Genomic DNA, 43733 nt, shown 5'->3' with positions numbered 1-43733 from the left:
CATCATTACTCCGAAATACCCAAATAGTCTGCCCAGAAGTATGATTGTAAAGATCTTGCTGTTTGTGGAATACTGGAGCTGCATATATAACTAAGGCATCCGTACCAAGTTCCTTCTCTAACAATTCTAGAGCAGTCTGTTGGTGAGGTGTAATTTCAAAATACCAGTGTGCTCCTTTAATGTGCGGTTTAAGACCTTTTTTTGATCTCGATGAATAATCGGAACGCTTTGCTTGTATGAAGAGATTTAGATTGAAATCAGGTAATATTTTTTTAGGTTTTGATGTATTCCAAATATATCTAAACTTTCTTCTGTGAAGTGATAAACCACCTAGGGGAGAGCTAAATCCATGTAAGTTCCATAAATAATCGTTAATACATAGCGAGGCTCTATCAATGCCTACTATTTTTTCAAAGACCTGTCCTGGTTCCCATAATAGATTACTACCTTTTTCAAGCTGGTTGAATAATGGGCCTCTAAATTCGCCCTCTTCAAATTCTGTCATATATTGTATGTAGATTATAACTGATTTAACTCTTCTTCTTTTATTATCCTGATTTCGTTGCCGAACTTCTGTTTGAGTTCATTATCTGTTACTGAATGTGGGAAAGCCATTGCTAATAGATGTCTTGGTCGAGATAATGCCACATATATTAATCTTTTGGTTTCATCAGGAAAGCCATTGTCAATATTTGATATGTTATCAAATGTGATATTATCTTTATGTTTCCTTTCGTTGAAAAAAACAAGAATAGAATCCAAAGTTTGTCCCTTTACTTGGTGTATCGTAGTGATGGGGATATTGAACGTAGAAAAAGATTTTTTAAAATGTTGGCTTACAGTTTCAGCAAGCGTAGATTTTTCTAAATATTTCGATTTTCGACTCCGTAGATTAAAATCTACTTCATGGCTAAGGCCTAATTTACTTTTTAAAAACTGCTGAGTAGCAGCTGTCCAATCTTGAATTGTTTTACTAAAAGCTGGTAATTCATCTAAAATAGTAATCATCAATGAATTAAAGTAAGGATCTATACTTTTTTCTTTCTCAATCTCTTTCAATAAATGATAATCAGCCTCATCAGAATGCATTAGGGGTATACAAATGGTTCTGATTTCTTTTATTGCATTTTTAATATCACCACTTGTGTAAAGATTTTTAGCATATATAATTTGTTTTGGCAAGTCTATACCCCAAGGTCTCTGTTCTGTTTTTGCTCCTAACAATGCGTCTTTCAACGAATTTCCTCGAACAACAATACAGCTACTGATGTATTTTTTCATTGAACAAGAGTCATCATAATGTTTAATAATTAATTGATGATTCACGTTTGAATATTTATAAATTACAATCGAATCCGTTATATTTTCACAATCTACGCTATTGATTTTTAAATCATCTGATCGACGAACTTTTGAAAATATATCAATTATACTTTGAGGTGATCGTCGGTTATCAGTTAAGTCGTAAGAGTTCCATGTTGCGTCATTTTCGTACTTTCTTAAAAATTCAGAAGGCTTTGCATCTCGCCACTCATATAAGCTTTGGTAAGGATCTCCTATCAGTTCAATATTGTTAAGGCCTTGCTTCACTAATTCTTCAAATATGGCATGCTGCATTAGTGAATTGTCCTGAGCCTCGTCTATAATAATAAAAGGAAATCTTAAACTAAGCCATCTGCAAATTTTAGGATTATTTTTCAGTAGGTGAAGGGCTATAAATGCTGAATCTCCAGTTGAAATTAATCCTTTTCGAAATTGAGCATTCTTGATGAGTTTACAGTAGTTGTCAAAATTAACTTTTTCAACTTTATCAGATGATGGTTGATTTCCATTAATAGAAAAAGATCCATTTGGCTCAATTCTAATTTCACTGGGAGGATATAGATGATAAATACTTCGATTATTCTTTGCCTTGTATTCTGGATTATTAAGTGGTCTTAGTAAGCCTTCAAGTGTTTTGCCATTTTTAACATAAGTGGTCTTCCACATATCATCTAAGATCGTTGTGTGGTCGAGTATTTTTGGTCTATTAAAGTCTCGATTAAGTAGGTTATAAAATGGAAGAGTAATATACTTATTTATAAAACTATCAATAGTTGATACATGATTAGGGAATTGAAGTGATTTACCCGCCAGTTTCCTATAGGCTTCATTGATTTCATCTTTAGCAGAGTTAGTAAATGATAAACAAGCTACTCCCGAATGCCCTCCAACTTCTTTTAAATTCTCTAAATTTAATATCTTCTTTGCGATAGTAGTTGTTTTTCCGCTTCCAGGACAGGCATTTAAAATAACTTTTCCTCTAGCTTGTAAGTAAGCCAGTCTTTCTTCATTTTCATAATACATTACAATCCATTTTTTAAATGAGTTAACGCGTTCAATATATATACCGGAACTATAAATGAGGCTTTTGCCTCTTCCAAATTATCAATTAAATGAATTGAGAAATCCTGTGCAAATTCAGCTTTGTCAGGGAACGTTTTCCATAAGAGAATCGCAACTTTTCTTTTTTCCTGTTCAGACATCAAATCTGCTGGAAACGTTGACATGTATGTGACTATATTGCTGATTTTATCACTTACTATCATGTCAAGATACTTCACTAAAAAGTTGTCCTTAAAAGCACTTCTGTCATTGTTTACGTTATGCGATGCTATTTCATATTCCAAAGTTTTAAATGACTCAAAAATCTTTATATTTTCAGCCTTGTTTTTAACAGAGTTTAAATTCCTAATTCTTGATACAGCGTTACCTTTTTGGATACAATCATCTAAAAGATCTAGCACGGTGGTATCATTTATCAAATTCTTAAAGCTATAATCAGATTTTTTTGAGTCAGTAAACCTGTCATCGTCTGTAATGATGGAAATAGGCTTGTTTATTCGTTTCAGTACATCTGAGTGATTAAAAAGGTAAAGGAAGGGATAAAATGAAGTTCCTTTTACGTTTACAATTTCCGTCCGGTAATCTTCAAGTTTATAGTCCTCTAAAAGAGTAAATGCTGATATCAAAAGTTCCTCTGATATTCCCTCAATGAATAAAATGGATTTTGCGAATAGAAGCTGAGATTTGGTTACGTCAATGTACCTCTGAAGTTTCTTCATTCTATTCTCAAAATCTGTATCCAACAATTCTTTGCTTTTAGTAGTATCTTCAATTATTTTTTCAGATTCTCTATTTTGAAATTGTTTATCCAGTTTTGTTGCTTTACCACAATCTAATAAAATAAGATTTTTAAGGGGTACTTTTGAAGTCAACGTTGGTGAATGGGTAGTTATAAATAGCTGGCTGTTTTCAGTCGCATTTGCATTATTTAAAAAGTTATAAAGGCTTAGCTGTAATTGTGGGTGAAGGTGAGATTCGGGTTCTTCGATTAGAAGTGCAAAATGAGGTAGGCCATTATCCTTAATCTGTTCTTTTATATCACCTAGAACAACTGCTATATAGATTAGATTGTTCAATCCTAAACTATTTTGCCATAAATGAAACCCCTCATCCATCAAAGTAGCTCTATTATGTGGAAGATAAGGTTTGATTGCATTAACTATATATTCTGTTTTTGCTTCCTCAATTCTGACGCCGATTTTATTGTCAATAACTCTCTTAAAAATACTTTCGAGATTCGTGTTAACACCATCTCGCGTATTTTTAACTTCATCACGTTCTAACAGCTGAGAATTTGCATCTTTTATTATCTGTTCTATTTGCAATTCCGACTTTTCTCTCTTTACAAATCGTCTTATAACTTTGCCCAAAATATTATTTCTAGTACTCAACAGATCCTTGGTACTATCCCTTAAAGCTCCTAAATAATAATGCTGAAAAAGTTCGAAGGTTTTATAGTCTGCTTTTTGACCATCAATATTTCCGGTATTATAAGTGAAATATGGATATTTTCCGTCTTTTTCTTCATAAGAGATGGATATTTTAGCATAATCTTCCTCAATATTATTGGGATCAATTACCATATATTCATAAAACCCTCCTTTTTGAGCGGTAGATAATCCTTTAAAAATATAAGTAATGGTTATTAGGGTAGATTTATTAAGTGTTTTATGACCATCATTGTCGATTGCTTTTTGATGGAAATCATCGGATGAAACTGATAACTCCCTTATAGGTTCTCCAATATTGTATAGTAAACGTATGGCATCAATAACAGCTGATTTACCGCATCCATTTTCACCAATAATAATATTTAGTTTTGGATCAAATTCGGTTTCAATTACCTCAATTCCTTTGTAGTTTTCAATCTTTATATAAGCTAAATGCATTTTTTACGTTAATTTGGTTTAATCTAATAAAAGATCGACAAGCTATTAACGCATCAATTTAACTGAAACATAGATAGCATTTTAATGCCTTAGGCTAATTTAAAAAAAAACAATAAGGAATAATGCATTAAGTAGAAAAATTGAACAAGATTTTAAATTCCCACAGTAGATTACTGAATTTACTTCTTTCCACATCTGGACTAGCACCGATGTATTCTTGGGATATGCTCTTATTATCTCTGTAATATATTCTTAATAATTAGTTGGATGAGAAAAATGTTGAAGTGTTAATGTTTCTGTACTATTACATATCTCACAATTATTTTTAATGAATTCAATTCTTCTTTCTCTCCAATCTTTAGAATGCCACAATCGCTGTCCACCTTTGAAATCAATCCAGTATTGTGATTTTGCAATTTCTAATGTGATTTCATTATTTTCCAACTTGTCTTTTAATTGGATAATTTCGTTATATGTCAGCATGATATTTTGGATTTATTACTCGACGAATATAACTAATACTAAAGCCCGTACTGTGAGAATTGGTGGTTAAAAAAGCACTGTTATCTGTATTACTTACGCAAAATTAAATAACACTAACTCAACCAATATTTTCTTATTTGGATCATCCGGATTTTTAAACGAGAAAGTGAAATTTGTTTGTGCTCTTTGATTAACCAAACCTTCACACAGTTCATGTGCTAATATTGCGTTTCTCGATTTTTCTATTACATCGGTAAAATTCTTAGTATCACGATTGAAAATTACCAAAGCAACTTTTTCATCTCTCCAATTCACATAATTTGATAGTAACTGATTTAACCCATCAATTAGGTACTTTTCACCTTTCCATAATTTACACTCTGCAATAAAAAGATTATTCCCATTATTGTCGAACATTAAAATATCTGTTTTTCCGTTTCTATTAAAAACTTCACCTTTAGCAGAATGATTCTTTGAAATAGAGTTTAAGAAAGGAATAAAGTAATCTCTGTATCTTTCTTCATCAAAACGAACATTAAGAGATTTGAAACCTTCTAAATTTTTACCGAGAATATTCATATAATCAATAACTTGGTAAAATGCTTTTTCACTGACGCCAGTAACGGTTTGGTCAACGAATTGCGGATCAACAGGAGAACCATTAAAATAGTTTTCAAGTGTTAGAGCGACTTCATCTTGTGTTTCTTCTATTTCGTATAATTTTGATGGATATATTGTTAAGTCAATATTACCACTTTTTTGCTTCGTAACATTTGACTTATGTACTGAGGCTAATTGTTGTAAATGATTAGCAATATTTTCAGGATCAATTCCATCTTTTAGAAATACTTTTAAATATTTCTTTCCAAAAGTTTCTCTAATTTCAAATGTATAATTTTTGGGCATATCGTTAAAAATAGTATTGAAGGGAACTAGCCATAGCCTTGCAAAAGAGTGAACTTTATAAGATCGAACGTTCAATTTTGCACTTGCGTTAGCAGAACCATTTTTCGTTTTTGCTAAAATACAAAAAAGAGGAACCGAAAATGGTTTTTACGGATAAAAATCATGAATCATGATTCATGAATCTTGAATTAAAAAAAGAAAAACAAAAAGCAAGTGGTTTTTTCGAAATAGGGAGCCGAATCGTTTAAATTGCTCTTAACTTTGCTCTTTTGCCAAATTGCATGTTAGTAGCTGGAATGCTTATAATCTTCGTCTACGCTTTCTATATCCAATAATTGGAATTCCTCTCCATGAATATATTCCTCTATTTGATGAGTACAATGTTTGTCGATTTTCTCTTTCTTTTATTTGGTCTTGCTTTCTAAATTCATTTATGAATTCCTGAACTCTCAAAGTCCATTCACCATTTGTGGTTGTATTCAAAAAAGCTTTACGTGAGATTTCTGCAACTTTTGCATGTCTACCAACCTGTGGAAATAAACAGTAAAGATTATTTCGTAAATCTTCTGTATCATCTATTGAACTGTTTCCTCGAAAATCAAAGATTACAGGTACAGAACTTTTAAGCCAAGCTTCTGGAAAACAAAACTCTGGAAAACAAACCTCAAAAATCCCCGACTTTTCAGTTTGATGCACTTCACTAATTCCGTCTCTTTTCCATTCCTTTAAAAAACGAGGATAATCTCTTTTTAGTCGCGTGCCATCCACTATCCAAACCATGTTTTTATAAAACTGTTCTCGTGCAGTTCGCTCTTGAGGATTAATGTTCGAATGTTGAAACTCTATTACGAGGCTATGAGCGGTACGAACATCAGCAATATGTTTTTCTTTTGTTCCATTATCAAACAAAGATATTTCTTGCCAATCGGATGGATAATTGTTTTTCCAAGTTCGGTGCCACTCTGTTTCTGGTTCCCACCAATTGTCACAATCCGTTTTGCTTTTATGTGCCCAATGCCATATTTTTCGTGTACCACATTTTGCAATAACTGGCTTCGAACAACAACAACACAATCCGTTAAGTTTCGGTTGAGCTTCTGTCCGATTATTATCTATTAAAGCAAAGCGCATTTTTTATAGTCAGCTATCAATACATTGTTTTCACTTGCAAATTTACTCAAATAAAAATATCCTTAGGAATCGTTAAGGTAAAAACCAATAATAGCCAAGCGACTTTCTTTTGCTTCTTTTCTTTGGTCGCAGATGTGGAAAGAAAAAAAGTATTTACAAGGCAAAAGAAAATTTGATTTGCATCTTTATCAAACAAAATATAGTAATTATAATTTATTTAATACTTGCAGTCGGTGTATTAAATGCTCAAATAATTCTTTTGTAATGTCAAACTTTGACACATGTGGCAAATATTTATTTCTTATTAAGACTTCTGTAAATCCATCATTATTAGATTTAGTATCATCATTAATATTTCTAATACAGGCGTCTAAACAGTCAACAGCTTTAGCAAATTCAGCTTCTCGTGTGGCTCTTTTTTCATATTCACTGACAATTTTTTCAAATCTTAATTTATTAGGAATAAGTGTTTTGATTTTTTCTAATGCTTGTTCTTCTTTTTGATGTTTGAGTTTCATTTCCTCTGGATTATTGAATTTGGCATCTCCTGCATAAACTTCAACAATATCATGGTAAATTAAATACTCAATAACTTTTAATCTGTTTAATGGTTCTTCAACATAATCGATTAGAATATCCGCAATCAGCAAACAACTCCAAGAGTGTTCTGCTGTACTTTCTTTTCTTCCCTTTACATTGGTACCACGTTCAACATATTTTAACTTTTCTAATTCGGTTAATGCTATAATCAATTTTTCCATTCAATGTAAATTATCTATTAAATATCCTTTTATTACAAAAATATAAATTAAAGTTGCCTAACAGACACTGCTTAAACTAAACTGTAAAAATAACAAAAGGGATATTGTCGTCCATTTTTCTAACGGTTCAGATTGGTACGGTCACTGTTAAGATTATGCTTAACTCTAAAGCGAACGCAATGAGCATTCTTTATAGCCAGTTATTCATACATTGTATTTACTAGCAAATTTACTCAAATAAAAATATCACTAGGAATCGTTAAGGTAAAAACCAATAATAACCAAGCGGCGTTCTTTTGCTTCTTTTCTTTGGTCGCAGATGTGGAAAGAAAAGAAGTTCGCTAAAACAACGAAAGGGATACTGGAATATCCCTTCAAAAACAGATCGCAACCTGTTTGATAAAATGTGAAGTGAGGACGGTGCGTAGCCTTACATTTTGGCAAAGGGGTTGTACCGCTTAAATGCAAAAAGACTGCCCCGACCATCGGAGGGAGTGTCTTTTTGCGGCCCGATTTTGGCTATCGGGCGACTGGAATAGGCTGTGACCTAAAATCTTTCAGATTGAGAAAAAAACCTCTGTATTCGGTCAATCCATTACGAAATAAACCCCATAACAAAGAACTACCCATTTGAGCCAATGACGAATTGATATATAAATCCTGTTTTTCCAATGCTTCAGCTAAACTGCAACTTGGTGTATCGTCTTGCTGTTCGGACTGCTTTAACAAAGCACCAAATTCATCTGTAACCATTGGCAGATTAGCTACCGTTTCATATATATCGGAATTGGGTTGTTTTATATCTCCAATAGTTGATAACAATACTTGTCCTGTATATTGGCTGTTACCATAATCCAACCAGTATTTTGGTTTATGATGATAATATTTTCCGTTATCCAGTGCTTTTAATATTTCAGCAATACCAAATCTTGCCTTTACACTATCTACACAGGTAATAAAGATAGTAGCCTGTGCGTTTTCGGGAAGTTTGCCCAAACTGTCCTTTTCAAACTTCTGCGTTTCGGCTTTCCAATTTGTACCTGAAAAGCGGTTGGCTCGGTTGATTAGAGCAGCAGATTTATACAATCCTACTTCGCATTCTGCAAAACGCTGTCTGCCCAAATTAGCTTCCGTAATAACATCATCATCCCAAAGGCGAACGGACAATCCTGCGTGACCTAACGCAATCAAACTATGGTTCATTTCCATTAAGGCGGTCAAAACCTTTGAGCCTGTACCACCTGCACCGATAAGGTTTACCGATATAGGATTGGTTGCATTTATTAAACTATTGTCCGTAAAATGGACTTTTATTTTTTCGGTATTCATCGCAATATGTCTTTTAAGGTTAGATTACTTTTTGTCAATACTTCCATTGGAAAAGCTTCGCCTGTGGCAATTAAATTTTCCCAAAGGCTTACGCAATTTCCTTTTATCGGGTTATGACCGTGCATTAAATGACTGAAATAACTGTTAAAGAAAAAGCCTTCCCATTTGTTTGTAAATTCTTCCAATGAAGCGGTTTTCTTTATGCGTACATCTACTGTACCCATACATACATTGCCGTCCTCGTACACATTAAAAAAAGGAGCGTTGTAAAGCTTTGTTTTTATCGTAGGTCTTCTGCCATTTATTAAAGCGAAAACGGCTAAACCGCTTCGGTTCGCTACCCACAGCATAGGCGGTACATTGGCTTTGCCTTTGGGTATTCCCAGACTTTCAATAAAATACATTTCCCTTTGTGTGGCTTTGGTAAACCAAACCACTTTGTTTCCTGTCGGCTCAAAGTATAAAACCTGATTGCTCAATACTCCCTGCGGTTTCAATAGCGGTTCTTTTTCCTCTTTGGCGGTCTTCAAAGCCTTTGCCAATTGGTTCGCTTCTTTTACGGTCAAAGGGTGTGCATTAATGGGCATACCGTTTTTATCCATATCAAAATGCTCTACATAAGTATCGTTACCCTTTCCAGTAGTCTGATAAAATACCAATGCTGATTTTGGATAGTACAGCATTCCGAAATCCTGTGTTATATCGTTCATAGTTTTGTTTTTAAAAATTATTTAAAATGTAGGTCAGTTCGTTTATCATCGGTAACAAACGGTTTTCAAACTCCAATGTATTGGCGGTTATATCGCTTCCGTCAAACCGTTTGATAATAATCGGTTCTTCCATCTGTCCGTATTCCTGTAATTCGTTATTTACAGATTCTACTACATTATCCATTAGCCACCCTGTACCATCTGCACAGAAGGAAACATATTTCTCCATAGATATAATGTTTTCCATATCTTCTTCGTTGGCTTCGCCATTTGGTCGGGCATTGCGGAAGACGGTTGCATTGGGGTACTGCTCATAAATTGCATAGGCTTCCTGTGCTACTTTATAGCAATCAGCATCAATCTTATCTTTTGGTTTAAAGCGGTTTAAACGGTCTTTAAAGAGCCTTAAATTGGCTTCGTTATATATCTTCTGTTCCATACGGTCGCCAATCCATTCCGCTTGTGCAAATTCACTAAGATAGGTTTCTGTGTCTTCTCCATAATCGTCCTCTGTTACCCAATCTTTATGCATCTCATACATCCAGTACAGATAACTGCTTTCCTGTCTGTAATAGGGAATGTCGGCAATGTGGTACAGATAACTACAAACCGATATAAGCAGTTGAGCGGTATGTTTTCGCTTTGGGTCTTTCAACCAACGAAATAAGGGTACTACAGGAATATAATACAGCGTTGCACCTGTATTATATCTTTCCTCACTTGTAAAAAACACTTTCTTACTATCCTGTATCAGTTTGATTTCTTCCCAATCGCTTACTTTAAGTTTTAACTGTTCTTCTATATCTTTTAAAGCCAATGCGATATTGTACGGATATCCTAAAGCCTGCGTTGGTTTCGGAATGATACCGTAATGCTCTGCTAATTGAGAAAGGGAACGATAAAAATCCCTTTCCATTTTGATATTATCCCTGCAAGCCTGTACAGTTTCCGTTTCTTCCAGTCTTGGGAGAAACGAAGTTCTTAGAAAACCATTGGCAACATAGTTACTGGTACAGACTTTTGTTTGTCCTTTTGGATTTCGTTTGCGTCTTTCGGTCGTTGCATCCAGTTTGCGAACTCGCTCAACTGACGATGTAATTGCTTTTGCTTGGGTTCTTGGGGCATTTGGAATGTTCCCGATACGGTATGTCGTTGCATAAGTCATTGTTTTACTGTTTTGGTTTAACCTTTTGTTCCCATAGCACTTTCAAAGCGGTACTGTACGGTATCGTCTTTGATTTGTGGTGCTGATACTTTTGCGGTGGTCAGAATGGGGTATGTATTGGAATAAAAATTCATTACTGCCTGTACACTCCATTGCGGTTCGGGGTCGTTCAGTTTAATTTCCTGCCCCTTGTTATTTAATATGAAAACTCGTTGTAATTGCGTTGCTAATAACATAACATTTAATTTTTTGGTTAACACTTTTATTCTTCTTCACCTGCTTCATCAATGGGGTAATCCTCTGTAACTACAGTCGATTGTATCGGTTCGGGTGTTGTTTCTTCTGTTGCACCGAAAAGGCTCGGTGTGGCAAATTTGTCCGATAGTGAAGTTTTGCGTTTGCGTATGGCATCGGCATAGTCGGGAAAATCGGCAGGGTTCGGCACTTTCATCCACGCTTCACGGAATTTGCCCTCTTTTTCCAATTCGTCAGCCTTTGCCATAGCTTCTTTATACTTCTTGTCCCTGGCTTCTTTTTCTTTCTTCTCCTTATCGGCTTTTTCCTTTTCCATTGCCGATTGCTTTTTGACTTCCTCCATTTGTTTTAGAAACTTTTCCATATCTACCATCATGCCCGAAACGGTTTGTACTGGTGCGGTTATCTGCTCAAAAAATCCCTCGTCAAACTCCTGTGCGGTAGCATTGAATGTAAGGGGTGGAATAAGGTTTTTGGCGTTATCTCCGCACTCATCATTGTTAAGCATAACCGATACTATTAGCTTGGTTTCTGTTCCCTTTGAAATGTTCAGTTGCAATACTCCTGTAAAGTCCAACTGCTGTATCTGATTGAAAAAATTTGTATTCATCGTTCTAATTTTTTTGTTTGTCCTCTAATCGTTTTTTCTTTGCTGTCAGTTTATTGTACATATCTGTCCAATAAGCGTTCTGTCTTTTGTCGAACTCGGAGAAACTTTCGTCCTCGTGTCTGTAACCAGTGTACCGTTTGCTAATCTTTATGGCTTCATCAAGGTCAGTGACTTCGATAGAGCATCCGTTCAAATCCGTTACTTTCATGTTTAATAATATAAGGCTACCACCGTTTGCAAGGCGGTAGCCTGTGGTGTAATTAATTAAGTTGAAAAACCTCTTCACCGACTTTCTGAAAAGAGGTACACAGTTCAAATGCTTTCTGTGATTTGAGTTGAGCAGTACCGCCCATTACAATACTCTGTAACTTGGCTTCGTTGTCTTTGTAGCTTCTTACGTTCTGATAGTAGCCTGTTACTGCATTATATGCCCCGAACAATGTGCCTTTGGTGGTGTCCATTTGTTGGGTATCGCTTACCATTGCATAAGCAAAAGCATCTTCAACCACGTTTTTGAATACGGTGGAAACTTCATCTTCCGCACCTTTTTTCAGTAATTCCAATGTTTCCTTATTCGGACAAAGTGCCAGTTGGATTAGCTTTTTAACCTCTTGGTCTGATACTTTGACTTTCGTCCACTCATTGAAAATACCCTCTAACTGGTCGCTAAACTGGTTAGCCAATCCCATAACTTTATGAGCATTGTCCAAACGTTGTTTTGCTCCTGCGGTGTGCTTGATGCGTACCACATTGCTCATATTACGCAAAGAAGCGTTTAAGGTATTTTGGCAAACGATACGGATAGGTGTAAAAGCGGCTGTAATACTTCCGCTACCGTCGTGCGAAGTTGTTAGGAAGATGTATTTTTCTGTCACATCATCGCCATTGCCCACACGGATATAACTCGGCAATTTGGCTGTAATAAAAATGCGTTCCCCATTACCTAAAGCTCCTGCGGTTTCGTATAAAATACCGTCTGTACCGCCTACAATACTGTCAAAGAATGAAAAAGCATCCCTGTTTTGTACGATATGGTAGTCTTTACCCACCACACCCAATACGGCATTGTTATCGGTGCGTATGTTGGCGAAATAGTTATGTACTTCCAGTTCGCTACTGCCTATCTCTATGCCGTTAGTGGTTTCGATAATACCCGAACCTTTGGTAAAGAGTGGAGATTTTACCACTTCATAATCTAACCCTGCGTGTCTGATAGCCTGCTCGCTTGTCGGATAATCCTGTACGATTTGCCCCAAACCGTGCCACGCTTTTTCCTTTACACTAAAGAATGAGTAACGTCCTGTCTTGCTGTTGAAATTGATATTATGTGCCATGATATTGAAATTTTAAAAGTTTGAAAAATGAATATTTGATTGTTGTTAAAATGGTAGGTCGTCTTTGGTCTGCTCCGCTGTAACCTTACCTTTGTTATTATTAGTAGCCTGTACGGTTTCTGTTTTCCTGCTACCTCCGTGCAGTTTGATTTGTGAGGTATGAAAATTCAGTCCTGCTTTTGGCTCTCCGTCATTTCCTGTCCACGCTCTTGTACTTACTCTGCCTGTTAGTTCTACCAGTGTGCCTTTTGTGAGTAGTCTGGCTACGTTGGGAGTTATCCAGTACGAGCAGTCGAAATAGGTGGTTTGCTCTATGCGTTCGCCCTGCTTGTTTTTGTAGCTGTCGTTTGTTGCTACTGAAAAGTTTACTACTTGTTTGTCCTGTGACGTTGTGCGTACTTCCGCATCCCTTGTCAATCTTCCTGTGATGTTCATGATTTTCGATTTTTACGTTGTTAAATTCCTGTTTGATTTTTTTTGATTTGATTTATTCGGCAATGAGAGGAGGTGCTTGTTTTCGTTTCACTTTTTCCATTTCCAATGCTGATATTTTTCATTTCTGACATTTTTTTTATTCGTGTAAAGAGCCGGAGTATGCTTTGTTTCGTTTCACGAGCATAAAAGGTTAGTGTTTAGCAGCAGCAAGGTTTTGTCAAAAAAATACGACCCGTATGGGTGGAGATTATTTTGCAAACCCGGAGGGCATGATCTTGCTGTTGCGTTAAGAACACTGAAATACCTTTGCTCTTGAAATGGGACAAAAACAGCATACCGGTTCTTGGATAAAAAATAATGTGGAAGCCATTGGAAAAGGCATTGAGCAAATGGCTGATTAGATTAGAATACAGGCATCACCTGCACGAATTTTAAACTGTTTTCTTAAAACTCGTGGCTCCTAAGAGTCACTTAAAAGAGAGATGGAAAAACAATGTTTTGGAAGTAGACAGGCATTTTGGAATTTGTCTTTTTCAAGAATATCCAGTGAAGCTCTTTTATGGTAGGATATGGGGAGGGTAAATGTGCTTTACGGATTTGTAGAGGAAAAAAAACCGAGGTTTATCGACCTCGGCTCAGTTATAATAGGTAATGTTTACACAAACTTGAAAATGTGTTCATGAATAAGATTTGTTTGCCCTACACTATGTAAATTTTGGTACGCATAAATAATAGCAGCAAGATGGTCTTTATTACAGCAGACGACATACTTTTTTGCCTGATGAAACATTGCTAAATCTTTATTTACATAAAAAGCTATACTGTTGACCTTCTTGTTACCCGAGTCACTGCAAATGAAAGTTTCTTTATTACCTAGAGGTAAAATGAAGTTCCCAAAATCTTCTATATCGGAACGTTTGCTTTCAATAATTGGTGAATCTCCTAGGATAGATGTAATTATCTCATTTGAATCAATATAGCTGTTCTGATGTAATTTTGATAATTTATCTTCTGCTATTTCATAATTATTATAGAATGGTAAGAACGGAAAGATTAGTCGTTTTGTACGGTTGAAAATTTCAGAATTGAGTAGATGCTCGATAGCCTCCGTATTTTGAGAGCCATCATCATTTATGGCCTTTATCGAGATCGGTAATTTATCGTATGTATACTGTCTATCTTTATCATAGAACAGTTCATCATTAACGGGTAATCGCCATTTTAATGAAGAAACCATTACAAGTAAAGAAGTAAGCCCTTCTTCAGTGATATTTTTAGTCGCAATTATTTCTGTCAGATCACGGGAAAATTTTTCGTCAAGTTCAGCATACAACTTTTCAAGATTATCGTTTGCTGTTCCGCCAAAATCAAGGATATTCCTATTCATCTCAAAGAATATAGATTTGGGGCTTCTCTTTTCCTTTGCAAAGGTTTTTTTTTCTTTATCATACAGATAAAGCATATTGTCCGAATCAGCAAATTTCTTGATAAGGAACTGCGGAATATAATGATGACGTCTTGAAATACCCATATCTAACTATTCTTTTGTTTAAGGTCATCCAACTCTTTAAGATATGGGCCATATAGGTTCAATTCGTTAAGAGCAAGCCTGAATACTATACCGTTAATAGGGGGTGGAGTAAATTTTTCAAGATTGTCGCACTCAGGATCGCCGTCAGGGAAGCTATATTTTGCTTTCTGGTGTGCAGGTCTTGATGCGATTCGGTTTGTCCTTATACTTTCAAAAATTTCATAGGTAGCCAATATCAATACGGTAGCTTCACCGAAAGTGGTCAATTTATCAATATAAAAAAACTGCTTGTCTTTTAGTATAACAGGAGGTGTAAAAAGGTTTATTATTCTTGAAAGTTCAAGAAGAAACTTTTGTTTGTAACTAATAGTATCCTTACCGTTGGCAAAGAAGGGTCTAACAAAATAAAAGAAGTCATTTTCTTTTAGTTTTTGTGCCATATAAAATTTATCGTAATAATATTTCAATGCCTGTGAGATATGTATACGTCCTTGTTCGTATGTTAGATCGGCAAAGTCCTTAATGTTTTTAAGAACATCATTGTACTGAGGTACTTCTAAAAAATTAGTAAGCAAATATATTTCGGGATTCTCCTGAAATTGTTCATAGCCACCATCTTTTAATTTTTCAAGTATATCAATTAAAATCACTGGCGGGTTTGATGAGTTCAAGGCAAAGTATGCAATAAGAATTTTCTCAAATGCCGGGGCCCTTTTAATCCCGTAAAACGAAAGCAATTCATCAAAGAAACCATAAGGATAAAAGGGTCTTCGACTAAGCATACTTGGGTTAATATCCGATAAATTGTTCTCATACATATACTCGTCAATTGTAGAACTCAGAAACTCATCAATAGCACCAAATGTTAAGTAAAAGCTATTAATATTAATAAGTTCTGTTGTATATATCTTAATCAGAATCCTCGCTCCACTATACTTAACACCATTTACAACGACTTCCATTGGTTTTTCGGTTCGTTCTATCGATGCTATACCAAATTTTTTACTAGGCGTTTTATCAGTTTCTTCGACCACATTATAGTCAATATCATCCTCATTCAATATGGCTGTTATCTCGTTCCAATAATCTACCATATTCTTACAGCTTTCAAAGGTGTTACTGTTTATTGGATAAGCGTTAAGCCCTTCTTTTGACGTCAAGATGGTTGATGCTCGGAACCTATCACAAAAATTAAGGTTAAATTGACGTATTCCAGAGAATGTAGCAATGTTGGTAAGGTAGTGGTAGTATTCATGAATGAATATAGATTGCTCTTGACCGATTTGTAGGTCAGTTATAAAAGTGGTTAAGTTATCAATATCAAATCCATCTAGGCAGATATAAAATCTGTCAGGGTAGTATTTTATTTTAGTCAAGTCAATTTCTGCCATTTTATAAGGATTTTTTAACGACACTATAGGTCAAGTTTGTTTTGTAAATATAAAAAATAACAGGTGGCTTTAATTTGCATAAAGAGGTAAATAAAAAAGCAGAATTATAAAATCCTGCTTTTCAATAAATATTACACCATTAAGTGACCAGTTCTAATTCATCTTCAACTATTATGAAATCGGGCTGTGAAGGCGTATCTGGTTCCATTGAAATGAATGCTGTTTCCAGAGAAGCAAATTTCGGAGAAACCAAATCCATATCCTTGCTGATCTTCTGACTTGTAATCTTAGCATAAATCTGAGTGGTAGAAATATTCTTATGTCCCATCATCTTACTAAGGCTTTCAAGAGGTACTCCCTCTGTTAAAAACATTGTTGCAAAAGTATGTCGTGCCGTATGGAACGTCACTTTTTGTTCAGTGACAATTTCAGCTTCTTCAATCAGTTTAGCTACATGATTATTACATGTTGCATTGGATGGAACTGGAAATATGAAATCATTTCTTGTAATACCTCTGTATTTTTCAATGATCCGTTTGGGAATTTCCATCAAACGAACATTTGATGCAACATCCGATTTCTTTCTTCGGCTGATAATCCATTGATGACCGTCAAAGAAGGATTGAATGTTGCTCCACTTTAGCTTTTTAACGTCAATGTAAGACAACCCTGTAAAGCAACTAAAAATGAAAATGTCTTTAACCAGTTCATATTTCGGCTTAGAGGGTTTTAAGAATAACAATTTTTCCACAGCCTCCTTCAAAAGATAGCTACGATCAGTTTCCTGCATGCTTATTTCGTAATCCTCAAATGGATTTTGACGTATCAATCCTTTTTTAATAGCTAGGTCAGCTAAAGCTATAACAGGCATTGTATAAACCCATACCGTATTGTGTGTACATTCTTTATCAATGCGAAGGAAAAAATCGAACTCCCTGATAAAATCAGATGTAAGCTCACGAAAAGCCATATCATCCCGATGATACCTAGCTTTTATAAATTCCGTCAGATGATTGAAAACAACTTTGTACTTATAATAAGTGTTTGACGAGCGCTTACCTTTTGCCACCATTTTTTCAAAATCCTCATTTTGTTCTTTGAAAACTTTGAGTACTGCATCATCCATCACACCGACACCTAAAAAAGAGAGCTTAACTTTCTGTGAAGTAGCAAAACCTTCATCTTTAAGCATATCATCATAAATCTTATTGATACGTACACGAATTTTATCCAATTTTTGATTGGTAGTTAGTGCTGTTGTGCTTTTTCCCTGTACGCGTCCGTGTTTTAAATCCCAAGTATTGGGATCAATTTCCAGTTTGGTTCCAAAAGTTTTTGGTGTACCATCAATAGTAATACGTCCCATTACAGGTACATTACCATTTTTTTTGGGTTCATTTTTCTTCAAGTAAAACAATAGCTTGAAAGTGGATCTTTTAACTGTCTCCATAACTCAAAATTTTAATGTTTAAAATTAAATTTTAGCGAGTTACAAGGAAAGATAAAAAAGAGTGCAAAATGCTGAAATATAGCTAATTATACTATCTTGTACAATCCAAAACAGGTAATGATTTAGTAACCTATCTCTGTCTTTTTAAGCCCAAAACCTGATGTACACTACCTTCCAAATTCAGACCGTCAATTTATAAACTACTGCATAGTAACGGTTTTAACCGTTTTTCTTAATTTTACTTTTGTTCAATCTTTTTTAATAAAAAAGGGACAACCTATGTTGTCCCTTTCTAAAGATTTTGATTTATATTAATCTTCAAGTGCCTTCACCCCTGGAAGAACTTTTCCTTCCATGTATTCCAAAAGCGCACCACCACCTGTACTGACGTAACTTACATCTTCAGTCATACCAAATTTACTTACCGCAGCAGCAGAATCACCACCTCCTATTAAAGAGAATGCCCCATTCTTCGTTGCTTCCACAACAGCATCAGCTACAGCTTTGGTACCCTTTGCAAAGGTATCAAATTCAAAAACACCCATTGGACCGTTCCAAAGAACTGTTTTAGAATTTTTGATGATCGCAGCGAAATTTGCTGCAGACTCCTGACCAATATCCAGACCTTGCAAATCTGCAGGAATTTGATCATTTGGTCCATCATATACATTGGCATCGTTGGAAAATGCATCTGCAATCTGAGCATCCGTAGGAATAACCAAGTTTACACCTTTTTCCTTCGCTTTTTTCACCAACTCATTCGCTAAATCAAGTTTATCGATTTCAACCAATGATTGACCAATTTCACCCCCTCTAGCTTTGATGAACGTATAAGCCATACCTCCACCAATTAAAAGGTTGTCAACTTTATCCAATAAGGCCTCAATTAACTGAATTTTATCAGAAACTTTTGCTCCACCCATGATAGCCGTAAATGGTCTAACCGGATTGTTTAATACTTTTTCTGCATTTCCGACTTCTGCAGCCATCAAGTAACCGCTATATTTAGCTCCTGGAAAAAATTGCGCAACAATTGCTGTCGAAGCATGAGCTCTGTGGGCTGTACCGAAAGCATCGTTCACATAGATATCGCCTAATTTTGACAACTTCTCAGCAAATTCAACATCTCCTTTTTCTTCTTCTTTATAGAAGCGAAGGTTTTCTAGCAATAAAACCTGACCAGCTTGTAAAGCTGCCGCTTTTTCTACGGCCTCTGTACCGATACAATCATTGGCAAACTGAACATCAGTACCTAAAACCTGTGAAAGATGAGCAACAATATGTTTTAATGAATACTTATCAGTAGGACCATCTTTTGGCCTTCCTAAATGGGACATCAATATCACGCTTCCACCATCGTTCAAGATCTTCTTTATTGTTGGAGCCGCTCCCTGGATACGATTATCATCCGTAATATTGAAATTTTCATCCAAAGGCACGTTGAAATCCACACGTACCAAGGCTTTTTTACCTGCAAAATTTAAATCGTCTACTGTTTTCATTCTGTAACTTTATTGATTTGGGATTAGGTCGTTTTGTCAAACGAACAGCTAAATATAAAAAAAAGCATTTGCTTTCATTAGAAATAATTATTTATTCATGGCAATCCGTACATTGGATCGAACTTCTCCGCACGCAACGTAAGAATTACCGGCATCGTTATAAATTATAATCACCTACAACCATACCACGATTGGACTTCCTTTACGAATCAATTACTAGTGAATCTCAACGCTATAAGGCATTCTCGCCTGCACCCCCGTCTGTGCTGTAGCTTTTCTCACGACATCAAAATAACGATAATATTCGCCCATTTGCTCTTTTGCAATCCAAACTTGGACTTTTTCTTTTGAATTATTTAATATCGAGGTAAAAGGATCTTCTTTCTCCGGATATTGGGACACTTTATATTTATTCAGATTGGCCTTTTTTGCGGCAGCCTGAATAGCGGCATCCAAGTTTCCGAGACGGTCAACCAATTTATTATTCACACCTTGCGCACCGGTCCAAACTCTTCCCTGCCCAATACTATCTACATCAGCAATGGATAATTTACGGCCGTCTGCAACAACTTTAGTAAATGTACCATATACTTTATCCACTTCCCGCTGGATGATATCCCTTTCTTCTGCTGTCAACGGCCGATCGAAAGAAGTCATCAAATCAGCAAACTTACCCGTCTTTACACCATCATAATGCACTCCAATTTTATTGTTCATCAGATTTTGGAAATTAGGAATCACACCAAATACACCAATAGATCCTGTAATTGTAGTTGGTTCAGCAAATATCGAATCTGCTGCCGCCGAGATATAATACCCACCTGATGCAGCTAAATCTCCCATCGACACGATTACGGGTTTCACTTTCTTGGTCAAAATAACCTCCCGCCAAATAATATCGGACGCTAAAGCAGATCCTCCTGGTGAATTCACACGCAAAACAACAGCTTTAACAGCATCATCTTCTCTTAATTTTCGTAGTTCGCGGGAGAATTTATCACCACCGATTTGACCTGGTCCTGTTCCTTCACCATCAACAATTTCTCCGGCAGCATAAAGAACCGCGACTTCAGATCCGCTCGCATCATCTTTTAACTTTTTATTATAATCCAACAGGGAAACAAACGATATCTCATCCTTTTCCGAAATTTTCAAACGTTTTCTCAAATCCGATAAAAGTTCGTCTTTATACAACTTGGCATCTGCAAGCTTATATTTTACCGCGTCGTCCGCATCCCGGACACGATAGTCATTCGCAATAGCCCGTAATGAATCGGCAGCAATATTTCTGCTCGCTGCTATTTCATTAATAAAGGTACTGTATATACTTCCCAAATATGATGTTACCTGCAAGCGATTGGGATCACTCATTTTATTTAAAAAGAAAGGCTCAACAGCACTTTTAAATGTACCTACCTTCACAATTTGCATCTCCACCCCAACCTTGTCCAAAAGGTCTTTATAGAACATCGTAGAACTTGCCAAACCTTTAAAATCAATCGTCCCTTGCGGATTAACGTACACCTTATCGGCGGTGCTCGCTACATAATAGGCCTTTTGGTCATACCCCGCATTATAAGCAACAACAAATTTCCCGGTTTTCTTAAAAGCCAAAAGTTCGTCTCTCACTTCCTTTAAACTTGCAAAGCCAACTCCGATATGACTAGCATCTAAATAGATCCCTTTAATATTCCCATCCGTCGCCGCATACTTGATCCTCGCCAAAATATCGTCTAGACCAATATTTTTAGTGGAATAACCTGGAAGATTGAGACTACCCAAAGGATTCGCTTCGCTTCTCTCTGAAATATCATAATCAAAGGATAGGTATAAAACCGAGTTGCTTTTAACAACAATCTCCTGATCCGAGGATGCCGAGCTGATGATGGCCCCAATAATCCCCATCAAAACAATAAACAACACAACAAAAGAGATCACAATCCCCGTAATTGTTGCCAGTACGTACTTAAAAAATGATTTCATATTTTGTAATTAAATCCGATCCATAATCGATCTTCCTGTGAAAAGACTTATTTTCACTAAAGGTAATGCAATATTTTTTATTCACCCAGTCTTTTATTTCATCTACCCCACATTTTATTCGCGAAATTAAGGCTCATAGCCTGAAAGAAATTTACATATCCATAGACCATTAATACACTAAATCCAAAAAATAGCCGAAATTCAAACAACTAAGTTTCACAAAATCTTAATTTAGCATCATGAATCAGATTTATATACTATTGGGCACTAACCTTGGGGATCGTTTTCAACAGCTTGATCTAGCGAGAAAACAACTTGAAACACATGTTGGAGCAATTATTGAAGCTTCTTCGATCTATGAAACAGCGGCCTGGGGAGTTGAAGACCAACCGCCCTTTTTAAATCAGGTCGTTTTAGTGGCATCCCGGTTACAGCCTTTAGCATGCTTAAACCTGACACAACACATCGAACAGGAATTAGGACGTATCCGTATAAAAAAATGGGGTGAAAGAGTCATTGATATTGATATACTCTACTTTAACCAGGAAATTATCGATCTGCCATCGTTGCAGATTCCACACCCTTTTATTGCTGATCGCAGGTTTACACTGGAGCCTTTAGTGGAAATAGCACCAGCCTATATCCATCCCGTTTACAAAAAAAATAACGTATATTTATTGAATAAATGCAAAGACGACTTACCTGTAAAGAAAATTAGCGACGATGAACCATATCGATATTGAACTGATCAACCAAAACATGTTTGACAACCAAGACTTAATCAAACAATTTGTATCCATGTATCTTATTCAAACACCTGTAGATCTCGACAAGCTCCGACAAGCGCTGGTTGAAGGTGATCTTCAAAAGATTGGTGATACAGCCCATCACATCAAACCGACAATGGACTATATCGGTGCCTTTCACTTAAAAGAAAAATTTGAGGAATTAGAGACCAATTCAAAGAACGAAGCATCTCTTGACAGCCTTCGGGCCACTTTTGGTGTTATCGATATTGAAATGAAAGAGCTTCTATTTGAATTGGAACAATATGAAAAAACGATCTAAACCAGATCGTTTTTTTTATTAAAATGCAATGCTGATAATAGGAAATATAAAATTAAAATAATCGGTAAAGCCATAAATTGACCAACAATAAACAAGATCAGCGTCAGGATCAAAAATATGAAGCGAAATTTATTCGTTTTCCAATCCATCGAACTAAATTTCATCGAAAACAACCTAATTTCACTTACCAAAAGATAACTGGTTAAAAGAACACTACCGATTAATACAATCGGATTTAAAACCAATTGTGGGTATTTGTCTGCGATATAAGGTAGAGAAAGCACATAAAATGTATTCATTGGCGTATTCAAACCAATGAAATCCGAAGTTTGGCGCTCATCCAGGTTGAACTTTGCTAAACGTAAAGCCGAGAAAACAGTAATGATAAACCCTAAATAAGGTAACAGAGAACCATCAGGAAATACCTTTGTCAACAAGGTAAACATGATTGTCCCAGGTAAAAAACCAAAACTGACCATATCAGCCAACGAATCCAGCTCCTTTCCTATTGGCGATTTAACATGAAGTAGTCTCGCTACCATTCCGTCAAAAAAATCGAATATCCCGGAAGCAAATACGCAAATAGTGACAACTTGAATATTGCCTTGCAATGCCATCAATACAGCGATACAGCCACTAAATAAATTTAGACAAGTCAGCAGATTTGGGATATGTTTTTTCATGTACAGGATCTATTTTATAAAAAAAGCCATCATTTGATTAAAAATGATGGCTAAAATATCAAAATTTGATGGAATTACCCATTCATACTGATCAAAAATTCTTCATTTGATTTAGTGCCACGCAATTGACCTTGTAAAAATTCCATGGCCTCTGTAGAATTCATATCCGATAAGTGGTTACGAAGTACCCAAATACGTTGTAATGTTTCTTTGTCAGTCAATAGATCATCACGACGTGTACTCGATGCGGTGATATCGATCGCAGGGAAAATTCGTTTGTTTGCCAACTTACGATCCAACTGTAATTCCATATTACCTGTACCTTTGAATTCCTCAAAGATAACTTCGTCCATTTTAGAACCTGTATCTGTCAATGCTGTTGCTAAGATCGTCAATGAACCACCATTTTCAATATTCCGGGCAGCACCAAAGAAACGTTTTGGTTTGTGTAAAGCATTCGCATCCACACCACCTGACAAAATTTTACCTGACGCAGGCGCCACTGTGTTATAGGCACGTGCCAATCTTGTAATCGAGTCTAACAAGATAACGACATCATGTCCACATTCTACCATACGTTTAGCTTTCTCAAGCACGATGTTTGCAATTTTAACGTGACGGTCAGCCGGCTCATCAAATGTCGAAGAAACAACTTCCGCGCGTACACTTCTCGCCATATCAGTAACCTCCTCAGGGCGCTCATCGATTAATAAGATAATCAAATAAACTTCTGGGTGATTTTTTGCAATAGCATTTGCAACCTCTTTCAACAAGTTTGTTTTACCCGTTTTCGGTTGAGCAACGATTAGTCCACGTTGACCTTTACCTATAGGCGTAAATAAATCCATGATACGTGTAGAGTAATTTCCAACACCCATATCTAAATTTAAACGCTCATCAGGGAATAATGGTGTCAAATAATCAAATGGCACACGATCGCGTACCTCAGCCGGATTTTGTCCATTGATAGCCTCAACCCGTACCAGAGGGAAGTATTTTTCACCCTCTTTAGGCGGACGGATACAACCACGTACCGTATCTCCCGTTTTCAAACCAAATAATTTGATCTGAGATTGTGATACATAAATATCATCAGGAGAAGTCAGATAGTTATAATCTGATGAACGTAAGAAGCCATAACCATCAGGCATGATCTCCAATACACCCTCATTAACGATCACATTATCGAAATCTGTACTTGAAGAAGTGTTTTCTGCTTTAGGAGTTTGTGTTGCTTTTTCAGGTTGGGGGCCTTTATCTGCTGCTGGTGTATCTTCGGTTGCAACCGGGGCTTCGTCATGCTCAGAAACTTCACGTTTTCTTACCGTGACAGGTTCCGCAGTTTTTACGGTCCGCACACGTTTACGTGTACGCTCAGCATGTTCCTGATTATCTTCCTCTACTTTAGCTGCTTTTTCAGCTGGCGCTGGTGCTGCTTCCTCTTCCCCACCAGTATTGCTAATTCTTTCGATTAATTCTTGTTTACGCAATTTATCAGCATCTGCGATACCGATCAACTTAGCAATCTCGCGCAATTCCGATACGAGTTTAGCGTTTAATTCGTTAATATCCATTAATGTGTTGTGTATGATTTTTGGATTTTTTTTTGAGCTTTTTTCTGAATTCTGATTACACACTTAAACAAGTTTCCATGATTAAGTGAGATGAAGAACTTAATGATTTCTTTTAAACCCGAAGTGGATTAAATATTGAGAACCTAGACAAAGAAAAAAACAAATTTTGTTATTTCAAAATATTTCAAAAAAAATATTTACTATTGTAGCTAGTAAAACGATTTAACAACATTTTTAGATTGAATTTTATATTTTTTTTCATAAGTTCGTACCTTTCAAAATTTAAGTTTTTAGATCCCTTATATGGAACAGCAACAAACTAAAACCAATTACCCCGCACTCTACACATTGATTATTGTGTTTTTCTTTTGGGGGTTCATTGCGGCAGGGAACAGTGTTTTTATACCGTTCTGCAAAAATTACTTTCATTTAGACCAGTTTCAATCCCAGTTAATAGACTTTGCTTTTTATACAGCCTATTATATTGGTGCATTGTTACTATTTATATTCAGTTCAATCGGGGGAAAGGACCTGGTTGGAAAATGGGGATATAAAAAGAGTATAGTTTACGGTTTACTTTTTTCGGCCTTGGGTGCCGCAGCCATGATTGTTGCTGTCGAAGTAAATTTGTATGTTGGTATGTTATTGGGACTATTCGTTGTAGCCCTTGGTTTTTCTTTACAACAGACTGCAGCAAATCCATTTGCGGTTTTATTGGGCGATCCAAAAACGGGTGCTTCCCGTGTGAACCTAGGCGGTGGTATCAACTCATTTGGTACAACAATAGGCCCTCTTGTTATCGGGTTTTCCTTATTCGGAACTTTTGAGCCTATTTCTGACTCAGAGATCGCCAACCTTCCGCTAAACAAGGTTGTTTATCTTTATATTGGTGTTGGTCTATTGTTCCTGTTAGCTGCAGCATTATTTAATTTCAGTAAAAAAGTTCCTGCTGGAATTAGTGATGAGCCAATGGAAAAAGCGAATAAAGCTTTACGTACCTTGATCATTATGACCATCCTCCTTTTTGGTATGTTCACGCCAGTGTTTTTAAGCTATAAGAGCGATTTAGCCTTGCAGGTAGAGCAGTTACACAAACAGGTTTCAAGTTTAACAGATCAGGTTCAGATCGATCAACTCAAACTGCACATTAAAGAAGTTGCCAAACCACTCGAAATGCAACGCATGTTATGGTTGGCAGGAGCATTGGTCGTTGTGATCGGTGGTTTATTGTTCTCCAATAAGAGCGCGCAAAAAAATCCAGAAGGTTGGGGTGCGATGAAATATCCACAATTGGCTTTGGGTATGCTCGCGCTTTTTATCTATGTCGGTATCGAAGTCGCAATCGGTAGTAACCTCGGCGAATTATTAACATTGAAGGAATTTGGTCATTTGCAATCATCTCAAATTACACCTTATGTATCCATGTATTGGGGAAGTATGATGATCGGTCGTTGGGCTGGTGCTATAACAGCATTTAACTTGAGTAAATCAACTAAAAATGGATTATTGATTATCGTTCCTCTGATTGCATTCTCCATTATCATCGGCGTCAATACGCTTGCAGGATTTGAGATGTCACATCTGTATTATTACGTCATATGTATTATTCTTCAAATTGTAGCATTCTACCTAAGTAAAGAAAAACCTGCTCGTACATTGATTATTTTTGGATTATTTGGAATCATTGCGATGTTAATTGGCCTATTCTCATCGGGTACTATTGCAATCTATGCTTTCTTATCAGGCGGTCTTGCATGTTCAATTATGTGGTCCTCAATTTTCAGTTTGTCCATTGTAGGTTTAGGAAAATATACCGCTCAAGGTTCGGCATTTCTTGTGATGATGATTCTTGGTGGTGGTGTTCTTCCTCCGATACAAGGAAAATTAGCGGATATTATCGGTATCCATAACTCGTATATTCTACCATTAATCGGATTCTGTTATGTTGTTTTCTTTGCGATATTTGTTAAGGGAATATTAACAAAACAAGGAATCAATATTGATGAAATAGAGGCTGAAGGAGGCCATTAACACCCCTCACTAATTGTAAATAGTACACTATTTAAACAATTTTATTACACAGCTCAAAAACTGGCTTAACAACACCGTTAAGCCAGTTTTTTTATATAGTCACCAAAGTACAAAAATTTATTTTTTGAAAAATAAGCGTATAAATTATGATATTTAAAATTAAAAAATGTATTTTCGGGGAATTGATTAATGAATTGATTACTCATTTTATAACGATAAACACAATTAAAACTACTCAATAATGATAATCATTGCTGACGGGGGATCAACAAAAACAAACTGGTGTTTGTTAGACGATTCGAATAAAAAAATCTACTTCAATACGGAAGGGTACAACCCTTATTTTGTTGATAGTGAATACATTGTAAACTCCCTAAAAAAAGGACTACCGCAAGATTTACCTTTTGAAAAAATCTCAGAGGTAAACTATTATGGTGCAGGTGTTCATAACAAGGAAAAAGCACAAATTGTTGTTGATGCTTTAAAACAAGTATTTACTACAGCTGAAGTTGAAGTAGGACACGATCTTCTTGCAGCAGCAAGAGCATTATTAGGAACTCAAGCCGGATTTGCTGCGATCTTAGGAACAGGAACAAATTCTTGTCTATACGATGGTAAAGAAATCACATTAAACATCGACTCAGGTGCTTACATTTTAGGTGATGAAGGTTCTGGTAGTTATATTGGTAAAAAATTACTGGCAGATTATGTTCGTAATTTGATGCCTAAAGATGTTAAAGAAGTATTTTATAACACGTATAAAATGACAAAGGACGAAATTATGGACGCGGTTTATACCAAACCAATGCCAAATCGTTTCTGTGCAAGCTTTAGCAAATTTGTCTATGACAACAATGTAAATATCGAATACACACGCAATATTGTTGATGAAGCTTTTGAAGCATTTTTCAGAAATCTTGTCAGCAAATACCCTAACTATCAAAGCTATACTTTCAACTGTATCGGTTCGGTTGGTTACAATTTCAGAAATGTATTAGCAGAAAAAGCTGAGCAATATGGAATGAAAGTAGGCAAGATCTTGCGCTCCCCTATCGACGATTTAGTACAATTCCACATCGATAGAGCAGCAGCGACTGCCAAATAGAAAAAGAAAAATAATCTTTAACATAAGGAAAGGTATTCAATAAAATTGGATACCTTTTTTATTGCTCTTCCCCCAGTCCTCCGACCTCCCAATATTCTCCGTACCGAAAATTCCCTACTAATATTAATTTCCAATTAACTAACTCATACCGTTTTACAAGACATTTTAATGATTTAATAACAGGAATTTCATCGGTACAAAATAAAAGTATCTTTTTTTTGTAATAGAAGTTAACAGATTGATTAAATGAAATATTGCGGCTTAGAATAACTTCAAAAACGGTAAAAAAGGTCGTTTATGATCGATTCATTTCAGACAAATCCGGCAAAGGTCAAATATAGTCCTCAACAGACGCATAGAAAAAAAATCTACAAAGGACATCTTGGTAGACATAAATGAATAAACAAATTTATTGCAAATGAAAAGAAGCCTTGATATACTTGTAATCTCAGATTTACACCTAGGTACTTACGGTAGTAGAGCTAAAGAGCTTTTACTTTATCTAGAGTCCGTATCTCCCAAAATACTGATACTCAATGGAGACATCGTAGACATTTGGCAATTTAAAAAAAGCTATTTTCCGCAAGAACATCTAAAAGTCATCAAAAAAATCATTGACATGAGCTCTTCGGGGACAGAAGTACATTACATCACGGGCAACCACGATGAAATGTTGCGCAAGTTTACCGATCTAAAATTAGGTAATATCAAGCTGAGCAATAAACTCCTTCTTTCACTCAATAATCAAAAAGTGTGGATCTTTCATGGAGACGTTTTCGACGCATCCATTCATCATTCTAAATGGTTGGCCAAACTCGGTGGATGGGGTTACGACAAACTTATCCAGCTCAATAATATCATTAATTATTGCCTAGATAAAATGGGTAAGGAGAAATATTCTCTTTCTAAAAAGATCAAAAACTCCGTTAAAAAGGCCGTCAAGTATATATCAGATTTTGAACATACAGCGACTGAACTAGCGATTGAAAAAAATTACGATTTCGTCATCTGTGGACACATCCACCAGCCTCAAATCAAAGAAGTCATTACCCGAAAAGGAACCTGCACGTATATGAACTCAGGAGATTGGATTGAAAACCTCAGTAGTTTAGAATATAAAAATGGGGAATGGAAGCTGTTCTATTTTGAAGAAAATAAAGAACAAATCCTGAAGAATAAAATCATCGATATCCCTCTTTTCAGCCTGGAAGATCTTAAAAAGATTGTCATCTCATAAAGATTGTCATGTCTTAATGAACACAACAGAGATCTGCATATAATCAGGAAAACACTAAAACAAAGCCGAGCAAGCTCGGCTTTGTTTTAGTGTTTATAGTTCAAATGTTGCACCGATTTTCGGCAATGACAATGAAATATCCTCATTTTGGAATTTATCCAAAGCTTGTTGTTTATCGATCGTTATTGGCGGAAATGAATCGTAATGGATACCAACTACCCGAGCACAATTCACAAACTCAGCCGCTTTAATTGCATCATCCACATCCATTGTATAGTGCCCACCTATAGGTAAAAATGCCCAATCCAGGTTCATGTCTGCCAGCAATTTCATTTCCATAGTCAGTGCGGTATCGCCGGCAAAATAAATTTTTTTGCCTTTTACATGGAAGACAAATCCCACAGGAAACCCGCCGTATTGACCATCAGGTGTACTATTGGTATGTGCAGCATACACCATCTTCACCGAACCAAAAGGCAGTTGAACTGTTCCGCCCAAGTTGAATTCGATCACCTTATCGTCAGGTACGCCCTGTCTTCTCACCCAGCCTGCAGTTTCAACAATCGCTAAAACAGTGGCATCGCTGTTTTTTTGAATCGTCGCCATATCGGCCACATGGTCCTGATGTCCATGACTTAAAAAGATATAATCCGGTTTAATTGTATTGACATCGATTTCTTTTGCAAGTGGATTATAAGTAACAAATGGATCTAAAAGAACCTTCGTTCCGTCAAAATCAAACTCTACACAAGACTGTCCGTAATAAGTTGCTTTCATGATAATATCGCTATTGATTAAATAATCCGCCTAGTCCTCCTAGTCCACCCAACATATCTTTACTTGCCGCCTGCATTTCAGCCTGGCTGATATTCTCAGCTTGCGCAATTGCCTTATTCAGAGCAACCACAAGCAACTCCTCCAATTCTTCCTTATCTGCGTTTGATAAAAATACAGGATCGATGGTAACCTCTTTTATCTCTTTGTTTGCTGTCGCTACCACACGGATTAAACCACCTTCCACTTCACCAGACACAGAAATTGAATCCAATCTTTTCTTGATTTCCTCCGCCTTTTGCTGGGCTTGAAATAATTTGTCAAACATATTTATATCATTTATTTCAGGCCAATTTACAAAAATCTGCGCATACCTACTATTGCTAATTTACTTTCGCCAATGCTTCCCTTTTTTTCTGAAGGTTGTCTGATCTTATTGGCCAGAAAGAACTTTCAGTTCGCTTTCATTGCTCTTGGTGTCTGCGAAGTCAGGAAGGTTTTGTATTTTTGCAACATGCAAAGCAATCAAGAAAAACTAGTCGCCCATATTTTGGACCAGTTGGACCTAAATCCGGCAGCTATTCCAGCTGAAACCTACGACACATTAATTTCAGATCGCCCTCAACTTGTCGACATTGACGATATGATCTCCTATATCAAACGTATCGGGACTGATCTCGATGCCATTGATAAAACAGTTGAACTGGTTGAAAAAATTGAAGACGAAACAAGTATTCTTATCCATAAGCTTAAGTTTATTTCGGCTACTGACAGGCCCAAGGTATTGGTACTGGACCAAATACAGCCGCTTGAAATAAACCGTTCTGCCTATCTGCAGGAAGCCATAAAAATAGCCGGTGGTATTCCAGTTACAACAGAAAATGAAGCCGATAAAATCATTGTCATCGGTCAGGGAGAACAGACATTTATCCAAATTCCACAATTGTTGAATTCGGCAGCTATCGCATCATCCAAAGCTATCGAGCTCGATCAGGTCTTCATCATGACCAATAAACAATTTGCACAGATTCCCGGATATAATTATTTGAGAGAACTTGAATCTTTAGCCGAAATTCTTCAGCCAAAGTATTTTGTGTATGGTCATGAAGGAAACGATTGGCTACAATTTCAACTAAGCTAAAAAACCAAAAATATAGGTATAAAAAAACAGCTCCAGTAGAACGGGAGCTGTTTTTTTATACTTTAGAATTTTAGTTGTATCTTCTGCGTAGGACGTTGTATAATTTTTCAACGGTATGCGGTTTATCTGCCCATTTATTTTTAATCGCATAATTTGTCTGCAAAAATGCATCCGCTTCCGCATAGCTTGTAAATCTATTCAATAATTCGACAGCCTCACTATACGCTAAACTATACCCATTAAACAAATCCTTAATAAATAAGAGCTTATCATTTAAGCTTATTCCTGCTTTAATATCTGTGAGTTTATCGCTATGTCCAGATTGATTTACCTGATAAACACGGTTCTGCACGCCAGCTTGCTTCTGTTGAGAGATAATTTCATTTAAGGTCAATGGTCTCGCGGGAGCTTCTTCAATGACCGTATTGATTTCTTCCTGAATAAACACTTCTTGCGGCTGCTCAATTACGACTTCTTTTGGTTCTTCGATGACTTCTGTAACGAAGACAGTAGGTTCTTCAACTTGCGCTGTAACTTCCTTTTCTGCCTGATAAGCTAATTCCTCCACTGGAGCAGCCTCAAAAACCGGTGGCGTTGCAACAACTGGCGGAGCGACAGGTTCAGCAATTGCAGGGCTAGGCTCTCCCGATTGTATCGGTTCACTTTCAGAAACAAATGAGGTTTCTGGCTCTTCCAATTTTACAGGTTCACGTTCAGAAACAAATGGGACTTCGTTTTCCTCCACACTGGTTTCTTCATTTGCTACAATGGCTTCTTCATTTCCACGGTTGAAATCTTCAACTGGTTGAGCTTCTTGAATCTCGCTTTCAGTGGGTTCAGCAACAACTTGCTGCGCTGAAGATCTAAGGGTGGAAGGCGGTGTAAAATAGTCGTTGAAAGCAATCTTCTTACTGTCTAAGGCAGCAGTACTTAACGTATGCTGCGATTGAGCTCCCTGAAGAACGGCCTTGGTCTTAAGTAAAGTTATGTAGGCAGCCACAGCCTGTGCCTTCGCTTCTAGTGTTACTAATTCGTTAATTTCGGACAAGCTGCCCTGTTCCGACAAGGTCAGATACTGTCCATTTAAATCCTGTAATAAATCGCCTATCGTATTAAAAATTTCCTCTTTAGTACCCATAATTCTATTTGAAATCACCAATTAATTATTTATAACACTTATACCTGCAACCGATCAAAAAGTGGAAAACCCAATCCTTTGATTTAGAAATATTTGGATTTACGCCCAATTTTTGCTACCCAAATTTAATATTTAATTCTGATATTAGCGGTGTCAAAAACAGAATATAATGGGAGGTCATTTTACAAAAATCACCTTATTTGCGGACCTTCCGACAAAATTAAATTAATCAAATGCTTTTTTCCGAACATAATTTGGCTTTGCGCCCCGCACAATATGGTAGCATTGAAATTGTCTGTGGATCGATGTTCTCGGGCAAGACTGAAGAACTGATTCGCAGGCTAAAACGAGCACAATATGCACGTTTGAATGTCGAAATCTTTAAACCAGCGGTTGATAAGCGATATGATGAAAAGTTGGTCGTTTCTCACGATAGCAATAGCATCCCATCAACACCCGTTGATCATTCTTCAGCGATCCTACTCTTAAGTTCATCGACCCAAGTTGTCGGAATCGATGAAGCACAATTTTTTGATGACGGTTTGACAGAGGTATGTGTCAAATTGGCAAATAGTGGTATCTGGGTGATCGTTGCCGGTCTCGATATGGATTTTCAAGGGCAACCATTTGGTCCAATTCCCAATTTAATGGCAGTAGCCGAACACGTCACGAAGGTGCATGCGGTTTGCATGCAATGTGGCGCTCCAGCGAATTATTCCTACCGCCTGACCAAGGATACGGAAACCGTGCTTTTGGGTGAAAAAGAAGCTTATGAACCACGGTGTAGACCTTGTTATTTCGGCTTGAATAAGTAAATGATCCAAAAAGTTAACTAAAATCTGCCAAAAGGACCATAAACGCTATTTGGCATAGGATTTGAAATATACTTTATAAATAAGAAGATTAACGCTTTTAATAGCGACAAAATACTTTTCATAATTTAGGTTTATAATTGGTTAGTTAGCACCTCCTTGCCCATCAAGGGGGTGTTTTTTTGTTAAAAAAGAACGCTGTCCCCAGGTTACTGAGCACAGCGTTCTTTTTTCATGAACTCCTATAGGCAAGGCTTAAGGCTGAACACCGTAATTTATAACCTTACGGCCAATGTTACCTGTTTGATCCATTCCCTCGACGATGACCTTGTAATTTCCATTTCCATCGGCATTATAAAATTGAATGGCAGCTTCCCCCGTCTCTGTGATTGAGACTTTCGGATTCCAGTAAATGGTCGTTCTCAAATCGTTTACAGCCTTTCTTTCCGGCGTATCGTATTTTGGAACATAGAATTTGCGTTCTTTAATATAACCTAGAGGATACATATCGATCACATTTGATTTTGGCAACATGCTCTCAATTTCACTCAATGACATTCGCGGCTTCTTCGCTTCCACTTTTTTCGTATAAATGGACACAACACCATTATTTTGATACATTCTGGAGACTGTTCCCAATTCATCACGTAAGAAGATTTCGATTCCTTCGATATCCGCGACATTGATGCTGTTCAATCCAGGCTCATCAATAGCCATACCGTTCAGAAAGAACTGAACAGGCGTACGTCCCCCCGCATTATAATCGCGGGAAACATAATATTTCAATGTCTGCGGATCATAAGTAATGCCAGTCAATACCGTTTGAAGACACATGGTCAACACGTTACAACCGGTCAAACGCTCGGGTTCAATACGGTGTTCCGGCATGGATAAGCCCGAAATAGATGGAAAATCTTTATTGGTGATTGCTTTCTTCACTACGCCTGTCACTTCGACCTCATCCAGAAGGATCGATTTTCGATACTCTTTTCGGCTATTCGCCAAATAAGGAGCAAAAGCCTGGTCTATATTCGGCACAAAATAACTTTTATAGCCATTATTCTTATCGATCTCCGGGTAAAAGCTCTGATCCATATTAATAACCAGGCTCCGGTAATTGTCGTTAGAGCGGGCATTAACCGTTACTTTAGACGAGTCCGGGAACACAAGATCCTTAAAGGTGAATCGTCCATTCTGATCCGTATAAACGTCTTTCTTAATATTACGCGAAGGAACCGATAAAAGTAACCCTCCATTTGGATAAGGGCGTCCAGTATTCATCCGAAGTATACCGGATAATTCAATTCCTTGCTCGGGAAGAAAACTGATCTGTGGCAACTTCTCCGATATAAGTGTCGGGTAGTCAAATCGACGGTATCCCTGTGTCATTAATAGTGCATCCAGCGCTTTATCCCGATTGGGATTCTTTTCATCGAAATATGAATTTGGGTTTTCTACATTTCCTTTGAGGTCCGAAGTCAACAGAAAGTTGCTCACAATAGAGAGATCTGCCTGATCATTATAAGGAACTTTGGATTCGTCTATTACAGCGACTGAATAGCTTCCGGGGAACTTCTGCCCATTGTTGTCCACAGCAAGTTTAAGATTGACCAAGTCTTTAGCCTTATAGCTTTGCTTATCGCTGGTAACTTGAATATTTAAAAGCTTTTCACTTTGAACAAATGCCAAGCGTTCGCTGATAGGTTTTCCGTCCGGACTCAATAAGGTTACCTGAACAATACCATTTGGCAAACGCTCTTTCGGAATATTGACCAATGCAGACGAAGATTTTAAATTCACCTGTGCGCCAAAACAGAGATGGCCATTCGACTGAACCAAAACATAATAAGATTGCCCCGGGTTCTTTGAAAAATTCTCCTCGCTAGTTACCACGGCAAACTCCGCATTCGTGGCATCCTGTTTTACAAAAACAACATTTGCCTTGTCACTGACAACAGCCGGCAATTTGTATTTGCGCTCCTGTCCATTCTCAAACTTCACAACAGCTTGATAATTTTCTCCTGCGAGCGGCAGAAGAGAAAAATAGCCCATTCCAGTTCCAAAGTCTGCAAACTCCGCTACCGACTTGCCCTTTGAATCCAAAATACTACCTTTTACCTTTAGCCCCTTACCATCGGATCCAATGGCTTTAAATGCAACTTTTTTGGCCAATCCAGCGATAATATCACCCCCTTCAGGAAAGAATTGCACATCTGCATCCCACAAGGCATTTTTGAGCAAGAAGGAACTGGACAAAGGTTTTTCATTTTTATTTTCCTGAATGCTAATCTTCAGTTGTCCTTTCTCCAGATTTGCCTTTTCTTTTGCAGACAGGTTTATGATTACTTTCCCCAGCCCATCGGTCTCAGCTTTGCCCTTGTCGAAGGTTTCCCATCCCGACACAAACTCCCAATTGATTTTTGAATTGATCATCGGTTTTCCCGTACGATCGCGGAACTGTATGACAGCTTGGGTTTTATTACCACCAATGTTATTTTGAAATTCAATGTTCGTAATCAATTTCTTATTGATTACATCCCCGATTGGCACCACTTTGTTAAAAAAGTAAGCATTATCAAAGTTGGCCATCCATTTTGTGTAGGCCCTAAAGCGATAATTGTCCTGAGACATAAATTGAGGATCAAGTACAATCTGCCCATTTCCTACCCCTTTATCCAATGGAATTTTTAGTGTCTGAATCAGGGAATCGCGACTGTTCAGCACTTCCACGTAAGCTATTTTACTCGGCTCATATTCGGCCAAATTGCGGGATAAATAGGTTGAAAACCAGAGAGTATCCCCTACAGCATAATAAGGCTTGTCGAAATGTAAATGTACCTTTTCAACTGGGTAAACCTGAAAATATTTCTGAACTCGTTCTACGATTGTATTAATAGGCAATGTAGGTGTAGTCTGGGCATAAGTGGTCCCTATTCCTAACAGTCCTATCGATAAAGTCAATAGTTTTATGTGCTTCATTGAAAGTCTTAGAATAAAAAATGAATAGCTAAATATATTCAATTTTGAGCAAAGACCAACCGCATTGGGGTATTTTTAACATTTATTATACCTATTCATGGGACGATTTCCGACGCGCTAAAAGTAATTAGAGCAATGGAGCCAAAAGCCTACAGATAGAATCTACTCCTCTTTTCCAGCGGCTTCGCTGCATCCACTTTCGAATTGTAATCAGGTCTGAAACTTCGATATCAGCCAAAAATTGTGCATTAAGACGGTCGCAAAGCTCTTTATCCGATACAATTCCCGAGATTTCAAAGTTGATGTAAAAACTTCTGATATCCAAGTTTGTCGTACCGATATAGGCCAGCTTCCCATCAATGCAGATGGTTTTGGCATGCAGAAATCCCTTTGTATAGAGGTATACATTAACTCCTCTTTCCAGTAGTGGTTTTATAAATGAGAAGGAGGCATGCTGTACAAAAAACGAATCAGACTGGGCCGGCAACATCAAGTCCACACGGACACCGGAAGATACCGCGAGCATTAAAGCAGTCGTCAATTGATCGCTGGGAATAAAATAAGGTGTACACAACTGTACATATTCTTTTGCTTCGTTGATACCGGCAATAATTGCTTCCATATTGAAAGGCGCTGGCGATCCAGGATCACTGGCTGTAAATCCTACTCCACTCGCATCTTCATCGGTAAGAGGAAATCGGTTTAAATAACCGCGGCCCAATTCAAACGATTCCCCATCTGTCTGGTTCCAGCTGTTCCAAAACTGGATTTGCAACGTATTTACTGCTGCGCCGACAACCATCATCGCCGTATCCCGCCAGTAAATCTCATTTTTTCCGTTATTGATATACCGATCTGAAATATTGATTCCGCCGACAAAACCTATTTTCCCATCGATCACCGCTATCTTGCGGTGATTTCGGTAGTTGCTATTCGCCAAGGAACTAAAGGTTACTGGAAGAAAAGCTTGAAACACAAAATCGGGTTTATGCCGCCGTAAATATTTAATTACATCTGGAGCACCAAAACTATCCAATATCAGACGTACGGTGACCCCAGCTTTTGCTTTTTCTTCTAGAATATGTAAGATCTCCTGCCCTATTTCATCCATTTCCCAAATATAATATTCCATGTGAATGGAATGCTGCGCAGCTTTAAGACTATCAATAAGTACCGGAAACTTTTCTTCCCCATTGATAAACAGGGTGACATCGTTGTTGAGGGAAAAAGTAGAGATCTTTTGATTTTTAAGGTAGCGGTATACCATGGCCAAACTACCGATCCGCTCATTTAACGTATCAATATGTTCCTCCATAATTTCGGATTCCTTACGCCAGGCATCCAGTAGCTTTTTGGACTGCTCGCGATACACGCGTTTCATCCTTTTGACCTTCTTAAACTTCTGACCAAAGAAATAGTAACTGAGCAAACCGACGACAGGTAAGAAAACAATGACCATAATCCAGGCAATGGTCTTGGAAGGATTACGGTTTTCGATCAAAATCGTCCCGATTACACCAATATAAAGGATGAGTAAGGGAATCCAATAATATTCTAATGCAATCTGTAAAATATGATGAAGTACCTCCATATTGTGTGCTAAGGGTTATACCAAATATAATACTTAGCATCGACATATTGTTTGTCGTTAAACACAGTTTATTGCACCATCGACATGAATGAATGGACTTAAATAAGGAATGTCTAAATTGGCACCCCGGAGTATAAACCAAATTCCCAATAAGAAATAGAGAAAGGGAACCCATTTCGAAAATCCGATTTTGAAAGATCTGGAGAAATTTCCCAGAAAAGAAAACGCAAACAAGAGCGGGATAGTTCCTAAGCCAAAACACAACATAAAAAAGAAACTTTGCTGTGGACTGTCTGCATTTATGGACGACATGAGTGCCATGTAGACCATACCACAGGGCAATAAGCCATTCAGTACGCCAGCAATAAAACTCCCCCCCGGTTTATAGAGCCATTTCGACAATAAGCGTACAACTGGCTGCACAGCCTTCGTCTGCCAGCTAGCGATTTTCCGATTATGCTTACCAATAAGCTGGAATAAAGCAATTCCGATCAGAATAATACCTGTGGCCCAGCTCAAACTTCGCTGCCAACCTTGAATCTGCGCAAATGTTCCGATCGTACCGAGTAAAAGTCCTAAACAACCATAAGTCAGTACCCTTCCGGATTGATACAGTATTTTATTAAAAAAAACGTTCCAACCAAAACCCTGCCTTCCTTCAATAGCAAAAATTAATGGACCACACATGACCGCACAATGTATGCTTCCAAACAATCCCATGAAAAATGCAAAATAGGTATAGCTCATTTCGTTAAACTAAAATAAAATATGCTCTTCAAACAAAAAATCTTTACCTACACTCTTCCAGTCAATATACAAATTCCACATTCCTTTATCGAAAGTGGAAATGGGCAGTGTATATAAATTACTGGTTGTCTGAAATGGTAATTCTTTATCCAATCGATTATCCGAAGGTTTTCGAAACAGCAGTTTCCCTTTATTTTCTTTGGAAACAAAATGAATATACAAGGTATCTTGCCTGATTTCTATTGTCGGTGATTCCTTCATCATCAATACATTTTGCTTTTTTTCGTAAGCTTGATCATAATTCAGCCCCTGTTCATAGTAGTCATCTTCTTCCAGACTATCCGAATCATGACTCACCATATATATTCCAGCTCCGACTATACACAACATAAATACCGCCAAGGTTAAAAAAATCTTTGTACCCCAATTCATTGTTTTTCATTTTAATTCATACCCGGAGGCGCAATAAAAGTGGTTTTTAAACTTTCCACTTTCTTATCTCCCGAATAGATAGCTAATTTTACATTACTTTTATAGGTCTCAACATCCTTATTCGCGATAATTAGAAAAAAGCTCAGTGTCGCATGCCCATCTTTACTCAATTTTTGAATAGGATTGACCAGTTGAATCGTTAAACGCGGATCATCACAGACCAATTTAAAAGGCATTTCTTTACCAGACTTATTAATCAATTCCAAAGAATACAGGTTGCTTATTGTCTTATCATCACGAAGCTGGTAGGTGCTTCCCTTTGCCCGAAGCAATCTTCCATCCACCTGAGAACGATTGAACAACAGAAAACTAAAGACCGACATTAATGCAATCAACACGATAGAATAGGCTATTGCCCTCGTATTGCTTTTTTTCTTCAGTGTTCCTTCAATCTCACCCATTGGATAAAAGCCAATTAACTTTTTAGGCTTTCCAATTTTGTCCATGACAGTATCACAGGCATCAATACAGGCCGTACAACTTACACATTCTAATTGCAGACCATTTCGAATATCAATTCCTGTGGGGCATACATGTACACAGAGTTTGCAGTCTACACAATCTCCATGTGTCGTCGTTGCATCCTTTTGCTGTTTTCCTCTTGGCTCTCCACGTCGATGATCATAGGCGACAGTGATACTTTGGTCATCGAGGAGTACGCCCTGCAATCTGCCATAAGGGCAAATTGCAATACATACAATCTCCCTGACGTACGCAAACACACCATAGAAAACCAATGTAAAGATGATTATTGATATCAATCCACCTATATGTTGGTCCAATGGATCAGTGACGATCTTCATCAGTGCATCAACACCGATGATATAAGACAAAAAGATATTTGAAATGAAAAATGATATGATCAGGAATATACCATGTTTCAAAAACTTTTTCAATTGTTTTTGATCCGTATTGGGTCCAGCATCCAATTTCTTTTGTTGTTGCCAATCACCTTCGATCCAATATTCAATTCGTCTAAATATTAATTCCAAAAAAATGGTCTGGGGGCAAGTCCATCCGCACCATACCCGTCCAAAGACAACAGTAAACAAAACCACACATACCATCACGATTAACATGCCGAATACGAATATGTAGAGATCCTGTGGATAGAACAGATTTCCTAAGATGGAAAACTTTCGCTCAATAATGTTGAACATGAGAAACGGTTCACCATTTATTTTGATAAAAGGAACTACAAACAAGAACAGCAGTAGTGAATACCCAACCCACTGTCTCTTTTTGTAAAGCTCTCCCTGCGGTTTTTTGGCATAAATCCATTGTCTTTTTTTTGACTTAGATCCACCGTTATTGGCGTTATTCACGACTACTGTACTCATTGCTATTTCAATTTACTACTCTGCTTTTTTTTCTGTTTCAGCCTGATCGGCTTTGCTCTCATCCGCCGCCTTCTCTCCACTTGCAGCCTGGCCACCACCATAGGTTACCTCTTCACCTTGCGGAGCTTTTGGATTAGCAGGGTGTGTATCCCTTAAGGTGATAATATAACTGGCAACCTGTGCGATTTGTGCAGGACTTAACGTTTGTTCCCATGGCACCATTCCTTTATCAGGAACACCATACTTAATGGTTTTGAAGATATCTTTAATCTCGCCACCATGAAGCCAAAACTTATCGGTCAAGTTAGGTCCGATGCCTCCCTCGCCACTACCACCGTGACAAGCGACACAGTTTGCGGTAAAGATCGCTTTTCCATCAGCTGCCATTTCCGGCTGAAACTCCACGCTACTTTCGTCTACATTGCTCGCAGAAGCAGTAAGATAAGCCTGACGCTCTTTCTCGGCAACGACCATCTCATGTTCATACTCCTGGTCCTGGTTCATTCCGATGCCCGACACCTGATAAACAAATAAGTAAACAAGGCCGAAAAAAATCGTTCCATAAAAAAGGAAATTAAACCAGATCGGAATCGGATTATCCAATTCGCGGATACCATCATACTCATGGTCTATAACAATATCCTTTTCTTCTGAAATCGGTCTGATCCCCATGATCTTGTTCCACGACCTTTTCATCCAGCCCTTATTCGCCGCCTTTTTGAGTTTTTCCTCCTTGGCCAATTCAGGCATGGTAATCTTAATGATGGATTTCATCGCGCGATTGACCATCAATGCCGAAGCAAGAAGAGCCAGCATCACAACGATCAATACAACAATTAAGATATCTGTGTATAAATTATCTGTACCGAATCCTATCGTAGATTGAACAACTTCTGCGGTAGCTGGTGCAGTATCCAATAATAAACTCATATATTATAGACTATCAGGTGAATGATTCAGTTCCTTTTCTGTTTCATCTTCTTCCAAAGGCAATTCCTTCATATAGGTAACATAGTCTTTTTTCATTCGAAACAACATGATTGCTACTGAAATGAAGAACACCAAGAAGATCCAAAGTGATGCAATTAGATAAAGCTCACTGCCGTTTAGATTTGTTATTTGCTTAAACATGGCTTTATTGATTTGCGTTAACATTATCAGCTACTTTTGGAGCTGCTTTTATATCTGTTCCTAATCGCTGTAAGTAGGCAATTACAGCTACAATCTCACGGTCAGCTAACACATTCACTTGATTTTGTTTTAGATCATCAGCAATTTTTTGTGCCTGTTTGGTAAGATCCTGCTCAGCATGTTCAATTTCCGCATCGGTATAGGGAATTCCCAATTTCCGTAACGCTTTCATTTTATCTTTCAGAATAGAATTATCTAGCTTCTGATCGATCAACCAAGGATATGTTGGCATAATACTTCCTGGCGAGGTAATCGTCGGATCCAACAGGTGATCAAAGTGCCATTTATTTGGGTATTTTCCACCGATGCGATGCAGATCTGGTCCCGTCCGCTTCGAACCCCATAAAAACGGTGTATCGTAAACAAACTCTCCCGCCTTGCTATACTCTCCGTAACGTGCGGTTTCGGATCTAAATGGACGAATAGTTTGCGTGTGACAGTTTACACAACCTTCTCTTACGTAGAGATCCCTTCCCTGAAGTTCCAATGCTGTATAAGGTTTTACACTCGCAATCGTTGGAACGTTTTTAGAAATTGTAAAAGTCGGCACCATTTCCACCATACCCCCAATGAGGATGGCAATAAGAGCCAGTACCATAAATAAAATTGGCTTACGTTCAAGGCGACGGTGTTGAGACTGTTCGTTTACTTGAACCGGCAATAATGCAGGAGCTTCTGCAGGCTCATTGGCCAAAAGCTTCCCTTTTTGCATGGTTTTGATCAAGTTGAACGTCATCAGGAACACGCCCGATAGATAAAGTGCACCACCTAATGCACGCATCATGTGCATTGGCAAAATTTCCAATGTTGTCGCAAGGAAGTTGGGATATTTCAAAACCCCTTCCGGTGTAAATTCTTTCCACATCAAGCCTTGTACTACAGCTGCCCAATACATCGGGATCGCATAGAACAAAATACCCAAGGTACCTATCCAAAAGTGCGTTGATGCCAATTTTTTAGAATATAACTCCGTTTTATATATACGTGGTATCAACCAGTACAGAATACCGAATGTCATAAAGCCGTTCCATCCCAATGCACCTACGTGTACGTGTGCCACGATCCAGTCGGTAAAGTGAGCAATTGCATTCACCTGCTTTAAAGATAGCATAGGGCCTTCGAAAGTCGCCATACCATAACAAGTAAGGGCCACGACCATGAATTTTAACATAGGCTCTGTCCGTACCTTATCCCAGGCACCACGTAAGGTCAACAAGCCATTGATCATACCGCCCCAGCTCGGAGCAATCAACATAATGGAGAATACAACCCCTAAAGACTGTACCCAACCAGGTAGCGCCGTATAGAGCAAATGGTGAGGACCTGCCCAGATATAAATAAAGATTAAAGACCAAAAGTGAAGAATACTTAACTTGTAAGAGTAAACTGGACGGTTGGCCATCTTAGGAAGGAAATAATACATCATTCCCAAATAAGGGGTTGTCAAGAAAAAAGCAACTGCATTGTGACCATACCACCATTGTACCAGTGCATCCTGCACGCCCTTGTAGACATAATAGCTTTTCCAGCCAGCTACAGGCAATTGGATGGAGTTAACAATATGCAATACGGCTACTGTAACAAATGTGGCAATATAGAACCAAACTGCGACATACATATGACGTTCGCGTCGTTTGATAATAGTACCGAACATATTGATTCCAAATACCACCCAAATGAAGGTAATTGCGATATCAATAGGCCACTCCATTTCGGCATACTCATGGCTTGAAGTAAGACCGAGTGGTAAAGTAATAGCCGAGGCAACAATAATTAATTGCCAACCCCAAAAATGGAGTTTGCTCAAAGCATCACTAAACATTCTTGCTTTAAGCACCCGCTGTAAGGAGTAATACACTCCCATAAAAATACCATTACCTACGAAAGCAAAAATCACCGCATTGGTATGCACAGGACGTACACGGCCAAATGTAGTAAATTGCAATCCGAAGTTCATTTGGGGCCAAACAAGCTGCGTCGCCACAAGCAATCCTATGGTCATACCAACTATTCCCCAAATAATGGTAGCGATTCCGAAATTCCTGACAATCTTGTTGTCGTAATTAAATTGCTCTAACTGCATTACTTAAATTGTTGATTCTGGTTCAAAAGTAAGCAGCAATTTATGACAATTTAATGATGGGGAATGCGTACAAAAGTGATGTACGTCACTTTTGTATTACCGCATTACAATGCTTAGTTACTAATTTCGGCTACTGGTTCTAAATGACTTAGCGAAAATTGAGATCCTGAAAGGTACTTTTCACCAGTAGATCTGAAATCAAAAGTGACCATAATCACATTTCCCGCCGTACAATACGCGATAACACACCAAATCTCATCACAGTGGCAGACCTTGATCTTTCAATGTGTCACACTATCCAACTGTAACCAGCGAGCCAAAGCCTTTTCGGAAAGGAGCAGTAGGAGGTGGCTTGAATAGGGACAGTAGAGGCTCTAGGACAGCGCCAGTCGGGGAAGTACGGAAGATATGCAATAGCATTGTACAGGGAAGTACGGAGGATATGCAATAGCATTGTACGGGGAAGTACAGGCAGGTAGCTAAACGAAAGAAGCCCT

41 protein-coding genes are annotated in these 43733 nt (G+C 37.5%); 7 read left to right on the top strand and 34 right to left on the bottom strand.

Features of this window, described 5'->3' with window-relative positions; translation table 11 throughout:
• The 20 genes from B4Z90_RS11005 to sppA all read right to left on the bottom strand — a co-directional run.
• On the bottom strand, positions 1-505 hold a 505-nt coding region (locus tag B4Z90_RS11005), incomplete at its 3' end, for a hypothetical protein (RefSeq protein WP_286802185.1).
• 14 nt (positions 506-519) lie between these two features.
• On the bottom strand, positions 520-2346 hold the full coding sequence (locus B4Z90_RS11000; RefSeq protein WP_068791507.1) for an ATP-dependent helicase: 1827 nt from the start codon (positions 2344-2346) through the stop codon (positions 520-522).
• On the bottom strand, positions 2346-4274 hold the full coding sequence (locus tag B4Z90_RS10995; protein WP_058699743.1) for an AAA family ATPase: 1929 nt from the start codon (positions 4272-4274) through the stop codon (positions 2346-2348). Before B4Z90_RS10995 ends, B4Z90_RS11000 begins: the two co-directional genes overlap by 1 nt.
• Before the next feature lie 252 nt (positions 4275-4526).
• Positions 4527-4757 carry a hypothetical protein gene (locus tag B4Z90_RS10990; protein ID WP_058699742.1) on the bottom strand — a complete coding sequence of 77 codons (231 nt, stop codon included), beginning with the start codon at positions 4755-4757 and terminating at the stop codon, positions 4527-4529.
• 93 nt (positions 4758-4850) lie between these two features.
• A complete protein-coding gene (locus tag B4Z90_RS10985) occupies positions 4851-5663 on the bottom strand; it encodes a hypothetical protein (protein ID WP_058699741.1) in 813 nt (270 codons plus the stop codon).
• A gap of 300 nt (positions 5664-5963) precedes the next feature.
• Positions 5964-6794 carry a competence protein CoiA gene (locus tag B4Z90_RS10980; RefSeq protein ID WP_058699740.1) on the bottom strand — a complete coding sequence of 277 codons (831 nt, stop codon included), beginning with the start codon at positions 6792-6794 and terminating at the stop codon, positions 5964-5966.
• A 206-nt stretch (positions 6795-7000) separates the two neighbouring features.
• Positions 7001-7555, bottom strand: coding sequence for an HD domain-containing protein (locus B4Z90_RS10975; RefSeq protein ID WP_058699739.1), 555 nt, complete (start codon positions 7553-7555; stop codon positions 7001-7003).
• Positions 7556-8074: 519 nt separating this feature from the next.
• Positions 8075-8884, bottom strand: coding sequence for a PRTRC system ThiF family protein (locus tag B4Z90_RS10970; protein ID WP_058699738.1), 810 nt, complete (start codon positions 8882-8884; stop codon positions 8075-8077).
• Entirely contained in the window at positions 8881-9594 is a 714-nt protein-coding gene (locus B4Z90_RS10965) for a PRTRC system protein B (protein WP_058699737.1), read from the bottom strand. The genes B4Z90_RS10970 and B4Z90_RS10965 overlap by 4 nt, the downstream gene beginning before the upstream one ends.
• A gap of 10 nt (positions 9595-9604) precedes the next feature.
• Complete coding sequence (locus tag B4Z90_RS10960) at positions 9605-10759, bottom strand: hypothetical protein (protein ID WP_058699736.1); 1155 nt, start codon at positions 10757-10759, stop codon at positions 9605-9607.
• A gap of 17 nt (positions 10760-10776) precedes the next feature.
• A complete protein-coding gene (locus B4Z90_RS10955) occupies positions 10777-10995 on the bottom strand; it encodes a PRTRC system protein C (protein ID WP_058700045.1) in 219 nt (72 codons plus the stop codon).
• Between the two features lie 26 nt (positions 10996-11021).
• Positions 11022-11624 (bottom strand): PRTRC system protein E, encoded by a 603-nt coding sequence (locus B4Z90_RS10950; RefSeq protein WP_058699735.1) that lies wholly within the window; start codon positions 11622-11624, stop codon positions 11022-11024.
• 4 nt (positions 11625-11628) lie between these two features.
• Complete coding sequence (locus B4Z90_RS10945) at positions 11629-11832, bottom strand: hypothetical protein (RefSeq protein ID WP_058699734.1); 204 nt, start codon at positions 11830-11832, stop codon at positions 11629-11631.
• Between the two features lie 52 nt (positions 11833-11884).
• Positions 11885-12958, bottom strand: a complete 1074-nt coding sequence (locus tag B4Z90_RS10940) for a DUF932 domain-containing protein (protein WP_058699733.1) — start codon at positions 12956-12958, stop codon at positions 11885-11887.
• 45 nt (positions 12959-13003) lie between these two features.
• A complete protein-coding gene (locus tag B4Z90_RS10935; RefSeq protein ID WP_058699732.1) occupies positions 13004-13393 on the bottom strand; it encodes a single-stranded DNA-binding protein in 390 nt (129 codons plus the stop codon).
• A 655-nt stretch (positions 13394-14048) separates the two neighbouring features.
• Positions 14049-14924: a DUF4238 domain-containing protein gene (locus tag B4Z90_RS10930; RefSeq protein ID WP_058699731.1), complete on the bottom strand. Its 876-nt coding sequence runs from the start codon at positions 14922-14924 to the stop codon at positions 14049-14051.
• A gap of 2 nt (positions 14925-14926) precedes the next feature.
• On the bottom strand, positions 14927-16315 hold the full coding sequence (locus B4Z90_RS10925; protein ID WP_058699730.1) for a hypothetical protein: 1389 nt from the start codon (positions 16313-16315) through the stop codon (positions 14927-14929).
• 139 nt (positions 16316-16454) lie between these two features.
• Positions 16455-17765, bottom strand: coding sequence for a site-specific integrase (locus B4Z90_RS10920; protein WP_058699729.1), 1311 nt, complete (start codon positions 17763-17765; stop codon positions 16455-16457).
• Between the two features lie 311 nt (positions 17766-18076).
• Complete coding sequence (locus B4Z90_RS10915) at positions 18077-19267, bottom strand: phosphoglycerate kinase (protein ID WP_070570453.1); 1191 nt, start codon at positions 19265-19267, stop codon at positions 18077-18079.
• Positions 19268-19483: 216 nt separating this feature from the next.
• Entirely contained in the window at positions 19484-21250 is a 1767-nt protein-coding gene (gene sppA, locus B4Z90_RS10910) for a signal peptide peptidase SppA (RefSeq protein ID WP_070570450.1), read from the bottom strand.
• A 239-nt stretch (positions 21251-21489) separates the two neighbouring features.
• Here sppA and folK point away from each other — a divergent pair, with 239 nt between their 5' ends.
• A complete protein-coding gene (gene folK / locus B4Z90_RS10905; RefSeq protein WP_070570448.1) occupies positions 21490-21993 on the top strand; it encodes a 2-amino-4-hydroxy-6-hydroxymethyldihydropteridine diphosphokinase in 504 nt (167 codons plus the stop codon).
• A complete protein-coding gene (locus B4Z90_RS10900) occupies positions 21974-22318 on the top strand; it encodes an Hpt domain-containing protein (RefSeq protein WP_201639486.1) in 345 nt (114 codons plus the stop codon). The genes folK and B4Z90_RS10900 overlap by 20 nt, the downstream gene beginning before the upstream one ends.
• Here the strand turns inward: B4Z90_RS10900 and pssA are convergent.
• Complete coding sequence (gene pssA, locus B4Z90_RS10895; RefSeq protein WP_070570444.1) at positions 22315-23001, bottom strand: CDP-diacylglycerol--serine O-phosphatidyltransferase; 687 nt, start codon at positions 22999-23001, stop codon at positions 22315-22317. The two genes, B4Z90_RS10900 and pssA, sit on opposite strands and share 4 nt — an antisense overlap.
• Before the next feature lie 74 nt (positions 23002-23075).
• Positions 23076-24575: a transcription termination factor Rho gene (gene rho / locus B4Z90_RS10890; protein WP_201639487.1), complete on the bottom strand. Its 1500-nt coding sequence runs from the start codon at positions 24573-24575 to the stop codon at positions 23076-23078.
• A 303-nt stretch (positions 24576-24878) separates the two neighbouring features.
• On the opposite strand from rho, the gene B4Z90_RS10885 reads away from it, so the two are divergent.
• The 3 genes from B4Z90_RS10885 (at position 24879) to B4Z90_RS10875 (ending at position 28948) form a co-directional block, all read left to right on the top strand.
• Complete coding sequence (locus B4Z90_RS10885) at positions 24879-26606, top strand: MFS transporter (protein WP_201639488.1); 1728 nt, start codon at positions 24879-24881, stop codon at positions 26604-26606.
• Between the two features lie 241 nt (positions 26607-26847).
• Positions 26848-27711 carry an N-acetylglucosamine kinase gene (locus tag B4Z90_RS10880; RefSeq protein WP_046671899.1) on the top strand — a complete coding sequence of 288 codons (864 nt, stop codon included), beginning with the start codon at positions 26848-26850 and terminating at the stop codon, positions 27709-27711.
• A 418-nt stretch (positions 27712-28129) separates the two neighbouring features.
• Complete coding sequence (locus tag B4Z90_RS10875) at positions 28130-28948, top strand: UDP-2,3-diacylglucosamine diphosphatase (protein WP_046671898.1); 819 nt, start codon at positions 28130-28132, stop codon at positions 28946-28948.
• A gap of 93 nt (positions 28949-29041) precedes the next feature.
• Here B4Z90_RS10875 and B4Z90_RS10870 read toward each other — a convergent pair whose 3' ends face one another.
• Positions 29042-29725, bottom strand: a complete 684-nt coding sequence (locus B4Z90_RS10870) for a metal-dependent hydrolase (protein ID WP_046671897.1) — start codon at positions 29723-29725, stop codon at positions 29042-29044.
• A 10-nt stretch (positions 29726-29735) separates the two neighbouring features.
• Entirely contained in the window at positions 29736-30050 is a 315-nt protein-coding gene (locus tag B4Z90_RS10865; RefSeq protein ID WP_046671896.1) for a YbaB/EbfC family nucleoid-associated protein, read from the bottom strand.
• A gap of 186 nt (positions 30051-30236) precedes the next feature.
• Between B4Z90_RS10865 and B4Z90_RS10860 the strand changes: the two genes are divergently transcribed.
• A complete protein-coding gene (locus tag B4Z90_RS10860) occupies positions 30237-30863 on the top strand; it encodes a hypothetical protein (protein WP_139145107.1) in 627 nt (208 codons plus the stop codon).
• A gap of 70 nt (positions 30864-30933) precedes the next feature.
• Here B4Z90_RS10860 and B4Z90_RS10855 read toward each other — a convergent pair whose 3' ends face one another.
• Positions 30934-32001, bottom strand: a complete 1068-nt coding sequence (locus tag B4Z90_RS10855) for a hypothetical protein (protein WP_201639489.1) — start codon at positions 31999-32001, stop codon at positions 30934-30936.
• Positions 32002-32234: 233 nt separating this feature from the next.
• On the opposite strand from B4Z90_RS10855, the gene B4Z90_RS10850 reads away from it, so the two are divergent.
• The gene (locus B4Z90_RS10850; protein ID WP_070570435.1) at positions 32235-32816 is read left to right on the top strand and encodes a thymidine kinase; all 582 of its coding nucleotides are present in this window, start codon (positions 32235-32237) and stop codon (positions 32814-32816) included.
• 252 nt (positions 32817-33068) lie between these two features.
• Here the strand turns inward: B4Z90_RS10850 and B4Z90_RS10845 are convergent, their stop codons facing one another.
• The 9 genes from B4Z90_RS10845 to B4Z90_RS10805 form a co-directional block, all read right to left on the bottom strand.
• Positions 33069-35792 carry a carboxypeptidase regulatory-like domain-containing protein gene (locus B4Z90_RS10845; RefSeq protein WP_201639490.1) on the bottom strand — a complete coding sequence of 908 codons (2724 nt, stop codon included), beginning with the start codon at positions 35790-35792 and terminating at the stop codon, positions 33069-33071.
• Between the two features lie 127 nt (positions 35793-35919).
• Positions 35920-37383, bottom strand: coding sequence for a cardiolipin synthase (gene cls / locus B4Z90_RS10840; RefSeq protein ID WP_070570431.1), 1464 nt, complete (start codon positions 37381-37383; stop codon positions 35920-35922).
• A 57-nt stretch (positions 37384-37440) separates the two neighbouring features.
• Positions 37441-38130: a sulfite exporter TauE/SafE family protein gene (locus B4Z90_RS10835; protein ID WP_115047675.1), complete on the bottom strand. Its 690-nt coding sequence runs from the start codon at positions 38128-38130 to the stop codon at positions 37441-37443.
• Between the two features lie 9 nt (positions 38131-38139).
• Entirely contained in the window at positions 38140-38562 is a 423-nt protein-coding gene (locus tag B4Z90_RS10830) for a FixH family protein (RefSeq protein WP_070570427.1), read from the bottom strand.
• 11 nt (positions 38563-38573) lie between these two features.
• A complete protein-coding gene (ccoG, locus tag B4Z90_RS10825) occupies positions 38574-39962 on the bottom strand; it encodes a cytochrome c oxidase accessory protein CcoG (protein WP_070570425.1) in 1389 nt (462 codons plus the stop codon).
• A gap of 15 nt (positions 39963-39977) precedes the next feature.
• Positions 39978-40892 carry a cbb3-type cytochrome c oxidase N-terminal domain-containing protein gene (locus B4Z90_RS10820; protein WP_070570423.1) on the bottom strand — a complete coding sequence of 305 codons (915 nt, stop codon included), beginning with the start codon at positions 40890-40892 and terminating at the stop codon, positions 39978-39980.
• Between the two features lie 3 nt (positions 40893-40895).
• Complete coding sequence (locus tag B4Z90_RS10815; protein ID WP_201639492.1) at positions 40896-41093, bottom strand: hypothetical protein; 198 nt, start codon at positions 41091-41093, stop codon at positions 40896-40898.
• Positions 41094-41097: 4 nt separating this feature from the next.
• The gene (ccoN, locus tag B4Z90_RS10810) at positions 41098-43236 is read right to left on the bottom strand and encodes a cytochrome-c oxidase, cbb3-type subunit I (protein WP_070570421.1); all 2139 of its coding nucleotides are present in this window, start codon (positions 43234-43236) and stop codon (positions 41098-41100) included.
• A 289-nt stretch (positions 43237-43525) separates the two neighbouring features.
• Positions 43526-43733, bottom strand: a 208-nt coding sequence (locus B4Z90_RS10805; protein ID WP_286802182.1) for a hypothetical protein, incomplete at its 5' end; no start/stop codon positions are given.

It is taken from the genome of Sphingobacterium sp. UBA5639, assembly GCF_002421245.1.
In the GTDB taxonomy this organism is placed as follows: Bacteria; Bacteroidota; Bacteroidia; order Sphingobacteriales; family Sphingobacteriaceae; genus Sphingobacterium; species Sphingobacterium multivorum.
The sequence above is the reverse complement of the archived record's forward strand: the minus strand, read 5'-3'. Positions and strand labels throughout refer to the sequence as shown.

Bases quoted from the DNA above. Each gene is read 5' to 3' on its own strand.
- B4Z90_RS11000 (WP_068791507.1), bottom strand. From the start codon at position 2,346: ATGTATTATGAAAATGAAGAAAGACTGGCTTACTTACAAGCTAGAGGA.
- B4Z90_RS10995 (WP_058699743.1), bottom strand. From the start codon at position 4,274: ATGCATTTAGCTTATATAAAGATTGAAAACTACAAAGGAATTGAGGTA.
- B4Z90_RS10990 (WP_058699742.1), bottom strand. From the start codon at position 4,757: ATGCTGACATATAACGAAATTATCCAATTAAAAGACAAGTTGGAAAAT.
- B4Z90_RS10985 (WP_058699741.1), bottom strand. From the start codon at position 5,663: ATGCCCAAAAATTATACATTTGAAATTAGAGAAACTTTTGGAAAGAAA.
- B4Z90_RS10980 (WP_058699740.1), bottom strand. From the start codon at position 6,794: ATGCGCTTTGCTTTAATAGATAATAATCGGACAGAAGCTCAACCGAAA.
- B4Z90_RS10975 (WP_058699739.1), bottom strand. From the start codon at position 7,555: ATGGAAAAATTGATTATAGCATTAACCGAATTAGAAAAGTTAAAATAT.
- B4Z90_RS10970 (WP_058699738.1), bottom strand. From the start codon at position 8,884: ATGAATACCGAAAAAATAAAAGTCCATTTTACGGACAATAGTTTAATA.
- B4Z90_RS10965 (WP_058699737.1), bottom strand. From the start codon at position 9,594: ATGAACGATATAACACAGGATTTCGGAATGCTGTACTATCCAAAATCA.
- B4Z90_RS10960 (WP_058699736.1), bottom strand. From the start codon at position 10,759: ATGACTTATGCAACGACATACCGTATCGGGAACATTCCAAATGCCCCA.
- B4Z90_RS10955 (WP_058700045.1), bottom strand. From the start codon at position 10,995: ATGTTATTAGCAACGCAATTACAACGAGTTTTCATATTAAATAACAAG.
- B4Z90_RS10950 (WP_058699735.1), bottom strand. From the start codon at position 11,624: ATGAATACAAATTTTTTCAATCAGATACAGCAGTTGGACTTTACAGGA.
- B4Z90_RS10945 (WP_058699734.1), bottom strand. From the start codon at position 11,832: ATGAAAGTAACGGATTTGAACGGATGCTCTATCGAAGTCACTGACCTT.
- B4Z90_RS10940 (WP_058699733.1), bottom strand. From the start codon at position 12,958: ATGGCACATAATATCAATTTCAACAGCAAGACAGGACGTTACTCATTC.
- B4Z90_RS10935 (WP_058699732.1), bottom strand. From the start codon at position 13,393: ATGAACATCACAGGAAGATTGACAAGGGATGCGGAAGTACGCACAACG.
- B4Z90_RS10930 (WP_058699731.1), bottom strand. From the start codon at position 14,924: ATGGGTATTTCAAGACGTCATCATTATATTCCGCAGTTCCTTATCAAG.
- B4Z90_RS10925 (WP_058699730.1), bottom strand. From the start codon at position 16,315: ATGGCAGAAATTGACTTGACTAAAATAAAATACTACCCTGACAGATTT.
- B4Z90_RS10920 (WP_058699729.1), bottom strand. From the start codon at position 17,765: ATGGAGACAGTTAAAAGATCCACTTTCAAGCTATTGTTTTACTTGAAG.
- B4Z90_RS10915 (WP_070570453.1), bottom strand. From the start codon at position 19,267: ATGAAAACAGTAGACGATTTAAATTTTGCAGGTAAAAAAGCCTTGGTA.
- sppA (WP_070570450.1), bottom strand. From the start codon at position 21,250: ATGAAATCATTTTTTAAGTACGTACTGGCAACAATTACGGGGATTGTG.
- folK (WP_070570448.1), top strand. From the start codon at position 21,490: ATGAATCAGATTTATATACTATTGGGCACTAACCTTGGGGATCGTTTT.
- B4Z90_RS10900 (WP_201639486.1), top strand. From the start codon at position 21,974: ATGAACCATATCGATATTGAACTGATCAACCAAAACATGTTTGACAAC.
- pssA (WP_070570444.1), bottom strand. From the start codon at position 23,001: ATGAAAAAACATATCCCAAATCTGCTGACTTGTCTAAATTTATTTAGT.
- rho (WP_201639487.1), bottom strand. From the start codon at position 24,575: ATGGATATTAACGAATTAAACGCTAAACTCGTATCGGAATTGCGCGAG.
- B4Z90_RS10885 (WP_201639488.1), top strand. From the start codon at position 24,879: ATGGAACAGCAACAAACTAAAACCAATTACCCCGCACTCTACACATTG.
- B4Z90_RS10880 (WP_046671899.1), top strand. From the start codon at position 26,848: ATGATAATCATTGCTGACGGGGGATCAACAAAAACAAACTGGTGTTTG.
- B4Z90_RS10875 (WP_046671898.1), top strand. From the start codon at position 28,130: ATGAAAAGAAGCCTTGATATACTTGTAATCTCAGATTTACACCTAGGT.
- B4Z90_RS10870 (WP_046671897.1), bottom strand. From the start codon at position 29,725: ATGAAAGCAACTTATTACGGACAGTCTTGTGTAGAGTTTGATTTTGAC.
- B4Z90_RS10865 (WP_046671896.1), bottom strand. From the start codon at position 30,050: ATGTTTGACAAATTATTTCAAGCCCAGCAAAAGGCGGAGGAAATCAAG.
- B4Z90_RS10860 (WP_139145107.1), top strand. From the start codon at position 30,237: ATGCAAAGCAATCAAGAAAAACTAGTCGCCCATATTTTGGACCAGTTG.
- B4Z90_RS10855 (WP_201639489.1), bottom strand. From the start codon at position 32,001: ATGGGTACTAAAGAGGAAATTTTTAATACGATAGGCGATTTATTACAG.
- B4Z90_RS10850 (WP_070570435.1), top strand. From the start codon at position 32,235: ATGCTTTTTTCCGAACATAATTTGGCTTTGCGCCCCGCACAATATGGT.
- B4Z90_RS10845 (WP_201639490.1), bottom strand. From the start codon at position 35,792: ATGAAGCACATAAAACTATTGACTTTATCGATAGGACTGTTAGGAATA.
- cls (WP_070570431.1), bottom strand. From the start codon at position 37,383: ATGGAGGTACTTCATCATATTTTACAGATTGCATTAGAATATTATTGG.
- B4Z90_RS10835 (WP_115047675.1), bottom strand. From the start codon at position 38,130: ATGAGCTATACCTATTTTGCATTTTTCATGGGATTGTTTGGAAGCATA.
- B4Z90_RS10830 (WP_070570427.1), bottom strand. From the start codon at position 38,562: ATGAATTGGGGTACAAAGATTTTTTTAACCTTGGCGGTATTTATGTTG.
- ccoG (WP_070570425.1), bottom strand. From the start codon at position 39,962: ATGAGTACAGTAGTCGTGAATAACGCCAATAACGGTGGATCTAAGTCA.
- B4Z90_RS10820 (WP_070570423.1), bottom strand. From the start codon at position 40,892: ATGAGTTTATTATTGGATACTGCACCAGCTACCGCAGAAGTTGTTCAA.
- B4Z90_RS10815 (WP_201639492.1), bottom strand. From the start codon at position 41,093: ATGTTTAAGCAAATAACAAATCTAAACGGCAGTGAGCTTTATCTAATT.
- ccoN (WP_070570421.1), bottom strand. From the start codon at position 43,236: ATGCAGTTAGAGCAATTTAATTACGACAACAAGATTGTCAGGAATTTC.